The 57,671-nt window shown below is 56.1% G+C and carries 47 protein-coding genes and 2 tRNA genes (2 of these 49 cut by a window edge); 29 read left to right on the top strand and 20 right to left on the bottom strand.

Annotated features, from left to right (window positions below):
• The 3 genes from OZX72_RS07935 to OZX72_RS07925 all read right to left on the bottom strand — a co-directional run.
• Positions 1 to 150, bottom strand: partial view of a hypothetical protein gene (locus tag OZX72_RS07935; protein WP_277158159.1) — the 5' portion only. 255 nt of this gene lie to the left of the window's left edge; the window shows 150 of its 405 coding nt (coding positions 1–150); the start codon lies at positions 148 to 150; its stop codon lies beyond the left edge, outside the window.
• Between the two features lie 169 nt (positions 151 to 319).
• Positions 320 to 874: an acetolactate synthase small subunit gene (gene ilvN / locus OZX72_RS07930; RefSeq protein WP_277158158.1), complete on the bottom strand. Its 555-nt coding sequence runs from the start codon at positions 872 to 874 to the stop codon at positions 320 to 322.
• 21 nt (positions 875 to 895) lie between these two features.
• On the bottom strand, positions 896 to 2,842 hold the full coding sequence (locus tag OZX72_RS07925; RefSeq protein ID WP_277159415.1) for an acetolactate synthase large subunit: 1,947 nt from the start codon (positions 2,840 to 2,842) through the stop codon (positions 896 to 898).
• A gap of 370 nt (positions 2,843 to 3,212) precedes the next feature.
• On the opposite strand from OZX72_RS07925, the gene OZX72_RS07920 reads away from it, so the two are divergent.
• Positions 3,213 to 5,396 carry a leucine-rich repeat domain-containing protein gene (locus tag OZX72_RS07920; protein ID WP_277158157.1) on the top strand — a complete coding sequence of 728 codons (2,184 nt, stop codon included), beginning with the start codon at positions 3,213 to 3,215 and terminating at the stop codon, positions 5,394 to 5,396.
• Between the two features lie 210 nt (positions 5,397 to 5,606).
• Here the strand turns inward: OZX72_RS07920 and rnc are convergent, their stop codons facing one another.
• From rnc to coaD, 5 genes are all read right to left on the bottom strand, one after another.
• Positions 5,607 to 6,347 carry a ribonuclease III gene (rnc, locus tag OZX72_RS07915; RefSeq protein ID WP_277159414.1) on the bottom strand — a complete coding sequence of 247 codons (741 nt, stop codon included), beginning with the start codon at positions 6,345 to 6,347 and terminating at the stop codon, positions 5,607 to 5,609.
• 292 nt (positions 6,348 to 6,639) lie between these two features.
• The gene (gene rpmF / locus OZX72_RS07910; RefSeq protein ID WP_277142447.1) at positions 6,640 to 6,834 is read right to left on the bottom strand and encodes a 50S ribosomal protein L32; all 195 of its coding nucleotides are present in this window, start codon (positions 6,832 to 6,834) and stop codon (positions 6,640 to 6,642) included.
• A 72-nt stretch (positions 6,835 to 6,906) separates the two neighbouring features.
• Entirely contained in the window at positions 6,907 to 7,530 is a 624-nt protein-coding gene (locus OZX72_RS07905) for a DUF177 domain-containing protein (protein ID WP_277158156.1), read from the bottom strand.
• 63 nt (positions 7,531 to 7,593) lie between these two features.
• Complete coding sequence (locus tag OZX72_RS07900) at positions 7,594 to 8,505, bottom strand: cell division protein (RefSeq protein WP_277158155.1); 912 nt, start codon at positions 8,503 to 8,505, stop codon at positions 7,594 to 7,596.
• On the bottom strand, positions 8,505 to 8,999 hold the full coding sequence (gene coaD, locus OZX72_RS07895) for a pantetheine-phosphate adenylyltransferase (protein WP_277158154.1): 495 nt from the start codon (positions 8,997 to 8,999) through the stop codon (positions 8,505 to 8,507). The genes OZX72_RS07900 and coaD overlap by 1 nt, the downstream gene beginning before the upstream one ends.
• 267 nt (positions 9,000 to 9,266) lie before the next feature.
• Between coaD and OZX72_RS07890 the strand changes: the two genes are divergently transcribed.
• Entirely contained in the window at positions 9,267 to 9,602 is a 336-nt protein-coding gene (locus tag OZX72_RS07890) for a DUF3039 domain-containing protein (RefSeq protein WP_277158153.1), read from the top strand.
• A 143-nt stretch (positions 9,603 to 9,745) separates the two neighbouring features.
• Here the strand turns inward: OZX72_RS07890 and OZX72_RS07885 are convergent, their stop codons facing one another.
• Together OZX72_RS07885 and OZX72_RS07880 are read right to left on the bottom strand one after the other, a co-directional pair.
• On the bottom strand, positions 9,746 to 11,068 hold the full coding sequence (locus tag OZX72_RS07885; protein ID WP_277158152.1) for a nicotinate phosphoribosyltransferase: 1,323 nt from the start codon (positions 11,066 to 11,068) through the stop codon (positions 9,746 to 9,748).
• 26 nt (positions 11,069 to 11,094) lie between these two features.
• The gene (locus OZX72_RS07880) at positions 11,095 to 11,307 is read right to left on the bottom strand and encodes a hypothetical protein (RefSeq protein ID WP_277158151.1); all 213 of its coding nucleotides are present in this window, start codon (positions 11,305 to 11,307) and stop codon (positions 11,095 to 11,097) included.
• Between the two features lie 12 nt (positions 11,308 to 11,319).
• Here OZX72_RS07880 and OZX72_RS07875 point away from each other — a divergent pair, with 12 nt between their 5' ends.
• The 3 genes from OZX72_RS07875 (at position 11,320) to OZX72_RS07865 (ending at position 13,955) form a co-directional block, all read left to right on the top strand.
• The gene (locus OZX72_RS07875) at positions 11,320 to 11,958 is read left to right on the top strand and encodes a Pr6Pr family membrane protein (RefSeq protein WP_277158150.1); all 639 of its coding nucleotides are present in this window, start codon (positions 11,320 to 11,322) and stop codon (positions 11,956 to 11,958) included.
• 328 nt (positions 11,959 to 12,286) lie between these two features.
• Positions 12,287 to 13,051, top strand: coding sequence for a ribonuclease PH (gene rph / locus OZX72_RS07870; protein ID WP_277158149.1), 765 nt, complete (start codon positions 12,287 to 12,289; stop codon positions 13,049 to 13,051).
• A gap of 229 nt (positions 13,052 to 13,280) precedes the next feature.
• Positions 13,281 to 13,955, top strand: coding sequence for a non-canonical purine NTP pyrophosphatase (locus tag OZX72_RS07865; protein WP_277158148.1), 675 nt, complete (start codon positions 13,281 to 13,283; stop codon positions 13,953 to 13,955).
• A 279-nt stretch (positions 13,956 to 14,234) separates the two neighbouring features.
• On the opposite strand, the gene OZX72_RS07860 is transcribed toward OZX72_RS07865, so the two are convergent.
• Entirely contained in the window at positions 14,235 to 15,236 is a 1,002-nt protein-coding gene (locus OZX72_RS07860; RefSeq protein ID WP_277158147.1) for an AEC family transporter, read from the bottom strand.
• A gap of 323 nt (positions 15,237 to 15,559) precedes the next feature.
• Here OZX72_RS07860 and OZX72_RS07855 point away from each other — a divergent pair, with 323 nt between their 5' ends.
• From OZX72_RS07855 to OZX72_RS07845, 3 genes are all read left to right on the top strand, one after another.
• Positions 15,560 to 16,180 carry a GNAT family N-acetyltransferase gene (locus OZX72_RS07855; protein ID WP_277158146.1) on the top strand — a complete coding sequence of 207 codons (621 nt, stop codon included), beginning with the start codon at positions 15,560 to 15,562 and terminating at the stop codon, positions 16,178 to 16,180.
• Positions 16,181 to 16,330: 150 nt separating this feature from the next.
• Positions 16,331 to 16,411: transfer RNA gene (locus OZX72_RS07850), tRNA-Leu, on the top strand.
• Between the two features lie 334 nt (positions 16,412 to 16,745).
• On the top strand, positions 16,746 to 17,168 hold the full coding sequence (locus tag OZX72_RS07845; protein ID WP_277158145.1) for a flavodoxin: 423 nt from the start codon (positions 16,746 to 16,748) through the stop codon (positions 17,166 to 17,168).
• 241 nt (positions 17,169 to 17,409) lie between these two features.
• Here the strand turns inward: OZX72_RS07845 and OZX72_RS07840 are convergent, their stop codons facing one another.
• The 3 genes from OZX72_RS07840 to OZX72_RS07830 form a co-directional block, all read right to left on the bottom strand.
• Positions 17,410 to 18,477 carry a 2,3-butanediol dehydrogenase gene (locus OZX72_RS07840; RefSeq protein ID WP_277158144.1) on the bottom strand — a complete coding sequence of 356 codons (1,068 nt, stop codon included), beginning with the start codon at positions 18,475 to 18,477 and terminating at the stop codon, positions 17,410 to 17,412.
• A gap of 255 nt (positions 18,478 to 18,732) precedes the next feature.
• Positions 18,733 to 19,752: an aldo/keto reductase gene (locus OZX72_RS07835; RefSeq protein WP_277158143.1), complete on the bottom strand. Its 1,020-nt coding sequence runs from the start codon at positions 19,750 to 19,752 to the stop codon at positions 18,733 to 18,735.
• Positions 19,753 to 19,812: 60 nt separating this feature from the next.
• Positions 19,813 to 20,295, bottom strand: coding sequence for a MerR family transcriptional regulator (locus OZX72_RS07830; protein ID WP_277158142.1), 483 nt, complete (start codon positions 20,293 to 20,295; stop codon positions 19,813 to 19,815).
• Between the two features lie 235 nt (positions 20,296 to 20,530).
• On the opposite strand from OZX72_RS07830, the gene OZX72_RS07825 reads away from it, so the two are divergent.
• From OZX72_RS07825 to OZX72_RS07815, 3 genes are all read left to right on the top strand, one after another.
• Positions 20,531 to 21,022, top strand: coding sequence for a MarR family winged helix-turn-helix transcriptional regulator (locus tag OZX72_RS07825; protein ID WP_277158141.1), 492 nt, complete (start codon positions 20,531 to 20,533; stop codon positions 21,020 to 21,022).
• Positions 21,023 to 21,177: 155 nt separating this feature from the next.
• Complete coding sequence (locus OZX72_RS07820) at positions 21,178 to 22,683, top strand: MDR family MFS transporter (RefSeq protein ID WP_277158140.1); 1,506 nt, start codon at positions 21,178 to 21,180, stop codon at positions 22,681 to 22,683.
• 231 nt (positions 22,684 to 22,914) lie between these two features.
• A complete protein-coding gene (locus OZX72_RS07815; protein ID WP_277158139.1) occupies positions 22,915 to 23,253 on the top strand; it encodes a carboxymuconolactone decarboxylase family protein in 339 nt (112 codons plus the stop codon).
• 236 nt (positions 23,254 to 23,489) lie between these two features.
• Here the strand turns inward: OZX72_RS07815 and gap are convergent, their stop codons facing one another.
• Positions 23,490 to 24,506 carry a type I glyceraldehyde-3-phosphate dehydrogenase gene (gene gap / locus OZX72_RS07810; protein ID WP_277158138.1) on the bottom strand — a complete coding sequence of 339 codons (1,017 nt, stop codon included), beginning with the start codon at positions 24,504 to 24,506 and terminating at the stop codon, positions 23,490 to 23,492.
• Between the two features lie 285 nt (positions 24,507 to 24,791).
• Between gap and OZX72_RS07805 the strand changes: the two genes are divergently transcribed.
• The gene (locus OZX72_RS07805; RefSeq protein ID WP_277158137.1) at positions 24,792 to 25,553 is read left to right on the top strand and encodes a LysR family transcriptional regulator; all 762 of its coding nucleotides are present in this window, start codon (positions 24,792 to 24,794) and stop codon (positions 25,551 to 25,553) included.
• A 60-nt stretch (positions 25,554 to 25,613) separates the two neighbouring features.
• On the opposite strand, the gene OZX72_RS07800 is transcribed toward OZX72_RS07805, so the two are convergent.
• A tRNA-Thr gene (locus tag OZX72_RS07800) sits at positions 25,614 to 25,686 on the bottom strand.
• Positions 25,687 to 25,966: 280 nt separating this feature from the next.
• On the opposite strand from OZX72_RS07800, the gene OZX72_RS07795 reads away from it, so the two are divergent.
• The 9 genes from OZX72_RS07795 (at position 25,967) to OZX72_RS07755 (ending at position 40,860) form a co-directional block, all read left to right on the top strand.
• The gene (locus OZX72_RS07795; RefSeq protein WP_277159413.1) at positions 25,967 to 27,259 is read left to right on the top strand and encodes a sugar phosphate nucleotidyltransferase; all 1,293 of its coding nucleotides are present in this window, start codon (positions 25,967 to 25,969) and stop codon (positions 27,257 to 27,259) included.
• On the top strand, positions 27,246 to 28,607 hold the full coding sequence (locus OZX72_RS07790; protein ID WP_277158136.1) for an acyltransferase family protein: 1,362 nt from the start codon (positions 27,246 to 27,248) through the stop codon (positions 28,605 to 28,607). Before OZX72_RS07795 ends, OZX72_RS07790 begins: the two co-directional genes overlap by 14 nt.
• A gap of 264 nt (positions 28,608 to 28,871) precedes the next feature.
• Complete coding sequence (locus tag OZX72_RS07785; protein ID WP_277158135.1) at positions 28,872 to 29,171, top strand: hypothetical protein; 300 nt, start codon at positions 28,872 to 28,874, stop codon at positions 29,169 to 29,171.
• Positions 29,155 to 29,496 carry a hypothetical protein gene (locus tag OZX72_RS07780; RefSeq protein WP_277158134.1) on the top strand — a complete coding sequence of 114 codons (342 nt, stop codon included), beginning with the start codon at positions 29,155 to 29,157 and terminating at the stop codon, positions 29,494 to 29,496. Before OZX72_RS07785 ends, OZX72_RS07780 begins: the two co-directional genes overlap by 17 nt.
• Before the next feature lie 305 nt (positions 29,497 to 29,801).
• The gene (gene pgi, locus OZX72_RS07775) at positions 29,802 to 31,496 is read left to right on the top strand and encodes a glucose-6-phosphate isomerase (RefSeq protein WP_277158133.1); all 1,695 of its coding nucleotides are present in this window, start codon (positions 29,802 to 29,804) and stop codon (positions 31,494 to 31,496) included.
• A gap of 391 nt (positions 31,497 to 31,887) precedes the next feature.
• Complete coding sequence (locus OZX72_RS07770; RefSeq protein ID WP_277158132.1) at positions 31,888 to 34,695, top strand: DUF2207 domain-containing protein; 2,808 nt, start codon at positions 31,888 to 31,890, stop codon at positions 34,693 to 34,695.
• Between the two features lie 263 nt (positions 34,696 to 34,958).
• Positions 34,959 to 37,154, top strand: a complete 2,196-nt coding sequence (locus OZX72_RS07765) for a DUF2207 domain-containing protein (RefSeq protein ID WP_277158131.1) — start codon at positions 34,959 to 34,961, stop codon at positions 37,152 to 37,154.
• 259 nt (positions 37,155 to 37,413) lie between these two features.
• Positions 37,414 to 37,992 carry a LemA family protein gene (locus OZX72_RS07760; RefSeq protein WP_277158130.1) on the top strand — a complete coding sequence of 193 codons (579 nt, stop codon included), beginning with the start codon at positions 37,414 to 37,416 and terminating at the stop codon, positions 37,990 to 37,992.
• Between the two features lie 294 nt (positions 37,993 to 38,286).
• Positions 38,287 to 40,860, top strand: coding sequence for a DUF2207 domain-containing protein (locus tag OZX72_RS07755; RefSeq protein WP_277158129.1), 2,574 nt, complete (start codon positions 38,287 to 38,289; stop codon positions 40,858 to 40,860).
• A 208-nt stretch (positions 40,861 to 41,068) separates the two neighbouring features.
• Here OZX72_RS07755 and OZX72_RS07750 read toward each other — a convergent pair whose 3' ends face one another.
• Complete coding sequence (locus OZX72_RS07750; protein ID WP_277158128.1) at positions 41,069 to 42,718, bottom strand: nitrate/sulfonate/bicarbonate ABC transporter ATP-binding protein; 1,650 nt, start codon at positions 42,716 to 42,718, stop codon at positions 41,069 to 41,071.
• A gap of 58 nt (positions 42,719 to 42,776) precedes the next feature.
• Positions 42,777 to 44,543, bottom strand: a complete 1,767-nt coding sequence (locus OZX72_RS07745; protein WP_277158127.1) for an ABC transporter permease subunit — start codon at positions 44,541 to 44,543, stop codon at positions 42,777 to 42,779.
• 887 nt (positions 44,544 to 45,430) lie between these two features.
• On the opposite strand from OZX72_RS07745, the gene rplS reads away from it, so the two are divergent.
• The 4 genes from rplS to OZX72_RS07725 all read left to right on the top strand — a co-directional run bounded on the left by rplS (position 45,431) and on the right by OZX72_RS07725 (position 48,915).
• Positions 45,431 to 45,799, top strand: coding sequence for a 50S ribosomal protein L19 (rplS, locus tag OZX72_RS07740; protein ID WP_277158126.1), 369 nt, complete (start codon positions 45,431 to 45,433; stop codon positions 45,797 to 45,799).
• 195 nt (positions 45,800 to 45,994) lie between these two features.
• Positions 45,995 to 46,750, top strand: coding sequence for a signal peptidase I (gene lepB, locus OZX72_RS07735; protein WP_277158125.1), 756 nt, complete (start codon positions 45,995 to 45,997; stop codon positions 46,748 to 46,750).
• Positions 46,751 to 46,890: 140 nt separating this feature from the next.
• On the top strand, positions 46,891 to 47,643 hold the full coding sequence (locus OZX72_RS07730) for a ribonuclease HII (protein WP_277158124.1): 753 nt from the start codon (positions 46,891 to 46,893) through the stop codon (positions 47,641 to 47,643).
• Between the two features lie 156 nt (positions 47,644 to 47,799).
• Complete coding sequence (locus tag OZX72_RS07725) at positions 47,800 to 48,915, top strand: LacI family DNA-binding transcriptional regulator (protein WP_277158123.1); 1,116 nt, start codon at positions 47,800 to 47,802, stop codon at positions 48,913 to 48,915.
• A gap of 11 nt (positions 48,916 to 48,926) precedes the next feature.
• Here the strand turns inward: OZX72_RS07725 and OZX72_RS07720 are convergent, their stop codons facing one another.
• Entirely contained in the window at positions 48,927 to 49,895 is a 969-nt protein-coding gene (locus tag OZX72_RS07720; RefSeq protein WP_277158122.1) for a helix-turn-helix domain-containing protein, read from the bottom strand.
• 2 nt (positions 49,896 to 49,897) lie between these two features.
• Complete coding sequence (locus tag OZX72_RS07715; protein ID WP_277158121.1) at positions 49,898 to 52,357, bottom strand: DUF6020 family protein; 2,460 nt, start codon at positions 52,355 to 52,357, stop codon at positions 49,898 to 49,900.
• 171 nt (positions 52,358 to 52,528) lie between these two features.
• Between OZX72_RS07715 and OZX72_RS07710 the strand changes: the two genes are divergently transcribed.
• From OZX72_RS07710 to OZX72_RS07695, 4 genes are all read left to right on the top strand, one after another.
• The gene (locus tag OZX72_RS07710; RefSeq protein WP_277158120.1) at positions 52,529 to 53,596 is read left to right on the top strand and encodes a biotin--[acetyl-CoA-carboxylase] ligase; all 1,068 of its coding nucleotides are present in this window, start codon (positions 52,529 to 52,531) and stop codon (positions 53,594 to 53,596) included.
• Between the two features lie 96 nt (positions 53,597 to 53,692).
• Entirely contained in the window at positions 53,693 to 55,672 is a 1,980-nt protein-coding gene (locus OZX72_RS07705) for a biotin carboxylase N-terminal domain-containing protein (RefSeq protein WP_277158119.1), read from the top strand.
• Positions 55,672 to 57,279 (top strand): acyl-CoA carboxylase subunit beta, encoded by a 1,608-nt coding sequence (locus tag OZX72_RS07700; RefSeq protein WP_277158118.1) that lies wholly within the window; start codon positions 55,672 to 55,674, stop codon positions 57,277 to 57,279. Before OZX72_RS07705 ends, OZX72_RS07700 begins: the two co-directional genes overlap by 1 nt.
• A gap of 144 nt (positions 57,280 to 57,423) precedes the next feature.
• On the top strand, positions 57,424 to 57,671 hold the start of the coding sequence (locus tag OZX72_RS07695; RefSeq protein ID WP_277158117.1) for a type I polyketide synthase. It continues 9,175 nt past the right edge of the window; 248 of the gene's 9,423 nt are visible here — the first part of the coding sequence; its start codon is at positions 57,424 to 57,426; its stop codon lies beyond the right edge, outside the window.

Here is a 57,671-nt window from a genome sequence, read left to right as displayed (position 1 = left end):
GTTTGTCTCTTTATGCGCCACCCATGCCGCTGTCCATCGTGCTACATTGGAACGCATTTCAGCTTCCATTGAACGATTATGTGCTTTCGCGGCCTCTTTCACAATGTCAATCTGCTCGTCAGGAACATCGCGAACCATTATTGTGCCCATCAGTATCTCCAAGTTTGGCGTGTCAATTAGCAAAATGCTAGCAAACTGCTAACAGAATGTCAATATGACAATGACTTGTTGGGAATTTATAAAAGGCCAAGATGAAAAAGGTGGATATGGCTTCAGGCCATATCCACCTAGTAAATTGTGATCTTAGTGAGCTATTCCATTACCTTCCGGTGATTTCGCTGCCGACTACCTTTTCGCTCAACGCGTGTGGGCCACGGGTTACGGCGACGGCGCCGGAACGAACTAGCTCGATGACACCGTAGTCGTCCAAGAGCCCAAGCAGCGCGTCGATCTTGCCCTCGTCGCCGGTGGCCTCGATGGTCAGGGACTCGGGGTGCACATCGACCACGCGCACGCGGAAGAGGCGCACGATCTCAAGCACATCGGAACGGTTTGTCTCGTTGGCCGCGACCTTGATGAGCACCAGCTCGCGCTGGACGGCGTCGGTGTTGTCGAGATCGACGATTTTCAGCACGTGGAGCAGCTTGTTGAGCTGCTTGATGATCTGCTCGAGCGGCACCTGCTCGACGTCGGCGGTTACGGTGACGCGCGAGATGTCGGGGCGCTCGGTGGGGGAGACGGAAAGCGAGTTGATGTTGAAGGCGCGACGGGCGAAAAGGCCTGCTATACGTGCCAAAACACCGGGGCGGTTTTCGACCAGGACGGACAGGGTGTGACGCTCGCTATGCGGAGTGGATGCAGGATAGATTGCCATGATATTCCTTTCGCCTTGTCCTTACTTTTCCGATGTTTCAGTGCCGGTCGCAGTATTGGCGGCTTCGGCTTCATTGTGGTTATCGTCTTGGTCGTCATCGGCAACGCGGTCCGTCGAATCATGATGCAAGAGCGGCTGCACGCCGGGCTTGTAAGTCACAGTGTCGTTGGATTGCCCCGCGGCTACCATCGGCCAGACCATCGCGTCCTTGTAAACACGGAAATCGATCAAGACCGGCCGGTCGTTGATTTCGTTGGCGCGCTTGATGGCGGCTTTCGCTTCGTCTTGCGTTGTGGCGCGGATGCCGACGCAGCTATACGCCTCGGCGAGCTTGACGAAATCGGGGACGTTGACGATGTCCTCGGTGTTTTCGCCGTCCTGGATGCTGGTCTGCGAGTAGTGCTTGTCGTAGAAGAGCGTCTGCCATTGGCGGACCATGCCGTAGACGGAATTGTTGAGAATCGCGATTTTCACCGGTGCTTTGTCGATGAACGCAGGCGCGAGCTCTTCGGAAGTCATCTGGAAGCTGCCGTCGCCGTCGATGAGCCAGACTGGCTTCTTGCCGCCGAAATCGCGCGACGAACCGACGCGTGCGCCGATGGCTGCGGGCAGGCCGAAGCCCATGGTTCCAAGTCCGCCAGAGGAAATCCAAGAATGAGGATTCTCAAAATCAATGAGCTGTGAAGCCCACATCTGATGCTGACCCACGCCCGAAACCCAGATGGTGGAAGGCGCGGCCTGACGTGAAAGCTCTTCGACGACCCACTGTGGCGAAAGCGAACCGTCCGGCGTCTTTTCGTCATATTTTATCGGGTACTTTTCGCGCCACGAGTTGATGAGCCTCCACCAGGCCGCGAGATTCGGCTTGCCTTGGATAGCTTGGTTCCGCTTGATTTCGGCGTTTAGCGCGTCAAGCACTTCCGCCACGTCGCCAACGATTGGTACATCGGGCTGGCGGCGTTTGCCGATTTCCGCGGGGTCGATGTCGATATGAACGACGCGGGCTGCGGGGGCGAAAGCTTCCATCTTACCGGTCACGCGGTCGTCGAAACGAGCGCCAATGGCCACCAGCAAATCGCATTTCTGCGTAGCCGCGGTGGCAGCTAAGGTACCGTGCATACCAAGCATTCCGAGCATTTTCGGGTCGGAATCCGGCACGATGCCACGCGCAGGAAGCGTAGTGACGATTGGGGAATCGGTCAGGTCAGCGAGTTCTTTGACCTGTGCTCCGGCGTTGGAGCGTACGGCGCCGCCGCCGACGTAAAGCACCGGCCGATATGACTGCTCGAAGAGTCTCGCAGCCTCGCGCAGCACATGGCCGTGCGGTTTGGTGGTCGGGTTATAACCGGGAAGCAGCAGTTTCTGCGGCCATGTGTAATACATATCGCCAACCTGTGCGGTTTTTGTGATATCGACGACGACGGGGCCGGGGCGGCCGGTACGCGCGATATAGTGCGCTTCGGCGAGTACGCGCGGAATATCCTGTGCGTCGGTGACTAGGTAGGAATGCTTGACGACTGGATATGTGATACCAACGGTATCGGCCTCCTGGAAGGCGTCCGTTCCGATGGCATCCACGCCGACCTGCCCGGAAATGACGACCAGCGGCACCGAATCCATATTCGCGTCGGCGATCGGGGTGACCATATTGGTCGCTCCTGGCCCGGAAGTGACGATGCACACGCCCACGCGCCCTGTGGCCACGGCGTAACCCTCAGCTGCGTGCCCAGCGGCCTGCTCGTGGCGCATCAACACGAAACGGAACTTGGTGTCGTCATGAATCTGATGATAAACCGGCAGAATCGCGCCGCCCGGAATACCGAAAACGTCCTGTACGCCCAGATCTTCCAGCGTGCGGATCAGCGCCTGCGCGCCAGTCATCTTCTCGCCGTTTATGAGAGTCTGTTTGTTGTTTTTCGGTGCTTTCGGCACCGCGCTGAATGCCTGTAAAGGCGTTGGTGACACCATCATTCCTCTTGTCTCTTCGGGGTTTATAAGGATTGTCGGTGACCTGCTGCGTATGGTGTACGCCCGCATGGCTGTGACGTTCGGCGTTCGCTTCGGCCGTTCTTGGCAGGCCGCGGCGCTATGTCGATGTGGTAGATATGATAACGCCTGACTCGTGATAAACCCGCTTATTGCCCAAATATTGGTGTCGCGACGACGATTTATTACGTATAACTTGCAAAAAGAACACATGCCCAAGGCTGTTGTCATTGTTCTGTGCGGATGATTCTTATTGTTTGTGATATATGTGTATGTCTGGTTTACGGTTATACGTACGTTACGAATGGCTGTTGTGGTAACCGGAAATATCAAAGCAATAAAGGAGCGGACTATGGTCAAGGAAGACATTGCGGTGGTTGCCGAGCGATCAATTGCGTTGACGACCAAGCGATCGATTCTGACGTTCCTGCAGACGTTGTCGGTTGCGCTCGCGGCATTCGCGGTGATTGCGATGGTATTCGCGCCCTGTTCCGCTTCGGCCGCGCAAGTACGGCACGATTGCAAGGTCGGCAGCGACAGCATAGCCGATTGTTTTCCCGATGAGGCGCTCGCCAAGGACGTTGCGAGAGCCGAGCACGTCAAGACCACTAATACCTTTACCCAGAAAATGGTTGATGTTACCACGAAACTCAACGCTTTCAAATCGTTGAACGGAAGAGTCGAGAGTCTCAAAGGTATCGAGAATCTGGTGAACCTCACCTATCTCAATATCGATGGTAATTACGTCCAGAGCCTCGCACGTCTAGCCAATCTCACTAAACTGCAAACGCTGTATTGCAACGGAAACGAGGTCTCCGATTTCTCGCCGATTTCCAAGCTCACCTCGTTGCAGGTACTTTCCCTGAATGCTCAACAGGATAATTCTGGTTCAGATCCTGATTCCCGCTCGTCGATTGATCTTGCGCCTCTGGCGGGGCTCACCGGGCTCAAGGTCCTTCGGCTCAATAATCTTAGGTTCAAAAGCGTCGCCCCGCTTGCCGGGTTGGTCAATCTGAACGAACTTGATATCGAGAGTGCCGGCATCATCGATGGCTCGCCTCTGGCTGGCTTGGTGAATCTCACCCGGCTCGACATCAGCAGGAATGATCTCGGCTCGATTGATATGGTGCGGGGCATGACGAATCTGCGCAAGCTATACGCGGGGCAGCAGAACACTGGGGGCAGCCTGCAGATCCGCGATGTCTCCGCACTCGAACCACTCGTAAACTTGCAGGAACTGGATTTGAGCGGCAATGCGATAGCCGATATTTCCCCGTTGCGTGGAATGGCCAATATGCGTGTGCTGTGGATCGGTGGTAACCGTATTTCCGACATCAGCCCGATTTCCGGGATGACGGCATTGGCGTCGTTGTCGATTGACTACAACGAAATCCAAAGTCTGGAACCCTTGCGCGGTCTTACCCAGCTGCGCACACTCAAGGCCGACGACAACAGGATCTCGGACATCTCACCTCTTGCCGGTTTTACCAAGCTTGAAGGCACCCTCGATCTTTCCGATAACAGAATCTCGGATATCTCACCCCTTGCCGGGTTTACCAAGTTTGACGGCACACTTGATTTTTCCGGCAATCGGATATCGGATATTTCCCCTCTCGCCAATTGTGTCCATTTGGATGAACTTTTGATGGGTGATAACCGTGTCAGCGATATCTCGGTTTTGGCGAAGATGCCCGGACTTAGCCTTGCGGAATTTCAGGGCAATACCGTGCGTGACGCCACTTTGCCCGCCAAGGTGAGGGATAAGTCAATAAATTTGGGTGTGGAATATACATTGCTTGATGATGCCGCTCCGGACAAATTGACGCTGAAGACCGGGAAGGATTTTGATGGCAAATACCTCAAACCGCAGATGTATCCGAAAAACGGCCATTACGACCCGGCGACCGGGGTGGTGACGTGGAAAAATGTGGGGGACGCCGATCACATATCCCTGACCTTCTGGGATGGTAAGGACATGGAGGATTCCGACTTCACCGGTATGGTCTCGAGGCATATTCAAGGCGTGCCGCCAAAGAAGACGCATACAGTTTCATTTATCAATGGATGCGGCCTTGATATCCCCGACCAGCAGGTGCGTGACGAAGATGTGGTGAACATGCCCGATGTCCCGATGACATGCCATGGAAAGGGTTTTGATCGCTGGCGATTGAAACATGACAAGGACCGAGACAACTTATTGGCAACCGAGGGCTTCAACCAGCCAGTCACCGAGGATATGGAGTTGGTTGGCATGTGGGATGAGACTCCGTCCAGCATCTTCTACGACGAGGAAAGAACGCGGAGCGGGGAATACTGTGACGGTCCGGCCGACGAGGATGAATATGTGCATGCCCATCTCGACCGCGACGAAGGGGGTGACAGCTTGGATTTTTCATGGCGTGAATTGGCGTTGTTTTTTTGGCCGATCACACTTGGAGTAATTGTTATCGTTCTCGTTGTATTGGCCTGTTGCTTTCGCGCCAAAGAGCCGAGCGTTGTTGAAGAACCGAGCGCTGCCGAAGATGAGGAGCAATAGGTTCGGGGATCTAGGGAATTAGGATATAGAGGTTTTATGAATGGATGGTTTGTGGTCGATAATAATTGCTTCCACCCGACGAATCGTCGCTCTGTTTCATTGGCCAGGCTGGCGTTGACGGTATTGGCAAATGATTATTCACAAGATGGAGGATATTGATATACCCGAGTATTCAGAAGTGGACGCAGGAGAAGAGGAGAAGGAAGATTCTCAGGCTGCGTTGGATGAATCCGCGCCGGAATCATTGCGATGATGGTGCTTCTTCGCCTGATGCTTGCTTGGGTGGTCATCGAGCTCGTGCCAGGCTTCGCGGGCCGCGGCAAGCTGGGCCTTGCGTTTGCTGGAACCGGTGCCGACGCCGAGCACTTCGTCGTCTTCGCCCACGACGGCGCGGGCGGTGAAAACCTGCGCGTATTCCGGCCCGCCGACCGACATGCGATAACGCGGGTCCTCAAGCCCCATGCCGTGCGCCTTGACGGTCAGCGAGGTCTTCCAATCCAACGCAGGGCCTTCGGTGGCAACCTTCTTCAGTTCATCGTCAACCAGATGGTGCACGACTTTTCGGGCTTCGTCGATGCCGTGCTCCACGAATGTCGCACCGATCAGCGATTCGACGATATCGCAGAGAATTGAGCTTTTTTCGGCACCGCCGGATTCCGCCTCGCCGTGACCGAGCAGAATGTAGGGTCCTACCTGAAGCTTTTCGCGTGCAATTTGCGAAAGCGCCTTTTCCGAGACGGCCATCGCCCGCATCTTCGCCAGCTGGCCTTCGTTCATATCAGGATGGACGCGATAGAGCGTTTCCGTGGAAACGAATTCAAGCACCGCGTCACCCAGGAATTCCAAGCGTTCGTAGTTCGGCGCACCCTCGTGTTCGTGCGAGAACGAGCGGTGGGTGAGCGCCTGCACCAGCAGGTCCGGCGAAAGCGTGGTTCCGAGCCGGTTGAGCAGTTCTTGCTGCGGAGAGACTGGTTTGTTGTTTTCTTTGTTGTGTGAATCGGTCACGATAGTCCTTTGCTAATCGATACGACCCCGACGAATATATTGCGGGCACCAAGCCGTTTTGAAGACGAATGTCGAGATAACGAATCTCATTGATCAAAATCGAGCAGGATTGGTTCCTGTAACACATCTGCGTGGTGTGTAATGGATAATGAAATTATTTCTAAAATAGCTGTAAACGTAAGCAAAGATGCAAAAACCCCGCCACCCGTCGATGGCAGGGCTTTTATCTGCTAGCGTTTCACTTGCTCAGCGACTTGCTGATAGCCTCGCGATAGACGCGGCCGCGGAAGGATCCGCAGCTCGGGCAAGCCATATGCGGCAGGGTCGGCGCACCACAATTGGGGCAGGCGACGGTCTTGGCCGCGCTGGCCTTCCAGTTGGATCGGCGCGAATGCGTGTTGGCTCGCGAAGTCTTGTACTTTGGCAGTGCCATGGTATTCCTCTATTTCGTTCGAACAATTTGAGCTTAAGCGTAGACAAGTCTAACGCAATCTCGGTACAAGCTCTATTTGCCCGCTTCCTCTTCCTTTTCCAGCTTGGCTTTGAGGCCGGCCAGAGCGGCGAAACGGTTGTCGACCACGTCGTGATGATGGTCAGGATTGTCGTTGAGATTGATGCCGCACTGCGAGCACAGGCCTTTGCAATCGGGCTTGCACAGCGGCTGCAGCGGCAGGTTCTCGACCAATGTGTCGCGCAGAAGCGCCTCGAGGTCGGCGAAATTGCAGTCCGCACTCAGCGGGTAGGTGTCTTCCGACTCGTCTTCGCCGGCGACGATGTCGATGTCCTCGTCGCTCTTGCCGTGCCCGATGTCTTGATTGACGCTGGCTTTGGTGGAATCGTAAGGGAAGAACGCGGTGACGTCCATGTTCCAATCACGCTTGATCGGGGTGAGACAGCGCACGCACTCGGCGTGGACCGGGGCGTTGAAACGTCCGGTGAAAATCAGCCCGTCGACGATGGAGTCGAAGGAACCGCTCACCTGGACCGGCGCACCTTCCTTAACGCCGATGACGTTGTCGCCGATGCCGCTCGGGGCGGGGAAATCGGCGTCAACGGTTTTGCTTTGGCCAGGGCGCGAGATAATCTGCCCCACACTGACGGCCCATTGCGAATCTTCAGGTCTGCTCATATATTCTTATCGTCTTTCGAATCTGGCTGCTTATTGCTGTTTAAGGTTACTGCAGCTATTTACTTATTCGGTTTTCTTCGACGGCGCCTGCTTGCTGGCAAGGGCGTCGGCTTGAGTTGCTTCAAGTTGCGCCGCGGCCTCGTGCTGGCGTTTGTCGATCACGTCGATGCCGTTGCGGATGTCGCGGTCGTAGTTGGAAACCTGGTCTTTCAAGGACTTCATCACGTCGGCGCAATAGGCGTTGGCGCCTTGCACAAGCTTGGTCGACTTGGCTTGGGCGTCGTCCAAGATTACTCGGGCCTTCTGCTGCGCAATGTCAACCACGCGTTCCTGACCGGCGAGAATCTGGGCCTGCTCTTCGGCGTTCTGCTTGATCTGCGCGGCCTGGCTTTGGGCCTTGGTGACGATGGCCTGGGCTTGGCTTTGGGCGTTTTGCAGGCGGCGTTCGGCCTCGCGCATCAACGAGGACGCGCGTTCCAGCTGGACAGGGAGCATGGACTTCAACTGACCAAGCTGGTCGAGGAACTCGTCGCGGTCGAGGCGCACCATGCCAGGCGAGAAAATGCTCGATTTGGTCTCCTCGATGGAAGCGCTCATCTGGTCGATGATGTCGTAGACCGTCGTGAATTCGTCACGGCTTTTGCTCTCGGCGTCATCTACGGCCTCGGCGTCGGCCGAATCGTCGGTAGCGTCATCGTCGGCAGGTGTGTCGTCGTGGTGCTCGCGCAGGTCCGGGAGCTCTGTCGGCGAGGCGAAATGCGGCTTGGTGGCTTTCGAGGAAGTCGTATCACCGGTCTCGTCATCGGCGCCATCATTCGTTGCGTCGGTCTGGTCGATTTCGTCACCGTCAGCGGGAGTCTCGGATGCCTCTTGGTCTCCGCCTTCCTCATCACGGTTCGGTGAAAGGTCATCGACTGGAATGATCTTCGAAACGGTATCGTCTTCCTCGTCGCTGAGGTTTTTGTCTTCCGCCATCACTGACTCTTTTCTTTCTGAAGTTGCTTGGCGAGCATGCCGACCACGCAATCGGGCACCATGCCGGTGACGTCGCCTCCGTGACGTGCCACATCTTTGACGATGGTGCTGGAAATATGCTCAAGAATCGGGTTCGCAGGCAGGAACATGGTCTCGACACCGGAAAGTTTGCGATTGACCAATGCCATCCCGAGTTCGGCTTCGTAGTCGCCGTTCTGCCGCAAACCTTTGACGATAACCGACGCACCGACCTTGGTGCAATAATCGGTGATCAATCCATCGGTCGAAGCAACTATCACGTTCGGATATCCGTCTTTTACCAACGCCCGCTTGATGACATCCACGCGGGTCTTCTCCGAAAACATCGGGGTTTTCGCGGAATTTACGGCCACGACGACATGTACTGTTTCAAAAATGCGCGCGCTTCGTTCGATAACGTCCAAATGCCCTGCCGTGACTGGATCATACGAGCCCGGGCACACTGCAATAGTCATATTTCCAAGAATAACGCCTGACGCTGATTTTCGGGCCTTATCTGGGTCTGTAGTGCGGCACCAGAATTCGTGACGGATGATTTTCCATCCAAACTAACAACGAACGAATCAGGCGTAATGCCGAGAGATGAATGACGGATGAATCGTTACTTGCGGTAAAGCGCCGACGTTATGATATATGCAGTATCCCGATGTGTGATGTATAGCTGGATGGCCGGATAGTCGGATTCGGATGGCCGGATCCGGAGAGCCGGACAAGGAGACGTTATGGCTGACTTTTTCGATAGGTTTGATGTTGCGGGGCTGCGCGACGTTTGGCGCAATGCGGCCGGATTTGAGAATCCCTCGCAAGACCCGGATTCCGGGGCCGGGACGGCGGTTTTGGAACGTCCGGAAACCGATGAAGAGACCAAACGCAGCGACAACGGCGACGCCGACCGTTTCGCTCACTATGTTTCGCGCGACCGCATGCGCGAGTCCCAGCTTACCGGGCGGCCTGTGGTGGCATTGTGCGGCAAGATTTGGGTGCCGAAGCATGATCCCTCGCAGTATCCGGTTTGTCCGGATTGCAAGCGTATCTACGAGGAAATGACCGGCAAGTAAAGCTTGTTTGGGGTTTCGCGACAACAGTATGATTGTCGTTTCATAGAGGCTGCATATACCGGGAAATAAATAGAGACTGCATATACCGAGAAATAAATGGTATATGCAGCCTCTTTGATTTGATTATGCGCTCGTCTTGTTTTCTACAGCACGTCAATCTGGGTTGGGATGGACGGATCGCCCTTCATCAGCGATTGCGCGGTGATGGGCAGCTCGGCCAGGGCCTTTGCGTGATAATCGTGTGCGGCGGTGATGGCGTCGTGGCCTTGATACTGCTTGTTGGCTTCGCCGTGGTTCACATAGTTGACCATCAGATCCTTCCAACCGGTTTCGGGCTGGAACTTGGCCAGCTTCTCCTCGGAACCGGAGATGACGTGCTCGGTATCAGCCAAGCCGTATTCGTAGGAACGGAACGAAAGCTTGCGGCCTGGGACAGTGGCCTTGTTCTCGGAGTGCTTGGCGACTGGCACCATCTCGCCGTTGTCGCCTTCGCGCTCGGTGAGCTTGTAGACCATCGCACAGGTCGGGGCGCCGGAACCGGTGACCAGCATCGTGCCGACGCCATAGGAATCGACGGGTGCGGACTGCAGCGCAGCCAAGGCGTATTCGTCGAGGTCGTTGGTCACGGTGATTTTCGTGTTCTTGGCGCCGAGCGCGTCGAGCTGGTTGCGCACACGCTGGGCTAGGGCGGCGAGATCGCCGGAATCGATGCGCACGCAGCCGAGGCTGGGGCCGGCCACCTCGACGGCGGTTTTGATGGCTTCCTCGATGTCATAGGTGTCGACCAGAAGCGTGGTGTTCGGGCTCATCGCGGCGACCTGCGAGGCGAAGGCGTCGCGTTCGGAATCGTGGACGAGTGTGAAGCAGTGGGCCGAGGTGCCGATGGCCTTGAGGCCGTAAAGCTGGGCGGCGAGCAGGTTCGAGGTGCCTTGGAACCCGCCGACCACTGCGGCGCGGGCTGCGGCGACTGCGGCCCATTCGTTGGCGCGGCGTCCGCCCATATCCATGCACGGGCGGTCCTTGGCGGCGCTGACCATGCGCGAGGCGGCGGAAGCCACGGCGGAATCATAGTTCAGAATCGAAAGCAGCAGCGTTTCGAGCAATGTGCACTCGCCGAACGTACCTTCGACCTCGAGAATCGGGGAGTCCGGGAAGAACATCTCGCCCTCGCGATAGCCCTTGATCGAACCGGTGAACTTGAAGTTTTCGAGCCATTTGATGGTCTCGGGGCTTACGATCTTGCGGTCGGAGAGAAATTTGAGGTCGTCATCGTTCAAGTGGAAACGCTCGAGCGCGTCGAGAATGCGTCCGGAACCGGCGACCACGCCGTAACGGCGGCCGAGCGGAAGGTGTCGTGTGAACACCTCGAAAACGCACTTGCGGTTCGCGGTGCCGTCTTTGAGCGCCGCGTCCAGCATCGTGTACTCGTACATATCGGTCATCAAAGCCGGTGAATAATCCAGCATCACATGCCTCCCTGAGGTGTGCCTCTTCACGTGCCCGTTGTGTTTTCGACGTTATCGGCTTGGCCGATGTTGCCGGTTTGGGCGCGAGATTTGCGTTGCCGGATTCCCGGACGCGTTGCTTTTCGCTTCGATTCTAACCCGATACGGCGATTAATAGTAATAATGACTATAAGTAGACATTTCGGCATTGAATTCATGAAAAATGTCAGCGAATCGAATCGTTTTCGTACGCTGCCCATAGACTTGATTGTATGAAATATTTTGTTGGAATCTACCGTCTTGTCATTGCCTTCCTGTGCCTGACGTGGACGAGCGTGGCCTGGACCACGCCGAACTACTGGGTCTTCTTCACTTACCAGACCAATTTTGTGCTTGGCTTGGTGATGCTCTGGGCCGGCGTCGCCTGCCTGATTGACGGCAAGCAGCCGCCCGCTTGGCTCAAGGGCGTGCTCACCCTCTACATCGTGGTCACCGGCGTGGTGGCGGCCACGCTGTTGCCGCCCGTTGACCCGGCCACTGTGAAGTACGTGTTCGGTATCGTCACCAACGTGATTTTGCACAGGGTGGTGCCGATTATGGCGGTCATCGATTTCATCCTCTTCGATGAGCATCGCCGTTTCAAGTGGCACTATGTGCTCACCTGGCTCATTTACTTCCCGTTCTATCTGGCGTTCGTGCTTATCCGTGCGCACCTCTGGCCGCATTCCGGCCCCGAGACCGCCGGCGACCCGTATCCTTACGGATTCATCGATGTCAGCAAGATCGGCTGGAACCAGATGTGGATTAACATCACCATGTGCATCATCGCCTTCGCCATCATGGGACTCATCATCTTCCTCATCGACCGTGTCCTGCCGAAGAAGCCGCTGATCGGTAGTGTGCGCAGCTGAATGGTTGCGTGCGTTCTGGCCTCCCGCGCTGTTTTAATTTGAGAAAGCGCATGAGTTCAGATCCTAAATGCGCTATTTCCCGCACTCTGCACACATTTGTGCGGGAAAAGTCCTAAATAAAAACTTTAAATGCGCTTTTTCCCGCATAAAAGTGTGGGGACTGCGGGGAATGTCGCATTTGACACGTTTGCATTTATGTTGCATATGGCTACAGTGATGCTGAACACTGCTGAAAAGGTGAGGCAGGATTGTCTGTTTGATGGCACCGTTGCCATGCAAGTGGCCAAGTTTTACGGTCGACGTGACCGGTTGATGGTAGGTTGGCGATATGGCTCAAATTAAGGATTTATTGAATACCGATACTGTAGTGCGCCCTGATGGACGTGCCGTCGACGAGCTACGGCCCGTCAAAATCACCCGTCATTTCACCGACGCTCCGGAAGGTTCAGTGCTCATCGAATGTGGCAACACCCGCGTGATGTGCACGGCGACCTTCGCTCCTAGTGTGCCCCGTTGGCGCAAAGATTCCGGGCTCGGCTGGGTCACCGCGGAATACGCGATGCTGCCGCGCGCCACCTCCGAGCGCACGCCGCGCGAATCCGTGAAGGGCAAAGTCGGCGGACGTACACAGGAAATCAGCCGTTTGGTCGGCCGCTGCCTGCGCGGTGTCATCGATATGAAGGCGCTGGGTGAGAACCAGATTCAGATGGATTGCGACGTGCTGCAGGCTGACGGCGGTACTCGCACCGCTTCCGTTACCGGCGCTTACGTCGCGTTGGTCGACGCTTTGCACTGGGCTGAGAAGCACAAGCACATCCGCTCCGCACAGAAGGCCATTAAGGACCAGATTTCCGCGGTTTCTGTCGGTATTATCAACGGCACGCCGATGCTTGACCTACCGTATATCGAGGACAGCCAAGCCATGACCGACATGAATGTTGCCATGACCGGTTCCGGCAAGTTCATTGAGATTCAGGGCACTGCCGAGCACCGTCCCTTCACCCGCGACGAGCTCAATGTGCTGCTCGAGCTGGCCGAAAAGGGCAACAAGGAGCTTCAGCGCGCGCAGAACGAGGCGCTCGCCAAGGACTGAGCTGGTCTCGCGGTTTCTACGGGCTTGAGAAATATGTTGAAGATGCGATGCCTATGCAATCGGGCATCGCATCTTGCGTATTCGGGAATTGACTGATATGCAAGTCTTCGCAGGCAACGGGACGATTGATGGTGATGTTCTCCGCGCCTGTCTCCGATTATGTGCCGAATGGTTGCATGGCGACGGATAGTATGAGGGGGATAGATAACGGTTGAGAAAAGGAAACGCTATGAAGATCGTCGTCGCCACACATAACGAGGGCAAGCTGCCGGAGATTCGCAAAATCATCGAGACTGAGCTGGGTGAGGCCGCACGGCACGTCGAGCTGGTGTCGGCCGGGTCGATGAACCTGCCCGATCCTGTGGAGGACGGTGTGACGTTTGAAGAGAACGCGCTGATCAAGGCGCGGGATGTGGCGAAACGAACCGGTCTGCCGGCCCTCGCCGACGACAGCGGTCTGATTGTCGACGTGCTCGGTGCCGCCCCTGGCATCCTCTCGGCGCGTTGGGCCGGTGCCCACGGCCATGACAAGGCCAATAATGCCTTGCTGCTCGCGCAGCTTGAGGACATTCCCGATGGCAAACGCGGCGCACGTTTCAATTGTGCGGCGGCGCTTGTGGTACCGAAGCATTGCGGCGAGGAACGTTCGAACGGGACGACGCCGAAGGCCGAGGAAACTGTCAAGCTTGGCGAGATGCGTGGCACGGTCATTCGTGAGCCGCGTGGTGAAAACGGCTTCGGTTACGATTCCATCTTCGTACCGAATGATCAGCCCGGCCGTTTAAACGACGACGGCGAAAAACTCACCAGTGCTGAAATGACCGCTGAGGAAAAGAACTCGATTTCCCATCGTCACAAGGCCTTCGTGGCTCTCGCTCCCGCGATCAAAGCGCTTATCGGCTGAGTAGCGACAAGATAAGCCCGCAAACGTCCGGTCAGAAAATCTGCTTTTCCTCATTGCGAAACACCAAACCAGTGAGAAAAGCACTATTCCGGCCCTGATTTGGTGCTTTTCCCACTGAGTTGGCGTCTTACTGCGCTGAAAAGCACCTTTTTGGCCCGTTTTTAGTGCTTTTCTCTCGGATTAGTGATTTTACTGAGGCGAAAAGCACTTTTTCGGGCCTGATTTGGTGCTTTTCTCACTGGTTTGGGACACTGAGCTGCCGAGTCGGTGGCAACGTCTTCACATGTGAATGAGGAAGTGGGCGCCAGTCATCAACATCGTGCCCACCACAGCGGTGAGGCAGAGGATGAAGCCGGCGAGTTTGGCGTTGCCGAGCACCTTATCGGTGAACATCGTCGAGAAAATGGCCGTGGGGGCGAGACAGCACATCACTACGGTCTCGCGGATCAGCGGATTGAACGGCAGGATATACCAAGCCAGCAAAGCGAAGATAATCGCGCAGGGCAAGCGCCAGGCCATCACCTCGCCGACGAACTTGAGGTCGCGTTTGGAACCGGGCAGATCGGTCAGCATGCCGACCATGACCATTGAACAGAATGCGTTCGCTGCCGAGAACGGCTGCGAGACTTGTGCGATCCACGTGGGGAAGTGGAAGTTGAAAATCATCAATATCAGCATCAAGATATAGGTGTCGAACGCAGGCGAGGTGACGAAGCCCTTGACGATGTTGCGAATCAACGCGCGACGTTGAAGTCGGCGGGCGTCGTGGTCGGTCGCTTTGATGCGTGGCAATGTCGGCGCGTCACCGGCGTTCTGCTCGGCCAGCGTTTTGCCGGGGGCGATGTGCAGAAGATTTTGCGTCATGACGTTCGTACCAGCCGCGACCATGATGTCATTGCCGATATCGAACATCGCGGCGGGAACCAGTGCCGCAGGCCCGAGAAACGCTTGGACCATCGGGAAGCAGAAGCAGCCGACGTTGAACCCGCTGCCGTTGAGCATCAAAAACGCGCGATCGGCGACGGGGCGATGGCGTGTGGCCACGAAAATCAGCAGCGGCGGAATCAAGGCAGCGAAAAACGAGAAGCAGGAAAGCAGCAAAAGGTTGAGCTGGTGCGGATTAGTGGCAAAGGAATAGATGATGGCGCCCGGCAAAACGATATCGAATTCGAGCACCTGCACCACGCGATAGTCTTTTGGCCCCAGAATGCCGGTCCGCTTGAAAAGATATCCCAGCAGAATAATGAGCAGCAGCGTCGCCGGTTGAATGAGTGCTGACATGGACCTTTTCTCTCCCTTTTTCGTGCGTGGCGATATTGCCGAACGATTGCATATCCTGAAATATCATAGACTTCAGTACTGCCGACGGGCGCCAAAGTGCCGAAGCGTGGCCTTGCTTCGTAAACTTCAATGCTGCGGATATTCCAGATAGGTGCGTGAACGGAGGCGGGTATAAGTATTACGAAATTTCGATAGAAAGAATGCATATGTTGAATTCGTTGGAATCGCAACGTTTCTTGGCTTATGGTCGGTCTGGTCCGTGTCGTTTGCAAAGTCAACGGGCATCATAGGATATGGGAAGATCGAAAGGGGTGATTGGACGAATGGCAAATTTGGCAAAACGAGATTCGCGGATTTCCGGAACGATTAGGAAGTGTGATGTTGACGATGCGGGAATGCTGCATCGGCTGAGCGTGGAGACGTACGTCGATACCTTTGACGGAACGAGCTCGGACGAGGATATGCAAAAATATCTTGCAGAGACTTATGCGGAGCCGATTCTGCGCGGAGAACTTGCGGATCCCAATTCAATGTTTTTCATCATTTCGATGCCGTCGGATGCGTCGGTTGAAGCGGAAACGCAAGATGACCAAGTTGACAATGCCAGTGTCGGTTCTGCCGACTCTAACGAAATTCCCGCAGGTTATATGAAACTGAATTTCGGCGACGCACAGATTGAGGATATGGGGCCGGGCGCGATGGAGGTTCAGCGGCTTTATATCCAGAAAGCGTTTAAGGGCTGCGGTTTGGGTACGCAACTGATGAATCTGGCATTGGATACGGCGCGCGAACGCAACCTGCATAAGGTCTGGCTTGGCGTGTGGGAGCACAATGAACCTGCCAAGCGTTTTTATGCTGGCAAGGGTTTCGTACGCGTTGGTCAGCACGCGTTCTGGCAGGGTGACGACAAACAGACCGACTACCTCATGGCACGCGAGGCGTGACGAACCCAGACTGCAACAGCAGCCGTATCGGAGTGGGCGAATTTATGAGCTAAATCAAGCCTTTGGGCCCGTCGTTGATTTTCTACGCAACTTGCTCTGTATTTCCTAGGTAGCATTGTGCGGGACGTCTGGTAAATTGAATCTCGTTACGCGCGCATGGCGGAATTGGTAGACGCGCAGGATTTAGGTTCCTGTGACTTTGTCGTGAGGGTTCGAGTCCCTTTGCGCGCACTTTTAGGCAGTGTCCGAATTCCAGTTGAAAGTGAACTCAGGTATACTCCTGACTGATGTTTCGAATATTTGGTACCGTTGCTGAGTTCGATGTAAATCATGTTAAATCCACTTGAATAATGGCAACATGAACTCAACATAGTTACTGTCAAATCCTGCTTTGTCATAACGCGACAGAAAAATGTGATATTGATTACATTATTTGCTCGACACGGTTTAGACTGTTTCTTGATGTTATTGATTTACGGATGGTCAATGATTATCAGAGAAAGGGAACTTCATGGCTGACAAAGTTTTGATAACGTATTTTTCTATTACCGGGAACACGCGCGCAGTGGCACAGAAATTGGCGAAAGTCGCCAACGCCGATCTCAAAGAGATCAAACCGGCAAAGCCGTATGTCGGCTCTGAGCTTGATTACGAGGATGAGAAAAGCCGTGTGAATGTGGAGCATGCCGCTGATGCGCGTCCGCAGATGGCGGCTCCTATCGATGCCGGCGCCTATGACGTGGTGTTCGTGGGCTATCCGCTTTGGTTCGGCGTCGCGCCTCAAATCGTACGTACGTTCCTGGAAAGCCAAGATTTCGAAGGCAAGACCATCGTGACGTTCGCCACCTCCGGCTCAAGCGTGGAAGGTGCGAACGGCGAGCATTTGCACGGTTATGCTCCCAAGGCTACGTGGAAGACGGGTCGTCGTTTCATGCCGGACGTCAGCGAAACTGTTCTGGAGCAGTGGGTCAAGGAACTTGGTTTATAGGATTTAATAGAAACTTATAGGCTGCAATCAAGTTAAGCGCAACCTGTACGGAAGATGGGCCGTTGTTTCGCAGCGAACGATAGTGACGGTATTCCGTTTAAATAAGTTGACGAACTTGATCGATAACCGAGCAAAAGAAAATGGGCCGCTACCTCAAATTAAAAGGTAGTGGCCCGATTTTGTTGGCAATGTGATCTCGGCTATAAGGCCGAGAAGTTTTTATAACCCCTTCATGGCCTCTTTAGAGCTGGACGAGGATCTTGACATGATGCTCGCCATCGTCGCGCAGTTCCTTCAGTCCCTTGTCGACCAAGTCCTCGGCCTTGATCTTGTCGGTGATGAACGGCGAGAGGTCGATGTGCTTGTCCTGCACGAGCTTGATCGAATCCGGGTGGTCGTTGCAGTAGGCCAGCGAAGTCATGATGTTCTTCTCGGTGCGGGTCAGTTCCTTGGCCACGTTGAGCTCGAGCGGGCGCACGTGGATGGCGACGATCATCACGTTGGCGCTTTCGCGGACGGCCGCGATAAGCTGATGGACCACCACTCCGGCACCTGAAGCGTCAAAGGCGACGTCAGCTCCGGCACTGCCGGTTTCGGCCTTGACGCGTTCGGCCAGATCCTCCTTGCTTGGGTCGACCACCACGTCGGCAACGCCCGTGTCCTTAGCGGTCTGCTTGCGGACCGAGGAAAGTTCAGACATGATGACTTTCAGTCCTTTGGCCTTAAGCACCGCGCCGAGCATGAGTCCGACAGGACCGGCCCCGCCGACGACTGCGGTCTGTCCGGCCTTTGCACCGCTGCGACGAACCGCATGATAGGCCACGGTGAAAGGCTCCAGCAGCGCCGCCTGATCGAGCGGAATGTCACCGACCCCGTGCACGAAGCGCGCCTCGACCACTACATGTTCGCTCATGCCGCCGCCGCGGCCGTTGATGCCGATGCCGCCGACCTTGTCGCAGGTGTTGTAATGTCCGGCCTTGCAAGAGGGGCATTTGCCGCAGGCCATCATGGATTCGATGCAGACATGGTCGCCGACCTTGAGATCGGTGTCGACGTCGTCGGCGATCTCCTCGACGGTGCCGGAGAACTCGTGGCCGAGGACGACCGGAATGCTCTCACCAGAAATCGGGTGCGGATGGCCGGGAATGTTGCCGCCCACGGATTCCGGCCCGTTATAATACATATGCAAATCCGAGCCGCAAATGCCGGTATAGGCCGGGCGCACCTTGATGGTGCCGGGCTTCAATTGCGGCTCTGGAATGTCGTCGATTTGGATATGTTCCTTGCCGTAGTATTGGACAGCCTTCATATTTGCCTCCTTGCAACAACTTAAATGGTTCTACTATTATAAATATCGTTTGTCTAGAAATATTGGAAAATAGTAACTAAAAATGATTGATTTCTCACATAAATAGAATCAATCATTGTGTAGAACGGTTGATTTCATCAATTTTGGCGAAATGTAGTTTGGTGTTAATTTGAGCTTTGACGCAAAAGCCTCGTCGCAAATACTTCAAATACTCGATATTCGCGGCGAGGCTTATGTTTTATTAATTTTATAAAATTACTTGTTTTCCGGCGGAACCGTGGTTCCTGCCAGCGGCTTTTCGCCGGGGCGAGCCAATGGGCCCACCAATTCGTGGGCGATATAGGGCTCTTCGAGGTAGTTGACCTCGTCTTCGCTCAGCTTGACGTCGAGGGCGGCTACGGCCTGATCAACGCGTTTGGGGGAGCTGCAGCCGACAATCGGGGCGGATGGACCGTGAGCCCAGTGCCAAGCCAATGCGATTTGCGACATGCTCACGCCGCGCTTTTCAGCAAGTTTGGCGACGCGGTCGACGATAGGTTGGTCGATGGTGCGGTCGCGGTCGTACTTGCTGTGCTCGACCTTGTCGGTTCTGCCGCGCAGCGTTTCCGAATCCCAGGTCTTGCGTGCGAGATGGCCGGAAGCCAACGGGCTATACGGCGTCGGAACGGCGTTGTACTGGCGGGCCACCGGGATGAGTTCGCGTTCGTCCTCGCGATAAATCAGGTTGTAATGGCATTGCAGCGTTGAAAGTTTCGTCCAACCGTTTTCCTCGGCGATGACCTGCAGATTATGATATTGATAGCCGAACATCTCGCTGGCTCCGATGGCACGAACCTTGCCGGCGCGTACGAGTTCGTCGAGCTCCTGCATGGTTTCTTCCATGGGCGTGGTGTAGTCGAAACGGTGCAGGATGTAAAGGTCAAGATAGTCGGTCTGCAGACGTTTCAGGCTGCCTTCGATTTCGCGCTTGATAGCGGCCGCGGAGGAATGTCCTTCATTAAAATAGACCTTGCTGGCGAGCACGACCTGATCGCGCGGAACGCGTAGGTTCTTTAGCGCCTGGCCGATGTATTCCTCACTGGTGCCGCGTGCGTAGCAGTTGGCGGTGTCGATGGCGTTGACGCCGAGCTCGAGCGCCCGCGCGATGACGGCTTGTGTGCCTTCCTGGTCGATGGTCCAGACGTGTTGTTCCGGGTCCGGCTTGCCAAAGGACATGCCGCCGATGAACATTGGAGAGACTTCGACTTCGGAATCTCCTAAAGTGATGCGTTCCATGATGTGCTGCTTTCTGTTAGTTGGTAATTACTTGAAGATGGTCGATTTAGTGAGATTCAGTCAGTTTATAGCTGTTTTTGAATCGGTGTTTTCGCTATCGTGCCAATGGCTGAGCTCCTTGACCTTCTGCTCGGCGCGGGCTCCCAGACTGGTAGCTTTTGCATCGTCGCCATCCGAAACCGCCTGCCAATACTGGATTTTCAGATTGACGTATTCCTCGCGCGCCATCAGGAATCGCCGCTCTTCGGTGAGTCGACGCTTTTGGTCGCGCAGCAAGTCGATTTCCGTCGGCGCGCCTTCGCGGCCGCGCTTGCGGTTGGCCATGTATTCCTTCATCTTGGCCAGTGGCATGCCGGTGGCCGAAAGGCACGAAATAATCAGCAATGCTTGAAGGTCGTCGTCCGAATAGGCGCGATGGCCGCTTTCCGGGTCGCGCGCAATCGGCGCGATGATGCCGACGTCCTCGTAATAGCGCAACGTGCTTTCCGGCAGCCCGCAATAAAGCGACGCCTCGCCAATCGAATGCCAAGTCTGAGTGTTCATGCCCCTCACTCTATTGACTTAAAGCACTTGAAGTCAAAACGGGAGGTTAGCGGTATCGCTTAACGAAAATATGGAATTAAATCTGGCTAAATCTCAATCGTACGTTAGTCAAAATGAAGCGATTTGACAGGGTGATAATGGACTTGTGCTGTCAAACGGATCTCGCAATGCATGGTAAGCGATGATTTCAAATCATTCGCAGATAAGTCAGAAGATGGGATTAGTGTAGCAAGCTATGGATAAGAGCGATGCGAAGTTCGACGCGACTGGCGCCGATAGTCTGGGGCCGCTCATCAAGGTGGCGAATACCTTGATTGAGAAGGAACTCAACAACCGTGTCGCCTCGATGTTCGAAGGTTACAGTCTCACCGGACCGCAGATTACGTTGATGGTGTACCTGCACGACGCGCACGGGCACGCCGTCACGCAGCGCGAGATTGCAGATCGATTTGTGCTAAGCCATCCCACGATTCGTGGCATCGTCAAACGGCTCGAGAGTGCGGGGCTTATCAAAACTTCGCAGCTGGAAAGTGACCGTCGGCAGATTCTGCTCGAGCTCACGCCCGAGGGGCGGCGCTTGATGGACGTGCATATTGACGATATCCATGGTGTGATGGAGCAAATCAATGCAATGATTACCGAGGGCTTGACGGGTGCCGAGCAGAAGAAATTGGTTGCTGCGCTCAAACGTATCGTTGCGAACTTTTCGGATGGGGCATCACGGTGATATTGAGTCAATTCGAACCAAACCTAGTGGCGCGTAACGTATTCAACCGCGGCGGATACCAAGGTTAGGAATTCGATACGGGTAATCAGGAAAAGTCCCACGAAGTTTATTTTTTATTCAAACTGTAGCTTGCTATAAATTAAGGAAGGTTATCAATGGTCAGCCGACAATCGGAAAAACAGAAAACCGGGCGGCAAAGCGCTTCGGATCCACAGACTGAGTCGGGGCAGGAGAACGGCGGTTTCACCACATCGATCACTTCGAAGCAGCGCGGGCTGATGATGGCGGTGCTGTTGCTCGGCTCGTTTACGGCGCTAATGGCTGAGACGTTTCTGAACAACGCGCTGCCGACTATTATGAATGCGTTTTCCGTCAGCCAAGCCACGGCGCAATGGCTCACAACCGCCTATCTGCTGGTGGTCGGTCTGATGATTCCGATGTCCGCATGGGTGTTCGAATCCTTTAATCTGCGCACCACGTTCGTGACGTTGATGGCCGTCTTCTTCGTCGGCTCAATCGTCTGCATCTTCGCGCCGAACTTCTGGGTGCTGCTCGCAGGCCGTATCATCGAGGCCATTGCCGCTGGCGGGCTGATGCCGTTCATCCAGAACGTCATTCTGATGATGTTCCCGCCCGAGAAGCGCGGCATGGCCATGGGCATCACCGGCTTGGTCATCGGCTTCGGTCCGGCGGTCGGCCCCACCATTTCCGGCCTCATCCTCAAGGTCTCCAGCTGGAAGATGCTCTTCATCATCCTTGCCATCGCCAGCGCCATCACTGCGATTCTCGCCGTGCCGCTGGTGCGCAACCTCACCTCGCCGCACCACAGCACGACTGACGTCATCTCCTTCGCCGAGTCCATTTTCGGCTTCGGCCTCATCCTCTATGCGCTGTCCGAAGTCGGCAACACTGGCCGAATTACGGTGATGCTTGCGGTGCTGTTCATCGTCGGCGTGGTCATTATGGCGCTCTTCTGCGTCCGCCAGCTCAAGCTTACCAAGCCGCTGCTCGACATCCACGTTTTCGGCAACGCCCGCTTTAACCTCTGCACCCTGTTGAGCACCATCAGCAATATCGCCATGGTCGGCATCGAACTGGTGCTTCCGCTTTACCTGCAGACCACGCGCGGCGAATCCGCGCTCACCAGCGGTTTGGTGATGATGCCAGGTGCGCTCGTCATGGTAATCTGCAACCCGATTTCCGGCACGCTCTACGACAAGCTCGGCATCAAGAAACTCTCGCTCTTCGGTTTCCTGATGCTCCTGATCGGCTCGGTGCCGATGCTCTGGTTCAGCGCCAAGACCAGTCTGTACTTGATTGGCCTGTGCTATGCCCTGCGCATGGTCGGCATCTCCTTCACGATGATGACCACGTTCACCGCAGGCATCAACCTGAGCTCCGCCCGCCTCACCGCCCACGCCAACGCCGCTTCGTCCACGGTCCGTCAGGTCGGCGGCTCGCTGGGCACTGCGCTCGCGATGCTCGTCATCTCGCTTGCCGCGACTTCTCAAGCTTCCGCCGGTAAAGCCGCAGCGCAGGCCATCGGCTACAACTGGGGCTTTATCCTCATGGTCATCTTCGCCGTCATTGGCTTGGTCGCCTCGTTCTTCCTTCCGAACGCTACTACCGAGCGCGAGGCCATCGCCGCCGAAAGTAAGTGAGCGCGAACCCAGTGAGAAAAGCACCATTTCAGCCTCGTTTTGGTGCTTTTCTCACTGGTTTGTGGTTCAACTGAGGTGAAAAGCACTATTTTGGGTCGATTTTGGTGCTTTTCTCACGGGTTCACGGCTTTACGGTGCTGAAGAGCATTGTTTTGACTTCAAGTGCTTGAAGTCTTTAGGCTTGGTGTCGACGACGATATCGTAATAGACGACAGCTGAAAGGAACTGATTATGGCTAAGAAACAGACAGCGGGACACGAGCAGCTTGGTGAGTTTGCGCCACAGTTCGCGCATCTAAACGACGACGTACTCTTTGGCGAGGTGTGGAGCCGCGAGGACGAGCTTTCGCCGCACGACCGCTCGATGATAACCATCGCCGCAATCATCGCGATGGGTGCCACCGAGCAGATGGACGCGCATTTCAACATCGGCAAGGCCAACGGCATCACCAAGGACGAGATTGCCGCCGAAATCACGCATCTCGCCTTCTATGTGGGATGGCCTAAAGCCTGGTCCGCCTTCAATCGCGCCAAAAAGGTATGGTCCGACGACGAAACGGCCGAAAAATAACGTTTGTATCTTTAAAGGTTCGTTACAATTAACTCATTGATATAAAAATCGGTGTCACGGCAAATTAAGTCGTGGCACCGATTTTTCGAATGTGAGATTAGATAAGTTCCTAATTAGATTTACGCCGCAAAATGCGGCAGGATTCATACTGATACTTGGCCGTTAATTACCGGGCTTTATTGACATAAAGATGCTGACAATCCATCCCGACACTTAAGCGTTGACTTCCGAGAGCTTTATAGCCTCACGAAGTACAGTAACGTACGTACCATGTTGCAGGTGAAGCCGTATTCGTTGTCGTACCATGCATTGATCTTCACCAGCTCGCCGTTGCCCTCTCCCAGATTGACGACCTCGGTCAAAGTCGGGTCGAAGATGGCGCCGTGGGTATCGCCGATCATGTCAGAGGAAACCAGACCGCTGTCGTCGTAGCCGAAGGAATCATTGTCGTGCGTAACCTCGCGGAACATCGCATTGATTTCCTCAGCCGTTGGCGCCTTCTCGAGCACCAGCGAAAGTTCCGTCAGCGAACCGGAACGAACTGGAACTCGGCGCGCCTGCCCTTTAAGCTTTCCGTCGAGCTCCGGGACGACCAGACCGATGGCTTTGGCGGCGCCGGTGGAATGCGGAATGACGTTCTCGGCGGCGGCGCGGTTGTTGCGTGCGTTCTTGCTCTTCGGACCGTCGGTCAGGCTCTGCGAGGCGGTGTAGGCGTGAATCGTGGTCATCGAGCCCGCGCGGATGCCGTAGTGGTCGTTCATCGGCTTGGCCAGAAGTGCGACGGATTGCGTGGTGCAGGATCCGGGGGAGATGATGCGGTCGTCGGCGGTCAGGACGTCCTGGTTGACGCCGTAGACGACAGTCGGCATGTCGCCGGCCGGTGCCGAAACGAGCACCTTGTTGACGCCGGCCCGCAAGTGCGCCGAGGATTTTTCGGTACTGGTGTAGAAACCGGTGGATTCCACCACGAGCTCGACGCCATCGTTGGCGACCCACGGAATATTCGCGGCGTCGCGTTCGGCGTAGACAGTGTAATGTTTGCCGTCCACGATGATGCCGGTCTCGTCGCTGGAGACTTCGGCCGGGAAGCGCCCCTGCACGCTGTCGTGCTGCAGCAGATAGGCGAGCATGGCCGGGTCGGTCAGGTCGTTGATGGCGACGACTTCGACCTCGTCGCTTTCCAGTTCGAAAAGCCTACGGAACGTGAGCCGGCCGATACGGCCGAATCCGTTAATACCAATCTTCACTGTCATAATGGCTCCTTGCCTTGTCTTTCGTTTTCTAACAGCTTCAAGATACGACTTCGAGTCAGTCCTGCATAGTATCTGAAATAGATATAGATATCACTAAATATGATAAGTTTTGTAAATTATGAGTAACCATAACTATTGTGTTTAAAGGGTACTTTATTTTGTATTTGCTAATAGCATATCAGTACAGCAGATACTATAAGTTGATTATCCTAGTTGACTTGATGAAAGTCAATCCATAGCGACAACGGTGCTATGGTCATCGCTGGTGCAAATAGGGGGAGTGCGATGAATCTCAACGATTTGGAGATTTTCGAGGCCATTATCGAAACCGGTTCGCTCAACAAGGCCGCAAAGGCACTCGGCTATGCGCAATCGAATATTAGTGCACGGCTCAAGTCGCTTGAGCATGAGTTCCATACGACGTTGGTGGAGCGCAGCGCGAAAGGTGTGGAGCCCACGAAGATCGGCAAGCGACTTTATCGCGCATCGCTGCGCATCACCGCCGAGCTTGATGACGTGAAACGCGAGGCGGCCGGAGCTCCGGGTGATTTGCTGATTACCGAAACCTTGCTGCACTATATGATGACTAACATGCCGTCGTTTCATCCTGAAAGCTACGGCACCATCGTCGTCCGCCGTCAAAGCGAAATCGTTCCTGAAGCGCGACGGCACCAGTATAAGTCGGTGGTGGCCTTCGTAGACTTAGACGAACTGGATAATTACCGGTTGATGAGTACCAATGTGCTGGAAGCTGCTTACCTCGCATCCGAGGACATGGTCGAAGGTATTCCGGTTGGCCGTGTGCCGCTTCTGATCAATCACGACAAGGAATGTGCCTTCCGCAAACGTTCGTTGCGCGACCATATGGCTACGCGCAATTCGCGCCGTCTGATGGAGGTCGATTCGCTTGAGACCATCGTCACCATGGTTGAGCAGGGCAAGGGCATCGCGCTGCTGCCGTCGTATCTCACCACGCAGCGCAAGTTGCGCAAAATCAGTGCGGAACCGATCCGCCTGCCCTATCGCGTATACAGCGAAGTGGAGTGATTATTGGAAATCTGGATTAAACCGAAGTTGGAATTGGTGTCGCTTGACTTGAAACTAAAGAGCCGCTTGACAGAATCGAACTGTCGACCTTCTCATTACGAGTGAGACGCTCTACCAACTGAGCTAAAGCGGCAATGCCCGGGCGGTATGCACCACTCGCGCACAAAACAATAATACTACTGGATGATTTCCGTTTTGTCCACGGGCGCGGCGTTCGGACGTGTCTCGCCGGACGGTGCTGGCTTTATGTTGCGGTTGGGCCGGTAAAATGGCGAAATCGCAGGAATCTGAATCTGCTGTCTTGTTTGCCAGGAAGAAAGGCAGTGCTAATGACAACGGGCTGCGCGACAATATTATAAGGAGCAAACAGGCTGGAAATTGCGCGAAAAGGGATGGGTAACTTGGAAAATACAATGCCGGACGTATCGACGTCACGCAAAGGTTTCGAGGATTTTTACGCCATCATCCCAGCTGGGGGCACTGGTTCGAGGCTCTGGCCGTTGAGCCGGGGAGCTAGACCGAAATTCCTCTACGATTTGATGGGCAGCGGTCGGACGCTGATTCAGTCGACGTTTGACCGGTTGGCGAGGCTAGCCGGGCCGGAACGCATCGTCGTAAGTACCGGCTGGCGGCACGTCGCGGCGGTTGAGGCGCAACTGCCGGAACTCAAGGAATCCAGCATTTTCGCAGAACCCGTTCCGCGGGATTCGACGGCGGCCATTGCGCTGGCAACAGCCATTTTGGCGCGACGTCACGGTAAACATATCGTCGTAGGGTCGTTTGCAGCTGACCATGTTATCCGTGGCAAGGATTCGTTCGCCGATGCGGTCCGTCAGGCGGTGGCGGCGGCGCGCGCCGGATACGTCACAACCATCGGCATTGCAGCTTCGCGGCCGTCCACGGCTTTTGGCTACATCCATCAAGGCCGGTCGTTGGGCAACGAAATCCCGGGGGCACCCAGCGCGTGTTTGGTGGAACGTTTCGTGGAAAAGCCCGATTCGGCGACGGCTCAGGCCTACCTTTCTACCGGCGAATATCGTTGGAACGCTGGCATGTTCGTGATGCGTGCGGACGTTTTGCTCAATCATCTGCGCGAACACAAGCCGGAAATGTATGATGCCATATCGCATATCGCTGATGCGTATATGAGTGTGGATCAAGACGAAGGTGCCGACACTGCTGGAAACGCCGAAATCGCGGCGGCGCAGTACGTCGGTCAGGAGACTTTGGACGGCACTGCGGATGCCAGCGCCGATAAGGGAACCAAGGCCGATGCCGACGATGATTCTGAGACTGACAACGACGCAATCGATGAGGCGATGGCGACCTACTGGCCGGGCATCGAGAAGATTGCGTTCGATTACGCGGTGGCCGAACCGCTGAGCGTGGCCGGCGGTGTGGCGATGGTTCCCGGCGATTTCGGCTGGGACGATATCGGCGACTTCAACTCTGTGGCGGCGCTCCTGCCCAGCACCGGCGCTCGCAATATCAAGATTTTGGGTGATAGCGACAAGGTAGTGAGCGTCGACAGCGCTGGCGACGTGGTGATGCCGCTTTCTGACCGTACCGTAGCCCTGCTTGGAGTCAACGATATGGTCGTCGCCGACACTCCCGACGCTCTGCTCATCGCCCCGCGCGCCCGCAGCCAAGAGGTCAAGGATCTGGTCGCTTACCTCGACCGCGAAGGCCGTGATGACATCCTCTAGTGTTTCCGCATTTGTGCTGAGTCATCCAGGGCGTCCGATACGTCGCCGTTCCCGTATTTTCGCCGTCGAGCTGTTGCGTCTCTTGGCCATCGTTGGTATCGCCGTATTCCATACGTTTTTGTTGACTTTCGAGCAGATCGCGGTCGCGGGACCGCACGCGCTCTCGGCAGCCATCCAATCCGGCACGTCCCCTACGTTCATCGCCATCGTCTCGTCGACCCCGCTGGCGGTGTGGCTGATTTCGATGCTCATGTTCTTGGGAGCGTGGGGCAACCACATCTTTTTCATGATTTCGGCGTTTTTCCTCGTCCCGCGCTTGGCCGAACGCTCGCATCGTAAGGGGTTTGCACGTGACGAATGGAAACCATCTGTGCTTCGCATCGCGAAAGTCCTTGCGGCAGTGGCGTTCTACGTTGTGATATTGGTGGTGGTCAACCGCTGGGTGGTGCCGATTCAAGCCGTCGGCGGCCTGCGCGAAGTCGTGCTGAGCCTCGAATTCGTCTGGCTTTATGTCTTGTTCGTATTACTTGCGCCATTCATTGCCTGGTGCATCGAGCGTTGCCGCAAAAAATGGTGCGTGGCGCTGTGGATGATCGTGCTCGTAGTGGTTTATGGCCTCAATGCCTACATAGCCGTAAGCGGACGCAATTTTTTCAATTCGCTGAGCGTTCTGGACTGGCGCAAGCAGATGAGCGCTGTCACCTATTTTGCCTCCTATATTTGCGCGGGTGCTCTGGGCTGTGCATGGAAGCGTCGGTACGGTGAACGAAATTCCTCTGCTCGTAATGACTTGCCGCTTTGGCTGACCCGCCGTTTCTGGGCCGCCGCATTGATCGCTTTGGTTGCTGTCGTCGGTTGTGTTGTCGTTTTCGCCGCGTTTGGTGGCCATTACGGCTTCCTGACCGTGCTTTCATTTAAGTCGACTTCGGCGATTTCGTTCTTGCTTGCGGTTTGCTCGTTGATGTGCGCCGCCTGCCCCGGTGCACAAGTTCGAAAGCCGGATGAAGGCATGCCGAGTCGTGATGGTAGTGCAAAAAGAACGTTCTGGGAAGGTGCGCTAGCCTTCTGCCGCCGTGCTGTCGAGGCGCTCGCTTCCGGCATTCTGGGCTTCTACATCGTGCAGGCGCTGACGTATTATGCGTGGATAGCCGTGCAGAACCATTTCGCCGCCCCCGTTATTTCTCATATTGTTAGCGCCTTTGCGGCCGGCGGCATGTCTGCTTGCGCGGGGTGGCTCATCGATTGGTTCCTGGTCGAGCTCGTCTTCTCGCTTGCTTTCGTGCTTGTAGTCTGTCTCGTCGACCGTTTCGTTCGTCAGCCCCTGTTGCGCTTGATCAAGCTGGCATAGCCGGAATAAAATTATTGTGATTGTGGATATTTATTCTGTGCCAAGCCATGATTGCGCATAAAAGTGTGGAGAAGTTTTCCGAACTTTTGTCTTAGGCGTAGCAATGTATAAAAGTTGACTGCATGTTGCCCCAAATGTGTATGGATTTGTTAATGATTCAGCGTCCGGCCTTGCGACACGCCTCAAATGTGGATAACCCCTATCATCCGACCACAGCACCCTGTTTTGCCTCGGAAATTGAGCGATTTTATGTTCAATGGATACATGAACGAAATCAACGAAGAGCCGATAATCCATCCGAGGATTCACCGACGTCATTCTAATATCAGCGATGAGGATGTCAGGTCTGCTTGGCATGCGTTAGTGGAATTTAAGCCTCGGAATAATGCGTCTGGCCGTTGGTCTGCCATCGGCGTCGATGGCGAAGGAAGATTGTTGGAATTAGTTTTTTCAAAAAGTCAAGATGGACATTGGGAAATCTTTCATGCGAAGACGCCGCCGACGAAAGCTATACTGAAAGAACTGGGCCTATTGAAAGGAGGTCGATATGGAAATGGACGATAAAGAACGTGCGGCAATGGAAGACAAGGAACTCTGCGAGAGTCTTGGCATTACGCAGGAAACGCTTGACAGGTGGACGTACGAGGCCGAGGAAGGTATTGATGATGGTGGATGGGGGCCATGGATCAAGATTCGTGATTTCACTGCGGAGGAGCAGAAAGCGTTAGATTGTGCTATTGCGTTTCGCGATCGCATCGATAAGCTCAAAGAGGCAACAGGGATGAGCGAGACCGAGGCCGAAATCAAGATGGATGCCATCATCAAGGCTGAAGAAGCTGCTGCGGCGAAATCCAAGGCTGAATCGAAGGAAGCCGTTACCTCGCGTTGAACCTGCATGTTGTAGAGCAGAACCTAAGCATTATAAATGATGTAATGTTGCAAACGCTTCGAGATGTGAACGTTCTCTTTCCTTTTGACGTTAATTCAAAGACTCTAAAATCGTTCGAATTGCGCCGGTTTGATATCAAATATCATGCTATGTCAACGTTGACTCGCGCGACGCTTTTTGTGCTGTTGTGTCCGCTTTTGTGAGTAAATTGGTATGCGTAGCAAGCGGCGGGAACAGTGCCTTGAGGAAAAGACAGACGAGGCCACGAAACCCCCGCGGCACGTGATGAAAGGACCTTAAGAATTATGGCCATCAATCCTCCTATCGACGCCACGAAGACCCCGGAATGGGCAGCGCTGCAAAAGCATTTCGACGAATTGAAGAGCGAGGGCATCGATCTCAAGAAGTGGTTCGCCGAGGAGCCCAACCGTGTTGAGGAACTGAGCTTTGACGCCGGCGACTTGCACTTCGACCTTTCCAAGAACCTTATCCAGCCTGAAACGCTCAAGCTTTTCGCCAATCTCGCCAAGGCCGTGCATCTTGAGGATCGTCGCAAGGCCATGTATGAGGGCGTTCACATCAACAACACTGAAGACCGCGCCGTGCTGCACACCGCGTTGCGCCGCCCGAAGTCCGACGAAGGCAAGCTCATCGTCGACGGCCAGGACGTGGTCAAGGACGTGCACACCACGCTCGACAAGATTTACGCGTTCGCCGACAAGGTGCGCAGCGGCGAATGGCGCGGAGTTACCGGCAAAAAGATTAAGACCGTCGTCAACATCGGCATCGGTGGTTCCGACCTGGGTCCCGTCATGGTCTATGAGGCTCTGAAGCCGTATGCTGACGCTGGCATCTCCGCCCGTTACGTCTCCAACATCGACCCCAACGATATCACCGAGAAGACGAAGGACCTCGACCCCGAGACCACGATGTTCATCATCGTCTCCAAGACCTTCACCACCCTCGAGACCCTGACTAACGCGCGTGAGGCACGCACCTGGCTCTTGAACAGCCTCAAGGCTTCCGGTGCCATCGACGGCTCCGACGCCAAGCGCGCCGAGGCTATCCGCAAGCACTTCGTCGCCGTCTCCACCAATCTCAAGGGCGTCGAGGAATTCGGCATCGATCCGCAGAATGCCTTCGGCTTCTGGAACTGGGTTGGCGGCCGTTATTCCGTCGATTCCGCGGTCGGCACCTCGCTGGCCGTAGTCTTCGGGCCGAAGCGCTTCGAGGAGTTCCTTGCCGGCTTCCACGAGATGGACGAGTACTTCGCCAACACCCCGCTTGAGAAGAACGTCATCGTGATGATGGGCATGCTCAACGTCTGGTATCGCAACTTCTTCAAGGCCGCGACCCACGCCGTGCTGCCTTACGACCAGTATCTGCACCGCTTCCCGGCCTATCTGCAGCAGCTCACCATGGAGTCCAACGGCAAGTCCGTGCGCTGGGACGGCACCCCGGTGACCACCGACACCGGCGAGGTCTTCTGGGGCGAGCCCGGCACCAACGGCCAGCACGCGTTCTACCAGCTGATCCATCAGGGTACGCAGCTCATCCCGGCTGATTTCATCGCCTTCGCCAACACTCCGAACCCGGCCAAGGACGGCGACCAGGACGTGCACGAGCTCTTCCTCGGCAACTACCTGGCACAGACCAAGGCGCTCGCGTTCGGCAAGACCGCCGATGAGGTTCGCGCCGAGGGCACGCCCGAGGCCATCGTCCCGGCCCGTGTCTTCTCCGGCAACCGCCCGACCACCTCGATCTTCGGCGACGCGCTGACCCCGTTCTCGCTCGGTGAGCTCATTGCGCTCTACGAGCACATCACCTTCACCGAGGGCACTGTCTGGGGCATCGATTCCTTCGACCAGTGGGGCGTCGAGCTCGGCAAGCAGCTCGCCCGCCAGATCACCCCGGCGATCTCGCAGGATGACAACGCTCTGGCGCAGCAGGACGCTTCCACGCAGAGCCTCATCCGCTTCTACCGCGCGCATCGTAAGTAAGCGAGCCGCAAGGTTGCTGGTTGCGGACTAGCCGCCACTAACCGCTGAAATGGGCACCCATCGCCAAGACGGGTGCCCATTTTGTTGTGGTGTATAAGAAGATCGCGCGAAACCAGTGCGAAAAGCACCGAAATGCCTCGGGAAAGGTGCTTTTCGCCTCAGTCAAGATCCATTTCAGTGAGAAAAGCATCCTTATGGCCACTTTTTAGTGCTTTTCTCACTGGTTTTGTGGGCTAATGCGACGAAAAGCACGAAAAATGGCTTGAAAAGGTGCTTTTCGGCGCAGTGGCTTACCTCGTGCGTACTTTCGGCTTGATAGTATGGAGGCCACGAAGAGACGCTGCGGATGGCACGGTGTTGGTGCATTCGTGGTATTGGGTGAGGGGAATCCATGAAGCTGGGTCAAGGTCTGAATCCTGGACGGATTGGCAGGGCCGCTGTATCGGCGCTGGTCGGCACGGCCGTCGTCATCGTGTTTTTCGCTTTCTGCGGTTTTCAGTCCGGTGATATCGGTTTTCACCGTGCCGATATGACCTATCGTTCCCTTGACTATGATGCTACGGTGCGGCCCGACGGCGACCTACGAATCACCGAACATGTCGATATGAAATTGGGCAAGCGTGCCGGCGGCAAATTATGGCGGCAGGTGTTCCAACGCTATACGCTTCACCATGGTGCGAACAGTGACGGTGTGCTCAGCGCTATCACCGACGTGTCGGTCACCAATGTTTCGACTGGGCAGAGGTACCGGCATGGCAGCAGTATGGCCACGCGTGATCTTGACAATCTCAATTGGAACATGAGATATGCGGGTCAATGGTATGCGACCGCTTTGGCCTCCGCGAACGATAATGAAGGTGACGAATACCTTCCGGCCAATATGAACGACAGCCAATACGGGCAGAAAATGGCGGAATTGAACCCGGCGAAGAAAAGCGGTGCGGAAGGACCTCAAGCGCAGGCCGCGTTGAGCCCATTGCTCGATGAAAACGGCGCGTCGGCGAGTATGGGCAAGTCCGGCGACACGGTGGAAATCGGTTGGAATATCCCCGCAACGCGTTCGGCGGAAAGCCTCAAATTCGATATCTCCATGACATTCAAGGATGTGGTGAAGGTCTACAACGACGTCGCCTACTTCAAGTGGGAGCCGCTTGGTGACACCAACGGCGTGCCGGTTGACGATTTCCATGCGAAGGTCACCCTGCCCAAAGGCGTGAACAGCGCGGATACCCGGCAATGGATGCATTATGCGGGCAAAGGTTCTGTCGTCAAGTCTGGAAGCCGGGAACTGACGATGCAGGCGCAAAACGTGCCTTCGAGCGAGCATATAGATCTTGTCTCGATGTTTTCGGCCTCGTCAATGAATAAAAGCGTGGCGTATCGCATCAAAAAAGACGGCAAGGACGCGGTGATCAGGCGCGAACGTGCGGAGCGGCAGAATGCCGGAGTGGATGTTGCCATGCGTCGCAAGGTGATTCTGCAATATGTAATCGACGAAGGCGCGGTGCTGCTGTTCGCGTTGCTTGCCGTGATCGTTACCAATTGGCGGGCTTACTATCCGGAGGAACAACGTCCCAGCCATGCCAAGGCGGGTTCGAGACGTTGGAAGAAAGCCGCTCAGAAGAAAGCCGGACAGAGAAAAACCGTGAAATCCCTGGAACAGGTGCCACAGTCGCAGGCCATCCCCGACATGACACCTGCATGCGCCGCGAAGTTCAGTGACTTTCTCGATTGGGGCGAATATTCCCACGATTATCGATCTCGCCAGATGAGTTCCACGTTGCTTTCGTTGGTCGCCAAAGGCGTCATTTCGGTCTATCCAGGCCAAGCAAAGTGGTTCCGCGGAATCGATCTTTCGCGAGCCAGCGACGAAGAGATTTCGCAGCGGCTTCGTGAAGTGAGCGAGGCGCAGGAAAGAGGTGATGTCGCGTTCCAGCCGTCTGAAGAAAGTGAGAGCGAAAAGGCGGAAAGGGAAATCGAGGAATCGCGAGATGAAGCATATGTTAAGCGTGCCAAGGCTCGAGGAGTCGCCGAGGGCAAGGAGGCGGAGCAGGAAATTCTCGCCGAAGCCGCGGAATATAAGAAGCACGGCAAACCGACTTCTACGGTGGTGTTGTTGCCGGCCGCGTTTGCCGAAAATGTTGACCAGATTCACAGTCTCACCGCTACCGAACGGGCATTGCTTAATTTGCTGAAGGCTATGTCACTGAAACTGGACACTCCGATTTTCGATTTTCGTACTGTTGCCCATGAGTTGGACGGCTGGTGGAAGGTCGAATGGCTGCAAACCGTCTTCAACTGGACCGCCGATTACGAATATCTGAAACTTTGGGTGGTCACCCCGCTGTTGCTCGGCTTTGCGGCTGCCGCGGCGATTGTGACCGCCGGAGTAGTGGGGGCGCTGTGGGCTCAAGGGCTTGCGTTCAGCAAGATCGGCACCGGTACCGACGATTACGGGCATGTCTGCGATCAGCTGCATGGGCAGTGGGGAGTTTCGCTGCTGCTCGGTGCACCGGTGATTTTCCTGCTCATCCTTCTGTTTAAATTACTGCGATATCGCGGGCTCACTCGCAGGGGGATGCGGCTGGTCACGCCGATGCTGGGCTTTAAGGCGTATCTTTCGAGCGGCGGTGACAACGTTGACGGCAGTGAACGGAAGGTTTCAGATCGGGATTCAGCTTCGGTTTCGGCATCGGTAGTATCCTCGGCGGCGTCTTCTCCTGCCGTTTCTGTCCCGGCCTCGAGTTCCACTTTCACTGTGCCTTCAGGCACGGCCTCGAACGTTTCAGAAACGGCCTCGAATGCTGCGTCTTCAGGCACAGCCTCAACCGCTGCGTCAGCCCCTCTCACTGCGTTGTCGTCGGACAAGTTCGACGAGTATTACATTTATGCCAACGCATTGGGGTTATCCGATCATCAGATGCAACGCTTCGGTGGGTTGTTCTCATGGCTCGGTGATGAGAGCGATGATTCCTTGCGTTATTGGTATTGGTATCCATACGATCTTGGCGCTTCAACGGGGTTGGGCTCCGATTCGTCGTTGACCGCTCAATTCAGCGATCTGGCTGCCGGCATCAGCAACGGCATGGATACTTTGGAATCCTCGTTCGCCATTTCGATCGGTTCGGGTGGTGGCGCCGGCGGCAGCTTCGGCGGTTCGGGTGGCGGTTCCGGCGGCGGCAGCTTCGGCGGGCGCTGAGCGTCTGCTGCATTGGTCCGAAGCGCTTTGGGGAATTCTTTGCTGGTTTTCACGAGATGGATGAAGCTGCAGATGGGGTGTTTTTCGGTAACGTGCAATTCGTAATGAAAACGCCGGCCCGTCTGATATACGATTGGCCTTTTGGTGTATAGACGGCTGACAGGTATTATTTGATAGCAATGATTATCTAAGATTGATAGTTTTCTGAAAGCGGTAAAACGCCTTCGAGATGGACGGGTTGGGCAATGCTGAGTTTGAGAAGAGTGGCGAGAGCTGTTGCCATATCCTTGGTGGTTACGCTGGTGCTGGCCTTGGGCGTCATATGGGGTGCGGCGCAAGGCGGTACGTTCCGGCAGGATATGTCGTATCGTTCTTTGAAATATGATGCGTCGGTATCTACGGATGGGGACTTGCGATTCACCGAGCACATCGACATGAAGCTCAACCAGCGGCCAAATGGCAAGCCTTGGAGGCAACTGTTCCAGCAATACAAGATCAATGATACCAAACTCACGGCAATCATCGATGTGTCCGTCAAAGACATCAGCCATGGCAAGACCTACCGGCTCGGTACCGCCAAATCGACCAAGGCGTTGGATGACGACAGTTGGGACGACGATTACGCGGGCACGTGGTACGCCATGGATACTTCCGATAATGACCGTGACTATGCCCCGGCGGCCAAGGGCGAAACCGCCGCCGATGACCCGGCAGCCAATGACAACAAAGCCCAAGATGACGCCAGCGGGCATACTGTCGAAATAGGCTGGAATATTCCTGCCACCGAAAGTGCGGACAGTCTGCGATTCGATATTTCCATGACCTTCAAGGGTGTGGTATCGGTCTATGACGACGTCTCTTATATGCAATGGGAACCTGTGGGCGATGACAACGAGATTCCCATTGATTCTCTTCAAGGCCATGTTTCGCTTCCCAAGAGTGCCGCAAGTGGCCAGACCTGGCAGTGGCTGCATTACGATGGTAACGGCAGCGTGCATAAAAGCGCCAACCACGGCGTCGATTTTTCCGCAAAATACGTAAAGGCTCATCAGCATGTGGATTTGGTGTCGATGTTCGGCGTGCAGGGAATGAAGCAGCCTTTGGTGAAGCTGCCTGACAACATCGACATGAAAGACATGGTTTTGAACGATGAGCGGATTGAGGCCGAGAACTATCAGCGTCAGTTGCAGAAACGTGACGATGAGCTGAAAGGCGCGGTGGCGCTCGCGTTGGTTGCCATGGCGGTGGCCGTTGCCATGGTGATATACAACAACCGGAAGATTCGTTACCGTGGAACTGTGGATTATTTCCGCGATATACCTCCGATCAGCCCTGCCGCGGCCGCGAAATTGATGGGTGTGCTTGAGCCGATGGGCAATCACGCCATGCGTTCGCGTCGTATGTCGGCGACCTTGCTTTCACTGGCCAGCAAGAAACTCATCGCCCTTTACCCCGGTAGGATGCAATGGTATGAGGGCATCGATATGACCGCGGCCAGCGCCCAGCAGATCGATGCGGCGGTCAAAGACCAAAATCATCCTCGTTCCGGGAAAGCCACGGGCGTCGTCAAGATTCTTCCATTGGCGTACGCGGACAGCTCGGCTCAGCCCGAATTGGCTGGTTCCGAACGCGCGTTGCTTGACTTCCTGACCAGTGCTGCTGTGCAACTTGGTGCGAAGGTCTTCGATCTGTCGCAGCTCAACGATTGTATAAAGGAATGGAGTGGTGGCATTGCCGCAAAGCAGCGCTTTGACGATGCCGCCGACGCCGAGTTCGATCAGATGCAAGTGACTGGATTCCAATGGCAATATCTTCTCTTCACTGCCATCACGGTGGCGCTGGTTGTCGTCGCTTTCATCGGCAACCTCGCTTTGGTGGTCTATGGAGGTATCGCTTGGATGGTGATGTTCGGCATCCCGCTGATGTTCTTCTTCGTTTTGGCGATTTCGCTGATGCAGAATCAGGAACTCATCGGTTCTGGCCAACAGGCTGCGGCATGGATTCTCGGGTTCAGGAAATATCTGGAGGATTTCAGCAATTTCGTGAATCGTGACATTCCGGACCTGGTCTTGTGGGACAGATATCTGGTATACGCGACCGCGTTCGGTATCAGCAAACGGTTGGTCAAAGAGCTTTCGAAGGCTTTCACTGAGGTGCCTCAAAACGTCCAGTTCAGCGACGATTCTAATGATTCGCTGACGTATCGGTACTCTATCGGCTTCGCTGATGCGGCGAACACAGCATATGGCAGTGGGCTCGGTGATCTGGGTTCGCAATTCGCTTCCGGTTTTTCGGATATTCAGGCTACGTGTTCCAGAATCTCGGCCTTCTCGAACAATGGTGACGGTTCCGACGACGGTTCCGGAGGCGGCTTTGGCATCAGCGCTGGCGGAGGCGGTGGCGGTAGCTTCGGAGGCTCTGGCGGTGGTTCCGGTGGTGGTTCGTTCGGCGGTCGGTGAGTGTCGCATATATTTGCCCTCTGCTGCCATAACCAGTGAGAAAAGCGCTAAAAATGCTTTGAAAAGGTGCTTTTCTCACTGTTTACATGAACTGTCGTTAGCTGCGTGGTCAGCGACGCTTGCTGTCATGAGATGTCAAATATCAGTATCGTGTGAGTGTGGAATAATATCGTTTAACCGACCGGAATCGGGCGAATCGTACAAAGTGGGTCCGAGAGACTCTGATTTCGGATGATTCCAAGATGAGAAGAGAGAATATATGAGTGTGACTACAACCGTATTGCTGGTCATATTGGCCATCGTCGTCATCATTGTGGTGTGGGGCGTGGTGGCGTATAACCATCTGGTCACGCTGCGCAACCGTGTGCAGAATGGTTTCTCGCAGATTGACGTGCAGCTCAAGCGGCGCACCGATCTGGTGCCGAATCTGGTCGAGACCGTCAAAGGATATGCGACCCACGAATCGCAGGTCTTCCAGAACGTGACCGAGGCGCGCGCCAATGCTGTCAAGGCGGCCGGCAGCACTTCCGCCACAGCTGCTGACAGAGCCCAGGCCGAATCGACTCTGAGCAACGCCTTGATGGCCCTGCAGGCCACCGCCGAAGCCTATCCCGACCTCAAAGCCAACCAGAATTTCCTGCAGTTGCAGGAGCAGCTCTCTGATCTCGAGCAGAAAATTGCCTACGCCCGTCAGTTCTACAACGACGTCGTCCAGAAGCTCAACACCAGCATCGAAACTTTCCCGTCGAATATCATCGCCGGTATGTTCCACTTCAATCAGGCCCAGTATTTCCAGGTTCCCGAGGCCGAAAAGCAGGTCCCGCAGGTCAAGTTCTGAAACTAGGCGCGACGTGGTTTCGAAAGGTGAAAATCTAGAGATCTGCAACTGATTAGAGATTTTATGGTGTCCGCCGTCCGTTGGTAAACCATGGTACCTTTAATGGCCAAAGCATAAGTATGCGCGTTGGTCGTTAGTTTGATTCTGGTGATTTTGAGGTATGTAATATTTCCGGCGTAATCGGCGATTGTGTTTATGCAATAAGACAATGTTGCTGTTGATGTCGCGCATATTTTTATATCACGATATATTAGGTATTGTCGAAATCATGAGAAAAGCGCGGAAGAGATAACGATGAACGGGAAGAGCCTCAATCCAAAGCGGATTGCCAAGGTATTGTTCGCGGCTTTGGTACTTACGGCCATGGTTGCGCTGTTTGCGGTGGCCTGTGGATCGCGCGTGCAGCCATATGTTCCGTATCGGTCGGATTTCAACGCGATGAAGGGCGACCTGATCTATAATTCGCTTGACGATGACGTGAAAGTGTTGCCTAACGGCGATTTGCGTGTGGTTGAGCACATCGATATGGAGCTTAACGCGCGGCAGGGCAAGGGCAACAAGACCAAGCCGTGGCGTCAGCTCTATCAGCGCTATACGCTCAACCGTACCGACAGAGCGAAAGGTCCTTTAAGCGACATCATCGACGTATCCGTGAAAAATGCAAGCAACGGGCAGGAGTATGCGCACGGCACCAGCGGCGACATCACCGATCCCAATTGGGATAAAAGCCATGCCAACCAGTGGTACGCGGAGGATGTCGGTGGTGAGAAGGGTACTGACCACACGCCCTATCTTCCGGTCGCGATGAACGACGACCAATATGTACAATCGCTTGGTTCGGCCGCTACGTCGGGCGCAACTGCAGGTAACAAGACCGGTGCGACGGCGGGTACGCAAGCCGGTGATAAAGACACTATCGAAATCGGATGGAATATACCTTCTACAGATTACGCAAGTTCGATAAAATTCGATATCGACATGACCTTCAAGGACGTGGTGCAGGTCTACGATGACGTGGCCTACCTCAAATGGGAGCCGGTGGGCAAGACCAACGGCGCGCCGATTCGGAATTTCGATGCCACCGTCACGTTCCCCAATGGGGTCGAGGAAAATGACACCAAGGAATGGTTGCATTACGATGGCAACGGTTCGGTCTATCCCAATCCTGACGGCACGCTTTCGGCCGATGCCTACCAGGTCGTGCCGGGCAGACATATCGATTTGGTGACGATATACCCTTCGTCGGTCATGGGCCAGGTGCGGCATCGCCTTCATGGCACGCAAAAACAGAAGGTGATTGACCAAGAACGCGACGAAGAGAAATCCTCCGACATCAACTCCCCGCAGGAGCCTCGGGAGCATTGTGACATTTATCTGCCGTTCATTATCCTCGAAGTCGTCGTTATGATCGTCGGCGTGGCGTTCGTGGTCTATACCAATCGCAAGGGCAGCTATCACGGGCCGGTCGACTATTATCGCGACATTCCGAAGATCAGTGCAAGTGCGGCGGCCCAATTCCTTGACGAAATGCAAGGGGCCCAAGGCGATTGGAAGCTTGATTCGCGCCAGCTTGCCGCGACCATGCTCTCTTTACAAAGCAAGAAGGCCATCGCCATCTATCCGGGCGAATCCCAATGGTACGCGGGCATTGACTGGGCCCATGTCACCGATGAAGAGATCGGCGATCGGATGCGGCGTGGCGCGGCCGGTGAATTCGACGGGCAGCCTGTCGGAGTGATCGGCAAACCCTACGCTCGGCACAGCAGCGACCCGAGTCGAAAGGAACCGCTCGACAAGAGGCTCGGCAAGCAGAAAGGAGGCTTGGTCGACACCGTCAGGAAGACCACCGGCATCGGCGGACGCAAGAAGACGAGCACCATCGTGTTGTTGGTTGAGGTGCCGAAAGGGACAAAAGGGACGAATGCCGCGTACAATGCGGCCAACGTGGCAAACGCTCCGAGCGTAACAAACGCGCCGGATTGTGCCTCGAATTCAAACGATTCGGTGGTCGGTACACTCACCAGCCCGGAGATTGCGTTGATGAAGCTTTTGCAGGCGATGGGACAGAGGCTCGGCTCCGACGTGTTCGATTTCGAGGATGTCCACGATAAGCTCTCGAATTGGTCGGAAGGTGCCAGCCGCGAGTCGAATTTCGATCACAAGGTGGAAGCCGAATACCACGCGATGAAGCTTACCGGCACGTCGACGGTGTATACGGCCTTCGAGGGCATCCTGCTCGCGGCCGGTGTGCTTGGCTTCATCTATCTCTATATGATTTTTATGGGCAATCCACTTACCGCCATCAGGCTTTTCGGCCCTGAAGCGGTGTATTTGCACGGCGATATCGTCAGGATGCTGAGGATTTTCCTGCCCGTGGCGTTCGTGTTGATTGTCGAGATATTGCTGTTGCAGAAGGTCATGCTGACCGGCAAAGGCAACACGCTTGCCGCCCAGCTTCTCGGTCTGCGCAAATATCTCCTTGATTTCGGCGATTTCAAGGGAAGCGAGCCGCAGGATCTGAAGCTTTGGGATCAGTACCTTATCTACGCCACCGCGTTCGGCATCAGCGACAAGCTGACAGACGACATGACTAAGCTTTGGCCGCAGTTAGGCGATGGGAATTGGCTCGATTCCAACGCTTCCGAGAGTCTCCTTTACTGGCCGCTCTACCCGGCGAGCCACGATGTGCAGGGCTATTCGAACGTGGACCTCAATCTCGGCAGTCTTGCCGACCTCGGCGGACAGTTGAGCTCCGGCTTCTCAAGTATGGACAGCAGCTTCAGCTCCGCCGGTGGTTTTGGCGGCGGCGGTGGCAGCTTCGGCGGCTCGGACGGCGGTTCCGGCGGTGGCAGCTTCGGCGGGCGCTAGTACGCCTGTGTTCATAGCTCTTCTACCCGCCTAACCAGTGCGAAAAGCACCAAAATTAGCCCCAAAAGGTGCTTTTCTTCTCAGTAGTGGTTCATTTCAGTGAGAAAAGCGCTTTTTTGGACCGATTTTGGTGCTTTTCTCACTGGTTTCGTGCGGCCAGTGGTTGATAGTTCTCAGTTGGCGAGTGACTGGCCGACAACTAGATGGTCTACTTGTTGGCCTCGTCCAGGGTGAGCTGGTCGTCGTCGGCGTCGTAGTCGAAGAGCTCACCGTAGCGGCCCCAGGTCACGGCAATGTCGAACTGTTGCTGCGCCTCCTCATCGGTGTGCTGGCTACGCAACAGATCGAGGATCAGCTCGCCGCGCAGGCCGCGGTCCGGGTGGTTGCGCAGCGCCCGGTCGATGGTGCGTACCAGCGGGGCGTGGTCCATGATGAGCTGGGCGAAGAGCTTCTTGGCCTCGAGCACGTCGGCGTGGCACCAACGGTCGCCTTCGCGGGTGATGGTGCAATGGCCGTTGTTGACGGTCAAGAGCCCCAGCATCGTGCCGGCGTCAATGAGCGGGAAGAGGTCGTCGACTTCGAAGGAGAGGTCAGCCGCAAGGTCTGCGAGGTCTACTCCGCCTTGATAATTCGAGACCACGTCGAGCAGGCCGGCAAGCCCGCCGGGAGTGGCGTTTGGTAGCAGCTCGGTGCGTGCGTTGTTGTCTTTGACCTTGGTGTCGTTCTCGTGCGCTGTCAGCTTTTCGTTGGCTTTGGCCTGTGCGGCGGCATGGTCATTGACCGCGCCGGATGTCTGGCCTGAACCTTTGCCATTGCCTCGGCTATCGGTCGATTTACTTGAATTGGCTGATTTGTTGTCGTTATCAGATTTGGATGAAGACGTCTGGGCGCTGTCTTTTGCCGAGTTCTGTGCCTCAGTCGAAGTGGCAGCCGAAGCGTTTTCGGCTTTCTTCTGGGCAATTTGGCGGCTGCGCTGCGATTCCTGGCCGGTCAGGATAGCGTAGAGCTTGTCGACCATCGCCTCGAACTCGGGGGAGTGCTTGTCGCGCGGACGCGGCAGGTTGACTGGAACCTGCGCGATGAGATGGCCGGGGTGCGATCCAAGCACGACCACGCGGTCAGCCATCTGCACGGCCTCTTCGATGTTGTGCGTGACAATCAGAATGGACTTGATACCACTTTGGTTGTTGTTCCAAAGTTTCAGCACTTCCTGACGCAGGTTTTCTGCAGTGAGCACATCAAGCGCGCTGAACGGCTCATCCATAAACAGGGCATCCGGGCGTAGCACGAGTGCGCGAGCGATGCCGATGCGCTGCTTCATGCCGCCGGAAAGTTCCTTCGGGTAGGCGGATTCGAAGCCGTCAAGACCAATGGCGTCGATGGCCTCGAGCGCGCGCTTGTGGCGTTCCTCGCGCGGCACCCCGCGTGCCTCGAGTCCGAGCTCGACGTTGTCTTCGACGGTAAGCCAGGGCATAAGCGCAAAAGTCTGGAAGACGAGTGCGACCCCGGGGTTCGGCCCGTCGAGTTCCTTGCCGCGGTAGGAGACCTTGCCGCTGGTCGGCTGGATGAGCCCGGCCAGAATGCGCAGGAAGGTGGACTTGCCGGCGCCGCTGCGGCCCAGGATGGCAACGATTTCGCCTTCATGAAGGTTGAAGGAGATATCGTCGAGGACGGTGGTCTCATTGCCTTTTTCAGAGGTGAAGCTCTGGCTGATGTGGCTGGCCTCGATGACGGTGTGGGTGCCGTTGGCGTCAAGGTCGGCATATTTCGGATTGTGACGGCCACGGGTGCGGGTTGTAGCGGCGGTTCCGGTTTCCGTACCGCTGGCGACGGTCTTGTAAAGCTTGTTGAAGTTCATCGTGACTTCCTTTAATTCGGTATTGAGATATTTCGATATTGATAGATGATGATGGGTTTCATCCGACGACGAAACGGCGGTCGGCGAGGCGCTGCAGTGGGTTCCAGAAGAGGCGGTTGACGGCGACCACGAAGATGGCCATGACGGCCACGCCGATGATGGTCTTCATACCCTCGGCATGTGCGGTGGCTTCGGCGATATAGGAACCGAGACCTTTGGCGACGAGCGTGTGGCGGCCATAGCTGACGATTTCCGAGACGATGGAGGCGTTCCAAGCGCCGCCCGCAGCGGTGATGCCGCCGGTGACCCACGAGCCGAAGACCGCCGGGAGGATGAGCGTTTTCCATTTCATCCATCCGGTGATGTGGAAGTTCTTGGTCATTTCTACGAGGTCGTCGGGAATGGCGGACGCGCCGGCGATGACGTTGAAGAGGATGTACCATTGCGTGCCCAGTGCCATCAGGAGGATCGAGCCCCAGTTGATGTCGATGCCGCAGGCGACGAAGACCATGACCACAAACGGGAAGATGAAATTGGCGGGGAAGCTTGCCAACACCTGTACCAGCGGCTGGACGAGGCGTGAGATCTTCGGGTTCATGCCGATGATGGCTCCGAGCGGCACCCAGATTACCGAGCAGACCACCGTCAGCAGTGCCACGCGCAGGAAGGTGATGCCACCGAGTCCGAAGGCTCGTCCGAGCTCGCCCAAGCCTGTCGTTTTCATGATGGTGACGATCAGCTCCGCGGCCCCGGCGATGACAGCGATGCCAACGATGACGCCGAATACGACGTCACCTGCGCGACGACGGTTAGGCTTGGTGCCCCACTTCGAGCCGGTGCGGCCGAGCGGTCGGGTGATCCAATTCAAAAATTCGCCAATTGGGCGGAAGAGGCGGGCGATGAAATCGTCGATATGCGATTGACGGATGAGCGTCAGAACGGCGCTACGCTTGGGTTCGCTCGACTCGCTTTGCGTGATGCGGAACTTTTCGGCCCACGCGGTGAGCGGCTTCCAGACGAGAAGATCGATGGCGAGCACGACGATGACCATGGTCAAAATGGCCCAGCCGATCTTGCCGGGATTTTCCTCTTTGGCCGCGGCCTCGACGTAGCTGCCGATGCCGGGCAGCGCGTAGGTGCGGTTGTTGACCGAAATCATCTCGGAGGCGGTCAGGAAGAACCAGCCGCCGCCGACACTCATCATCATGTTCCACAAGAGCGGAATCATGGAATTGGGTACGTCAAGCACCCAGAAGCGCTGCCAGTGCGAAAGCCGGAGATTGCGTGCTGCCTCGTCGAGTTCCTTGGGTTCGCTTTCAAGCGAACGGTAGAAGGAGAAGGTCATGTTCCAGGCCTGCGAGGTGAAGATGGCGAAAATCGACGCGGCCTCCACGCCCATCATCGAGCCGGGGAAGAGTGCGAGCCAGATGGTCACGGTCGCTGAGAGGAAGCCCAGAATCGGCACGGACTGCAGGATGTCGAGCAGCGGGATGAGCACCTTGCCGAGCCGACGCGAGCGGGCCGCCGCCAGTCCGTAGACGAAGGTGAACACCAGCGAGAAGAACAGGGCGATGGCCATGCGGAAGACGGAGCGCAGCGCGTAGTAGGGCAGGTTGCGAGGGTCGGTAGAGACGGTGGAGGGGATGCCTTTCGGCCCTACCGGCGCGTTGATGGCGGGTAGGACCCAGGCGATCAGGCCGAAGATGGCGAGGATGCCGACGGCCACTACACAGTCCGAGACCACGCGCTTGGTGAAGCTGGTGTTGCGGCCCGCGTCAGATGTTGCAGGCGCGGCGCGGTTGAAATTGAAGGAGAAGTTGGTCATGATGATTCCTCATGAACGGTGTATCGTGGCGCTCGCGAATTTCCAGTGGAAGTTTTGTTGCGGTTGCAGCGTTTATCGGGATTTCGGGTCGAAGCTGAGTGGCTTTAAAAATCAAATGACAGACAGCAGCATAGCAAGCATCAGAAATTTACGATTCCTGCAATTGCCACTCCGGTTTGAAGCGGTCAGGTGCAGACTTTCAGTTGTGAATCGTAAATCCTTGATGCCGTTATATCCTGCGATATCCGTGGGTTTGCGGCGCTATAGATACGTTGATTGAATTGAAATGGAATCTCGAAAGCGGAATCATCTGCGTGTTGGAAGAATCGTTTCACGCTGTCTTACGCTCGTAGCGTGACGGGCTAAAAACAGAAGGTGAGATTTACATCCAGCGCCGAGTCATCGTGTCGAGATGAGGTTGCGCACAGCTGCACAAATGATGCAGATCGTTGATACTACTAGGAAGATCGTCAGCCATGATCCCCACCTCCTTCGACTCGGTGTGCCGTGCACGAAAATTATTACCGCCCCTAAAATAAGGGCCTCGACGCGGCTTGTCAAATTGGTTTGTTTCGAGAAAATATCCATTATATTTATCGTTTCGGTTTGTGGTGCAGGTGTTTGCGCAAGTGTCGCCGTATTTCGCTAAAATAAAAGTTTGTTATGCCAAGAGGCGGGCTGCCGCATGGGTTCGCTTCTTCATCTGGGTTCAGCCTTGTGGTTGCTTCTGTTGGTTCGGATGCAACTGCTATGGCGAATCGGCAACATTCCGCCGGGTTTCGGCGGAATACGATAGTGGGCGCGTTCGGCTCCATCAGCCGCTGGGCACGAAAGTGCGGCGCCGCCCCTGACATGTACGCTGATATGCGGCAGCGACAGGTGAAACAATGGTTAACGCTATTGAGGCATTTGATGCCAAGCACATGAAGTCCTCGGATTCTATCCCGGAGTTCCGTCCCGGCGACACCGTCGAGGTCAACGTCAAGATTCAGGAAGGTAACAACTCCCGTCTTCAGGCGTTCACCGGCGTGGTGATCGCGCGTTCGGGCGCGGGCCTGCGCGAGACGTTCATCGTCCGCAAGGTCAGCTTCGGTTGCGGCGTTGAGCGCCGCTTCCCGCTGCACTCCCCGTCGATCGATTCCATCAAGGTACTGCGTCACGGCCGCGTTCGTCGCGCCAAGCTCTACTACCTGCGTGCCCTGCGTGGCAAGGCCGCTCGTATCACCGAGCGTCAGGACAACAGCGCCAAGGCGTGAATGCAAGCCTAAACGCTATGTGCTATACGGCAGTCGGGATTCAATTCCGGCCGCCGTTTTGCTTTATTCAGTGATTCGGTCGCATATGTCGTAATGCATGACATCTCTGTACGGTGCTGCATACTATGATGGTTTTCAGTTATCGTTGGATTGCCGTTTGGGGCGGCAGGGATATGAATATGGCGGGAGGCCCGGATGGCGGGAGACGATACGCGTGATGATAAGCGGCGCGAGACGGATTCGCATATCATCGCGGTCGCGGATTACGGGGTAAGCCAAGAGCCCAAGCCGCGCAATCTTTACGCCAATCCGGAACATGCTGACCCGGAATCTGAGAGCTATACATTCCACGATCTCTTGAGCTTTGTGGTGCCGTTTGCGGTGTTCGTGCTGGTCTTGGTGCTGCTGCGGGTATTTATCATCGGCGTTTATGAGATTCCTTCCGGCTCCATGGAAGACACCATCCAAATCGGCGATCGCCTGGTCACCAACCGTCTCGCGCGGCCGATGAACAAGCTCAAACGTGGCGATGTCATCGTTTTCAAAGACCCAGCGCACTGGCTCGCCGGAACTGACAACCACGGCTCCGACGACCTTATCAAGAGGTTGATCGGCATGCCCGGCGACGTAGTGGCGTGTAAGGGCAGCGGATCGCCGGTTACCGTCAACGGCGTGGCGATTGACGAGACTTCGTACATCAAGCCCGGCACCGAGCCCAGCAATTTTGCGTTTAAGATCAAGGTGACCGCCGGCAATGTTTTCGTGATGGGCGACAACCGCGCCAATTCTGCCGATTCGCGTTACCATGCCGACGACGGCAACGGCGGGTTGGTACCGATGGCCAACATCAGCGGGGTCGCGATGTTCACTTTCTGGCCGTTCAGCCATTTCAAGGCTGTCAAGTCGTATCATGAGGTTTTCTCCGCTGTCCCGGGCGTGCCGAAATCATAGGATTATAAGCGTTTGATATCGGTTTCGCTGCTGATGATGTCACTGTATAGTTATGTATTACGTTATGGGATTTTGAGATGGCTCAGGCATGATGGAGTATCCTCGTTGTAGTAATGGAAAATCGCTGAAAGGCAACGTATATGGGCGTCAAAGCGACTCCGGAATCTCAAAGCGCGGTTACTAAGAAGCAAAGTCGTGCTGTTCACCATTTCGTCGCGCCGACTCTGGATTTGGAACGCGAGCTGGCTGGGCGAGGTTTCGATTTGATTGTCGGGTTTGACGAAGTGGGGCGCGGTGCGCTCGCCGGCCCGGTGATGGTGGGCGCCGCCGCAGTGTGGGCTCGCGATCTGGATGGGCTCGATGTGCCTGACGGCGTGGCCGATTCCAAACTGTTGACGGAACACAAGCGCGAAGCGATGTTCGAGGGCCTGCGTTCATGGTGCGCGGCTAGTGCGGTCGGCCAGGCCAGCAACAAGGAAATCGACGAGTGGGGCATTTCCTACGCTTTGGGCATCGCGTCCCTGCGTGCGGTCAACGAGGTCGAGCGTGAACTCAAAATCGACTCAGGTCAGCTTCGCGTCGGTGCGATTTTGGATGGGCCGAATGACTATATTTCAAAGGCTGCTGGGACGTTTGACGCGCCTGCAGTTCCCATTCTGCCGAACGTGACCACCAAGGTGAAGGCTGACCAGAGCTGTGCGCTGGTTTCTACCGCTTCGGTCATTGCCAAAGTGACGCGAGACCGGCTGATGGTCGCACTGGCGCAAGGCAACCCGAACTACGCGCCTTACCAGTGGCAGCACAACAAGGGCTACGGTTCCGCTGCCCATCGTGCCGCTATCGCCAAGTATGGTCCGACTTCGCTCCATCGCGTCAGTTGGCACTTGGTCTAAGTGCTTCTGTCCCGTTGGCCCAATAGCTAAAGGCTTGGAGCAGGACATGCGAAGTGAGCCGAAACCTCCTCGATAGGCAAGGTCGAGTAGACTTGTGAACGTTCACTATGGAGTGTGTTTCGCGTAACGCACGCGAACTGGCAAGAGGAGGCAGGAATGAGCGCTCAACGCAATTCGGGCAAGCGGCCGTCAATGTTCGAAGTAGCCAAAATGGCGGGGGTCAGCCACCAGACGGTTTCGCGCGTCATCAACCATTCCTCCGAAGTCTCCGACGCCACCCGCACCCGCGTCCAGCATGCCATCGACGTGCTTGGCTATCGCCCCAGCAATTCCGCGAGAACACTGGCTTCTCACCGTTCCCGCACCATCGGCCTCATCGCCGGCGGTCTCAATTTCCTCGGCCCGATTTCGGCGATAGGTGCCATTGAAACCATTGTGCGCCGTCACGGACTTTTCCTTATGGTCTCCATGGTACACGAGGCGCGCTGCACGCAAAGTGAGTTCGAGAACCTGTGCCGCACGTTCGAGGAACAGAACGTTGACGCTTTCATCTTTCTGACCCCGACGGATATCATGTTTTCGGCGGCCTGTCGCACCAAGCTTCCCGAGCCGCGCGTCCTGATTACCTCCACACACGGCAATCTTTCGATGAGCCGGGCGGGCGGGCTGATGGATGCCGAAGGCCGCGGTCGCACGGCTTTGGTTGGTATCGACCAGTGGGGTGCAATGCATGAGGTGGCGCGCCTGATTGCCCGGTTCGGGCACCGTTCCGCACTTTATTTCGTCGGTCCGGTGCAATGGCGCGATGCTGTGACGCGTTTGCTCGGTTGGCGCAAGGCGGCCACCCAATATCACATCGAATCCCGTGAGATTCAGTGCAATTCCTGGGATTCCTCCGAGGCCTATGCGCGCATGAACCACGAGCTGGAAAGTCTCGGTTCGGTCGGCGCTGAGAAGCCCACCGTCATCGTCACCGCCAACGATGCGCAGGCGATCGGCGTCACCCGTGCCCTGCACGAGCATGGCTTGCGTATTCCTCAGGATGTGAGCGTGGTCGGTTTCGACGACATGACCGGTGTCAACGATATGTGGCCGCCGCTGACGACGGTGCGCCCCGATTTCGAGGGGCTTGGCACGGCTTCGATGCGCGAGACCTTGCGTTTGCTCGGAGAAGGGCTCGAGACCACATTCGCTGCCAACGCTCACGGTGCCGGCCTTATTCCCGCCGAAGTCATCCAACGCCATTCGCTGGGTCCGGTTCCGCGGCTTTAAATATACAGATTTCAGGAGTTAAGGTGGCTTTCGGAATCTCGGATGGCGCCGATGGTGATGGCGGTGCGCAGCACGTAGGCATCGCGCGGGTCGTTAGCGTCCCAGCCGGTGGCGTCGGCGGCGCGCTTGATGCGGTAGCGTACGGTGTTCGGATGCACGTTCAAGGCCTTGCCCGTGGCATCAAGCGATCCGCCGTAGGTGAGGAACGCGGAAACGGTCTGAAGTGTCGGGTCGTTTTCGTTCTCGCTTTTGAGACTCTGATAGACGGTCTGATAAAGCTCATCGATGGCATCGATGTCGCCGACCAGCGCACGTTCGGGCAGCATGTCGGCCGCTCGGGCAGGCCTGGGCAGTGGGTGAATCGCCGGCATCACGTGGAACGCGGAAAGCACAGCGCCCAATGTTCGCGTGGCTCCAGTTGCGTTACGCCGAGTCGGTCCAAGGCACACGGGTTGTTGCACGTCGAATGCCTTCATCACCGCTGTGCAGGTTACTTCCGGCGTTGCCGCGCTTTGGACCACGACAAGGCCGATGGTCAATCCGTTGCTGCGCCCGACCAGACAAAATTGGCTGCCGAGGTCGTGGGCGCCTTTGACAATGATGGATTTTGCTGTTTCAAAAGTGAGTGCGGCAGCGCCCCCGACCGCGAAGCAGCTGAACGTTTCCGGCCAACCCAGCACGTGCAACAGCGAAACGACGCGTTTGTCGTGAATCCCATTGGCCAGGCACTCGAAGGCGATGGACTCAAGGTTTTCCTGGCTGCCTAGTTTTTCGAAGATTTTCGTCTGCTCGGCATCTTTTTTGTTGTCGTGCGTATCGGCAATGACGGTGATACGCCGTGTCTGGTTTTCACCATCGGCAAGTCTTTGACCACTTGTTTTTTCTTGGTGCGCGATATCGGCCGCTCCTTCGGCAAGGCTCAGAAAATCGGCTGGCTGTGCCGATTCTGTACCTTTGTTGTCGTTGTCGTGCATGCTCATACTTATGATTCTAGTCCAGCGACTTCGTGGCTACCAGTGACACTGATATTCGGTTCATCGGAGAAGCTGGAAGCCATGTGCTTGTCTGGTTTATCTGCCTTGTTTAACGTACGTGAGGAATCCTCGGCTCTTTGCAGACGGGCCTGCGTGCGCTGCGTCCGCGAATCCTGCCAAAACGTGAGGAGCACAAATCCCAGCACGAAGACCAGCGGAAGCATGTGGCGTTCGAAATTATTGGCCGGCGAAGTAACCATAACACCCATCAGAAGTAGCAGCGGGAGGTGCGTGGCCAGCGTTTTCCAACGTCGCAGAATGACTTCTGCCGCGCCCAAAAGCAGTGTGATGATGACGTAGGTATTGCCGTGGATGAGCCAGCCAAGCACGGGTTTCGAACTCCAGTTTTTCACGAAAGTGGTGACGGATTTTCGCCAGTCGGCGCACCAGTTTCCGATCCAATCGGTGAAGTTCCCGTTGCCTGCGTAAACGACGTAATAGGTCATGTCGATATACGGCGGATCCATGATGTCGAAATAACCGTAGCTTTTGGCCAGCAAAGCGTCCAGAGATATGCGCGGATTGGCCTTGACTATTTCTAGCCATGCGGCGTTGAAATTCTTCATATCCGCTTTGGTAACGGTGCGCCAGCGGTAGCTGACCCGTTTCGTCTGGATTCCTGACGATTTCACCGGGTCGGCGTCCTGCTGGAAATAGGCTTCCGCCATCTGGTCGAGGTTGAAGATCGAGGAGAGTTTGTTTCTGGCGTCCTGCGGAATCCCGCTTGGGTTGAGCACGGCGACGCGTGCGATTTGCTGCAGCTGGACGCCGTGACTTTCGATGGGGTCGCCGTTGATGATGGCACCGTCTCGTGCGGCCAGACCGACCGCGCCTTGGAAGAGAATGACCGGCAGCAGTATGCCGATAAGGTAGGTTTTCCAACGTTTGTGGTCGGCGATTAGAGCAATGATCAGCTCGAAAAGGATGATATAGAGCGCATATTTTGCCGAAATCATCATGACTATGGTCGAAAGAACCAGCGCGATGAATGTGCGTTTGCGCAGGTGCAGAACGATTCTGTCGTAGGACGGCGCGGGGAATTTAGCGGTGCAAAGTATTTCGTAGCCCACTCCGAACCACCAGACGAACGCGAAGGCGAACAGTGGGGATTTCGTCAGGCTTATCGTCGAAAACAGCACCAACGGGCAGACCAGGAAAAGCAGGAGGATGAAGAAACGGGGGAGAGGGCCGACGAATCTCGCGGCGTCGGCTTTCTGCAGCGCTAAAGCGGGGCGGTCCTTTTTTGGCGTCGGGGCTGAGAGGAATTCAATCAGTTTTCTGCGCGGCTTGAGCCAGGGGTGATTGAAGAAGCGGTTTGCGGTGGCGGCCAGGCAGAACGCGGCGAACAGTAGCTGGCCTGAAGCAAGCACAGCGATGCCCCAGTCGTTCGCACCGGTGAAATAGCGCGAAATCGTTCCCGCACCGCCGTAGATGAGCGTGAGCACGATGTTGTGTTGGTCGGTCAGATAGGTGGGTTTGCTCGGCCACAGATAGTGCGCGGTGGGGTAGATGTCCATCGGAACGAAGGAGAAGAAGCCGATATATGGCTGTTTCAGGCCGGTCCATTGGTTCCAGGCCCAGCTGAATTCACGGAACTGGCTGCGAATATCCGCGCCGAACGCCGCCACCAGTGTGATGGGGATCCAGAGCCAGCCGATGATGAGGATAAGCGCGATTTTCCACCATTTATCGGTGATGAACATGATGCCGCGATGCGCCCCGGAACGGATGCTTGAAGCCATGCGCCGTATGCGTCGCCAGATTCTGGTGCGTAGCCAGATCCTGTTGTCTAATTTTGCATCGTTTTCGGTGAAAGTCTCGCTAGGCGACGCGTTAGCGGAAGAAGTATCTGGTTTATCGGTGTTGCCGGTTTTCTTATTTGCGATTACTGGCTTACGGGTCTGCCGACGTTCGCGCCAAGCCTTGTATTTTGCTCGAATGCCGAAATCATAGGGAATCAGCAACTGCCCGCGCCCGAAACGGACGAGTTCGATGATGACAAGCAGGCAGACGGCGAAGGTAAAGGCAAAGATGGCCGCATTGTTCCATGAGAACGCTCGGATTGTGGCAACCGCGGGGTTGAACTCGTATTGCCGGTAGAGTGGCCCCAGTGAAGTGCACAGCGCGATCCACAGGCACGCCGCCACCGCGAGCGCCCAGCGCAAAAACACGAACAATTTACCGAAATGCGTTGGCGCTGCTGTCTTTGCTGAAACGACAGCTTGTGTTGGAGCGACCTTATTATTGGTTGCACAATCAATGCTGCCGTTGTTGGAGCCCGTGTCCGTAGTGGCTGTATCCGTTGTCGAAAGTGTGTCGCCAGAAAATCGAGCATTCTCAACTCCCTGCAAATACGTTTTGCCGTCATCTTGGCGGCTGGCTGCGTTCGCAGGGTTGGGATTGCTCATAACCGGCATTCTATCGTCTTCACTCAACCTCGCCTGTGAGAGGACGATTCCGCACAACTCGGCAGATAGGTTTTGGGAAATTTAGATATTCCACCATTCTTAAAAAACCTATCTGCCGAGTTGTGCGAATGGACAAGGCGAAACGTCGAAGTTACGCATACAGTGGGGTGCATGGATATGGATAATGAGACTGATTCCTCGATAGCGCGGCGCGTCGAGCAAGTCGAAAAGCGATATTCCGATTTCGCACGGAAGGCTCGGGCAAGCAAGCCGCAAATGCCGGAAACGACCGAAGCTGTGGACGAGTTGATGGCGTTTGCCGCGCTCGATTCCACCAATATTCTCGGGCGGAAGATGTTGGCAAGCGGGGAGCTTCGCGTTGTTGACGCACATGGCCAGCCGCGAATGGCTGCGATGTGCGCCGATGCGCAGACTGCAGGCCACGGGCGCCTCGGCCGGCAGTGGAGCGACAAAGCCGGCGGTGCTTCGTTCCTTGTTACTTATATCACCGCGTTGCCGAAACGTCTGGTGACCGATTCTCATTACAACGGATGGTTCACGATTATCGCCGGACTTGCCACGCTTGACGCTTTGAACGATGCGCTGGCAAAGTGCGGTGCCAAGCCGCTTGATCCCGCGCACGGCCTTGAGCTCAAGTGGCCGAACGACATTTTCTACAACGGTCACAAACTCGGTGGCATCCTCGCCGAGCTTGTGCAATTGCCGGAGGGGTTGAACCGCCTGGCAGTGCTGCAATCCCAACTTTCTTCGATACTTCAGGAACAACGTGGCGACGGAAAGATTACGCCGGTGTCTTCGGTGTCAAATTCCGATGACACCAGCGAGCTCGCCGTCGGTGTGATGTTCGGCATCGGCATCAACCTCGACATCGCCGCGGAAAGTCTGCCCACCCCGATTTCCACTTCTCTGCAGCTGCTTTATGCTCCGTTGCCTGATCCGCCGACGATGCGCGACATGGTCGCCGCACGTCTGGCCACGTCGTTGAAACGCCGCCTTGCCGCTCTCGTCACTGACCCGCAAAACGGGCTGCCGAGATTGCTGGAAGAGACTCGAGCCAAATGCTGGACGCTGGGCCGCGAGGTCGAAGCGAAATTCACCGATGGCTCGACGCTTACCGGCAAGGCCATATCGCTCAATTCCGATGCCTCGCTGACGATTCAGGACGCGCACGGTGCTCCTCATGTCGTCAAAACCGGGGACGTTGGCGTGCTGGCCTAAAGCAAAGGCGCTTTGTGCAAACCTACAAAAGCGGTCGGGCGATTTTGTCGATTTGCGTGGTTTCATAGGTGGGGGATAGGCGATAGGTTGGAACTTATGGTCAAAAATGTCAATAAACTGCTGGTGGCGAACCGCGGCGAAATCGCGTTGAGGGTCATTCGCACGGCCCACGAAATGGGGATTGAAACCGTAGCGATCTACGCCGAGCAGGATAGAGATGCACAATATGTAGAGATGGCCGACGAAGCCTATCTGCTGCATGGAGATTCCTACCGTTCCTATATGGACGAGGACTTGATTATCGACGTGCTGCACCGTAGCGGCGCGGATGCGGTTCATCCGGGGTACGGTTACCTTTCCGAAATCGCTTCGTTCGCCGACAAGGTGATTAAAGCCGGCGCGACGTGGATTGGCCCGAGCCCGACGGCGTTGACCGATCTCGGTGACAAGATCACCGCCCGCCGTGTGGCCAAGCGTGCTCACGTGCCACCGGTGCCCGGACTTTCCGAGCCGGTCAGCAACATGCGCGAGCTGCTGACGTTTGCCCAGATTAACGGCTATCCGGTGATGATGAAGCGCACCGACGGCGGGGGCGGTAAAGGCATTACGCTCGTGCACAACGACGACGAGCTGCGCAGCTTCTATATGAACCATGACGCTCTGGAAGGCGGCGACCTCAACGAGTACTTCGTCGAGCTGTTCATCGATAAGGCCCGTCACGTCGAGACGCAGTCAGGCCGCGACAGCCACGGTAATTTCACTGTCTATTCCACGCGTGACTGCACCGTGCAGCGTCGCAACCAGAAGCTTATCGAGGAGGCCCCGGCTCCGTTCCTGACTGACGATGAGAAGGAACAGCTCGAGCGTTACTCCCGCAGCCTGTTCAGCGCCGTCGATTACGTCGGCCTTGGCACCTGCGAATTCATGGTCACCCAGCAGCACAAGGTCTACTTCCTCGAGGTCAACCCGCGCTTGCAGGTCGAGCACACCGTCTCCGAGCAGGTCTCTGGTCTCGACTTGGTGCGCGAGCAGATCAATATCGCCAACGGCGAGGAGCTGACCCAGGCTCCCGAAAGCCACGGCCACGCCTTTGAACTGCGCATCACCAGCGAGGACCCGGACAAGAACCTCACCCCGTCCGGTGGCACCTTGACCCGGTTGGATTGGCCCAGTGGCCCCGGCATCCGCATCGATTCCGGTGTGAAGGTCGGCGACGTGGTCTCCCCGAAGTTCGATTCGATGATGGGCAAGCTCGTCGTCACCGCGCAGGACCGGCCCACCGCCGTCGCCCGCGTGCGCCGTGCGTTGAAGGAATTCAGGCTGGAAGGCGTACCTACGCCGAAGTCGCTCTTTGAAACGATTTTCAACGACCCGGAATTCACCGCCGAGGATCATCCCTTCTCCGTTTACACCAAGTGGCTTGAGCGCAAGTACCTGAACCGCAAGCCGAACACCGCCGACAGCGGCCAGCCCGCTTCGCTTTCGGGAGGCGAGGAGAAGCCGAAGAAGCAGGAGACCGATTCCTTCGTCATCGAGGTTGACAACAAGCGTGTCAAGCTTACCGTTCCGCGTGATATCGTCGACAACCTCACCGGTTCGGCCCGCGCCCGTGGAACCCGGCGTCCAACCCAGCCGCTGCGTGGTTCCTCCTCGGGTGCCGTCGAAGAGCGTGCGAAGGTCAACGACGGCAAGTCCGGCGTCATCGATTCCCCAATGCAGGCCATCGTCACCCGCGTCAACGTGGCCGAAGGCCAGAGCGTCAACAAGGGCGACCTGCTGGCCGTGCTCGAGAGCATGAAAATGGAGAACTACGTCTACGCGCCTGTCAACGGCACCGTGCAGAAGATTTTCGTTGGCCCATCCGATTCCGTCGACGCCGGCACCACATTGATGAAGATTGACGTGGACGGAGCTGCGAGCCGTGAGAAGTCCGGTGCGAACGATGTTTCGGATACTACGGATAACGCTGGTAACGATAGTAATAAGGTAACCGATACCGCTTCTGCCGCGGATTCCGCCGCAAGTGCCGCGCCTGCAACACCAGTCGCTGACACCGAGAAGGAAGGCGAGCGCTGATGACCGACATCATGACCACCACGGCCGTCGAAAAGGCCATGTCCAGCGATAAGCCCCTCGACCAGCAGCCCATCCGCGCTTCCGTCGCCCGTGCTGCCGAACTGGCTCGTGACGCCGAAAACCACGCTCACGCCCGCCAAAGCGCCAAGGGCAAATTCACCGCCCGCGAGCGCCTCGACCTGCTCTTCGACACCGGCACCTTCCAGGAGATCGGCCGCTTCTCCGGCGGCAACATCAACAAGGGGGTCGCCGGCTCCGCGGTCATCACCGGTTTCGGCGATGTCTACGGCCGCAAGGTCGCTGTCTACGCGCAGGACTTCTCCGTGCGCGGCGGCACGCTCGGCCACGCCGAAGGCGAGAAGATTTGCCACCTGATGGATATGGCTCTTGACCTGAAGATTCCGGTCGTCGCGCTGATCGATTCCGGCGGCGCACGCATTCAGGAAGGTGTGGAAGCGTTGACCCAATACGGCCATATCTTCCGCAAGACCTGCGAGGCCAGCGGCTTTATACCGCAGCTTTCGCTGATTCTCGGCCCTTGCGCGGGCGGCGCAGTCTATTGCCCGGCGCTCACCGATCTGATCATCATGACCCGTCAGAATTCCAACATGTTCGTCACCGGCCCCGACGTAGTCAAGTCGGTCACCGGCGAGACGATTTCCATGGAGGATCTTGGCGGCGGCAAGGTGCACAACACCGTCTCCGGCGTAGCCCACTACCTCGGTGAAGACGAAGCCGACGCCATTGATTACGCGCGTACGGTACTCGCTTACCTGCCTTCCAGCTCAGATGACAAACCGCCGGTCTACGCTTACGCGGCCACCCGCTCCGACCGTTCCACGGCCGAGCGTCTGGGCACCATCGTTCCCGACAACGACCGTCAGCCCTATGACATCAACGAGGTCATCCGCTGCATCGTCGACTACGGCGAATTCGTGCAGGTGCAGGAGCTTTACGCCAAGTGCGCCGTGGTCGGTTTCGCCTGCATCGAAGGCCATCCGGTCGGTATTGTCGCCAACCAGCCCAATGAGCAGGCCGGCATTCTTGACGTCGATTCCAGCGAGAAGATCGCCCGGTTCGTCCGTCTTTGCGACGCGTTCAACTTGCCTGTGGTCACCTTGGTTGACACCCCCGGCTACAAGCCCGGCAGCGACCAGGAACACGCGGGCATCATCCGTCGCGGCGCCAAGGTCATTTACGCCTATGCCAACGCGCAGGTGCCGATGGTCTCGGTCGTGCTGCGCAAGGCCTTCGGAGGCGCCTACATCGTCATGGGTTCCAAGGCGATCGGCGCGGATGTCAATTACGCCTGGCCTTCCAGCCAGATTGCGGTTTTGGGTGCGGCCGGTGCCGTCAATATCATCCATCGCAAGGACCTGCACAAGGCCAAGGAACGCGGGCAGGACGTCGAAGCGTTGCGCCAGCAATATATCGACCAGTATGAAAGCGAGACCCTGAACGCGAACCTTTCGTTGGAAACCGGCCAGATCGACGCGATGATCGACCCCGAGCAAACGCGCGAGGCCATCGCCGAATCCCTGCGCCTGCTACGTGGCAAGAAACGCGTCCGTCGAACCAACAAACACCATGGAAACCAACCCATGTAACGTTTGAACCAAAAGAGCGATTCCGCAGCGGGGCAGGTAAGATTGTCTCCAGTTGCCTCGCACGAGATTTGCTTGACAATAGTAATTTTAGATTTTTTGTAATAACCGTATCCATGAGAATTTCAACCAAATATAAGGAAGATAATGACTGAAAACACCTTCTTCTTGAACCGCCTCAGCACCGAGCCTCACGCGCTCGTTTTCGGCGGCCAGTCCACGCCGTGGGTCAGCTCGCTTGCGGACGAATGCACCGACCCGACGCTCGCGGAAAAGCTCAAGGCTCACGCCGACGCTTCGTCACGCTTGCTTTCGGCGGTCACTCCGGATCTCCTGGCCACGATGGGAGGCACGGTCGATCTCTTCGGCTTTACGGCCAATCCGGCCAAGCTCGG

This window comes from Bifidobacterium sp. ESL0769, assembly GCF_029395495.1.
Taxonomy (GTDB): Bacteria; Actinomycetota; Actinomycetes; order Actinomycetales; family Bifidobacteriaceae; genus Bifidobacterium.
This window is presented reverse-complemented; position numbering and strand designations above follow the sequence as displayed.

What these genes read in the sequence shown, in the direction of transcription:
- coaD (WP_277158154.1), bottom strand. Translation starts at nt 8,999, where the DNA reads ATGACTATTGCAGTGTGCCCGGGCTCGTATGATCCAGTCACGGCAGGG.
- OZX72_RS07900 (WP_277158155.1), bottom strand. Translation starts at nt 8,505, where the DNA reads ATGGCGGAAGACAAAAACCTCAGCGACGAGGAAGACGATACCGTTTCG.
- OZX72_RS07795 (WP_277159413.1), top strand. Translation starts at nt 25,967, where the DNA reads ATGCCGGACGTATCGACGTCACGCAAAGGTTTCGAGGATTTTTACGCC.
- gap (WP_277158138.1), bottom strand. Translation starts at nt 24,506, where the DNA reads ATGACAGTGAAGATTGGTATTAACGGATTCGGCCGTATCGGCCGGCTC.
- OZX72_RS07790 (WP_277158136.1), top strand. Translation starts at nt 27,246, where the DNA reads ATGACATCCTCTAGTGTTTCCGCATTTGTGCTGAGTCATCCAGGGCGT.
- OZX72_RS07785 (WP_277158135.1), top strand. Translation starts at nt 28,872, where the DNA reads ATGAACGAAATCAACGAAGAGCCGATAATCCATCCGAGGATTCACCGA.
- OZX72_RS07710 (WP_277158120.1), top strand. Translation starts at nt 52,529, where the DNA reads ATGGATATGGATAATGAGACTGATTCCTCGATAGCGCGGCGCGTCGAG.
- ilvN (WP_277158158.1), bottom strand. Translation starts at nt 874, where the DNA reads ATGGCAATCTATCCTGCATCCACTCCGCATAGCGAGCGTCACACCCTG.
- OZX72_RS07815 (WP_277158139.1), top strand. Translation starts at nt 22,915, where the DNA reads ATGGCTAAGAAACAGACAGCGGGACACGAGCAGCTTGGTGAGTTTGCG.
- OZX72_RS07920 (WP_277158157.1), top strand. Translation starts at nt 3,213, where the DNA reads ATGGTCAAGGAAGACATTGCGGTGGTTGCCGAGCGATCAATTGCGTTG.
- OZX72_RS07720 (WP_277158122.1), bottom strand. Translation starts at nt 49,895, where the DNA reads ATGAGCATGCACGACAACGACAACAAAGGTACAGAATCGGCACAGCCA.
- OZX72_RS07755 (WP_277158129.1), top strand. Translation starts at nt 38,287, where the DNA reads ATGAACGGGAAGAGCCTCAATCCAAAGCGGATTGCCAAGGTATTGTTC.
- OZX72_RS07760 (WP_277158130.1), top strand. Translation starts at nt 37,414, where the DNA reads ATGAGTGTGACTACAACCGTATTGCTGGTCATATTGGCCATCGTCGTC.
- OZX72_RS07730 (WP_277158124.1), top strand. Translation starts at nt 46,891, where the DNA reads ATGGGCGTCAAAGCGACTCCGGAATCTCAAAGCGCGGTTACTAAGAAG.
- OZX72_RS07750 (WP_277158128.1), bottom strand. Translation starts at nt 42,718, where the DNA reads ATGAACTTCAACAAGCTTTACAAGACCGTCGCCAGCGGTACGGAAACC.
- OZX72_RS07840 (WP_277158144.1), bottom strand. Translation starts at nt 18,477, where the DNA reads ATGAAGGCTGTCCAATACTACGGCAAGGAACATATCCAAATCGACGAC.
- OZX72_RS07925 (WP_277159415.1), bottom strand. Translation starts at nt 2,842, where the DNA reads ATGGTGTCACCAACGCCTTTACAGGCATTCAGCGCGGTGCCGAAAGCA.
- OZX72_RS07715 (WP_277158121.1), bottom strand. Translation starts at nt 52,357, where the DNA reads ATGAGCAATCCCAACCCTGCGAACGCAGCCAGCCGCCAAGATGACGGC.
- OZX72_RS07725 (WP_277158123.1), top strand. Translation starts at nt 47,800, where the DNA reads ATGAGCGCTCAACGCAATTCGGGCAAGCGGCCGTCAATGTTCGAAGTA.
- rpmF (WP_277142447.1), bottom strand. Translation starts at nt 6,834, where the DNA reads ATGGCACTGCCAAAGTACAAGACTTCGCGAGCCAACACGCATTCGCGC.
- pgi (WP_277158133.1), top strand. Translation starts at nt 29,802, where the DNA reads ATGGCCATCAATCCTCCTATCGACGCCACGAAGACCCCGGAATGGGCA.
- OZX72_RS07865 (WP_277158148.1), top strand. Translation starts at nt 13,281, where the DNA reads ATGAAGATCGTCGTCGCCACACATAACGAGGGCAAGCTGCCGGAGATT.
- OZX72_RS07745 (WP_277158127.1), bottom strand. Translation starts at nt 44,543, where the DNA reads ATGACCAACTTCTCCTTCAATTTCAACCGCGCCGCGCCTGCAACATCT.
- OZX72_RS07855 (WP_277158146.1), top strand. Translation starts at nt 15,560, where the DNA reads ATGGCAAATTTGGCAAAACGAGATTCGCGGATTTCCGGAACGATTAGG.
- rph (WP_277158149.1), top strand. Translation starts at nt 12,287, where the DNA reads ATGGCTCAAATTAAGGATTTATTGAATACCGATACTGTAGTGCGCCCT.
- OZX72_RS07705 (WP_277158119.1), top strand. Translation starts at nt 53,693, where the DNA reads ATGGTCAAAAATGTCAATAAACTGCTGGTGGCGAACCGCGGCGAAATC.
- OZX72_RS07890 (WP_277158153.1), top strand. Translation starts at nt 9,267, where the DNA reads ATGGCTGACTTTTTCGATAGGTTTGATGTTGCGGGGCTGCGCGACGTT.
- OZX72_RS07820 (WP_277158140.1), top strand. Translation starts at nt 21,178, where the DNA reads ATGGTCAGCCGACAATCGGAAAAACAGAAAACCGGGCGGCAAAGCGCT.
- OZX72_RS07860 (WP_277158147.1), bottom strand. Translation starts at nt 15,236, where the DNA reads ATGTCAGCACTCATTCAACCGGCGACGCTGCTGCTCATTATTCTGCTG.
- OZX72_RS07805 (WP_277158137.1), top strand. Translation starts at nt 24,792, where the DNA reads ATGAATCTCAACGATTTGGAGATTTTCGAGGCCATTATCGAAACCGGT.
- OZX72_RS07830 (WP_277158142.1), bottom strand. Translation starts at nt 20,295, where the DNA reads ATGAACACTCAGACTTGGCATTCGATTGGCGAGGCGTCGCTTTATTGC.
- OZX72_RS07770 (WP_277158132.1), top strand. Translation starts at nt 31,888, where the DNA reads ATGAAGCTGGGTCAAGGTCTGAATCCTGGACGGATTGGCAGGGCCGCT.
- OZX72_RS07825 (WP_277158141.1), top strand. Translation starts at nt 20,531, where the DNA reads ATGGATAAGAGCGATGCGAAGTTCGACGCGACTGGCGCCGATAGTCTG.
- OZX72_RS07700 (WP_277158118.1), top strand. Translation starts at nt 55,672, where the DNA reads ATGACCGACATCATGACCACCACGGCCGTCGAAAAGGCCATGTCCAGC.
- rplS (WP_277158126.1), top strand. Translation starts at nt 45,431, where the DNA reads ATGGTTAACGCTATTGAGGCATTTGATGCCAAGCACATGAAGTCCTCG.
- OZX72_RS07905 (WP_277158156.1), bottom strand. Translation starts at nt 7,530, where the DNA reads ATGAGCAGACCTGAAGATTCGCAATGGGCCGTCAGTGTGGGGCAGATT.
- OZX72_RS07885 (WP_277158152.1), bottom strand. Translation starts at nt 11,068, where the DNA reads ATGCTGGATTATTCACCGGCTTTGATGACCGATATGTACGAGTACACG.
- OZX72_RS07875 (WP_277158150.1), top strand. Translation starts at nt 11,320, where the DNA reads ATGAAATATTTTGTTGGAATCTACCGTCTTGTCATTGCCTTCCTGTGC.
- OZX72_RS07880 (WP_277158151.1), bottom strand. Translation starts at nt 11,307, where the DNA reads ATGGGCAGCGTACGAAAACGATTCGATTCGCTGACATTTTTCATGAAT.
- OZX72_RS07835 (WP_277158143.1), bottom strand. Translation starts at nt 19,752, where the DNA reads ATGGAACGCATCACTTTAGGAGATTCCGAAGTCGAAGTCTCTCCAATG.
- lepB (WP_277158125.1), top strand. Translation starts at nt 45,995, where the DNA reads ATGGCGGGAGACGATACGCGTGATGATAAGCGGCGCGAGACGGATTCG.
- OZX72_RS07780 (WP_277158134.1), top strand. Translation starts at nt 29,155, where the DNA reads ATGGAAATGGACGATAAAGAACGTGCGGCAATGGAAGACAAGGAACTC.